Source organism: Demequina capsici (assembly GCF_032102965.1).
Taxonomy (GTDB): domain Bacteria; phylum Actinomycetota; class Actinomycetes; order Actinomycetales; family Demequinaceae; genus Demequina; species Demequina capsici.
The window spans coordinates 2,844,156-2,901,826 of record NZ_CP134880.1 but is presented as its reverse complement, the minus strand read 5'-3'; the positions used below and the strand labels follow the sequence as shown (position 1 = coordinate 2,901,826).

General features: G+C 67.6%; 48 protein-coding genes (2 of these 48 cut by a window edge). 30 read left to right on the top strand and 18 right to left on the bottom strand.

The window, feature by feature from the left end:
• The 4 genes from RN607_RS13755 to RN607_RS13740 all read left to right on the top strand — a co-directional run.
• Positions 1 to 706, top strand: partial view of a branched-chain amino acid ABC transporter permease gene (locus tag RN607_RS13755; protein WP_313498123.1) — the 3' portion only. The gene continues 167 nt to the left of window position 1, outside the view; the window shows 706 of its 873 coding nt (coding positions 168-873); the start codon falls outside the window, past its left edge; its stop codon occupies positions 704 to 706.
• Positions 706 to 1,767, top strand: a complete 1,062-nt coding sequence (locus RN607_RS13750) for a branched-chain amino acid ABC transporter permease (RefSeq protein ID WP_313498120.1) — start codon at positions 706 to 708, stop codon at positions 1,765 to 1,767. The genes RN607_RS13755 and RN607_RS13750 overlap by 1 nt, the downstream gene beginning before the upstream one ends.
• Positions 1,768 to 1,831: 64 nt before the next feature.
• On the top strand, positions 1,832 to 3,286 hold the full coding sequence (locus RN607_RS13745; RefSeq protein ID WP_313498118.1) for an aldehyde dehydrogenase family protein: 1,455 nt from the start codon (positions 1,832 to 1,834) through the stop codon (positions 3,284 to 3,286).
• Positions 3,287 to 3,385: 99 nt separating this feature from the next.
• A complete protein-coding gene (locus RN607_RS13740; protein ID WP_313498115.1) occupies positions 3,386 to 4,333 on the top strand; it encodes a helix-turn-helix transcriptional regulator in 948 nt (315 codons plus the stop codon).
• Positions 4,334 to 4,357: 24 nt separating this feature from the next.
• On the opposite strand, the gene RN607_RS13735 is transcribed toward RN607_RS13740, so the two are convergent.
• Together RN607_RS13735 and RN607_RS13730 are read right to left on the bottom strand one after the other, a co-directional pair.
• The gene (locus RN607_RS13735) at positions 4,358 to 5,131 is read right to left on the bottom strand and encodes a hypothetical protein (protein WP_313498113.1); all 774 of its coding nucleotides are present in this window, start codon (positions 5,129 to 5,131) and stop codon (positions 4,358 to 4,360) included.
• A gap of 112 nt (positions 5,132 to 5,243) precedes the next feature.
• Positions 5,244 to 5,936, bottom strand: coding sequence for a pentapeptide repeat-containing protein (locus tag RN607_RS13730; RefSeq protein WP_313543197.1), 693 nt, complete (start codon positions 5,934 to 5,936; stop codon positions 5,244 to 5,246).
• Between the two features lie 166 nt (positions 5,937 to 6,102).
• On the opposite strand from RN607_RS13730, the gene RN607_RS13725 reads away from it, so the two are divergent.
• Both RN607_RS13725 and RN607_RS13720 read left to right on the top strand, forming a co-directional pair.
• The gene (locus RN607_RS13725) at positions 6,103 to 8,013 is read left to right on the top strand and encodes an FAD-dependent monooxygenase (RefSeq protein ID WP_313498108.1); all 1,911 of its coding nucleotides are present in this window, start codon (positions 6,103 to 6,105) and stop codon (positions 8,011 to 8,013) included.
• A 7-nt stretch (positions 8,014 to 8,020) separates the two neighbouring features.
• Positions 8,021 to 8,446, top strand: a complete 426-nt coding sequence (locus RN607_RS13720; protein WP_313498105.1) for a MarR family winged helix-turn-helix transcriptional regulator — start codon at positions 8,021 to 8,023, stop codon at positions 8,444 to 8,446.
• 159 nt (positions 8,447 to 8,605) lie between these two features.
• Here RN607_RS13720 and RN607_RS13715 read toward each other — a convergent pair whose 3' ends face one another.
• A complete protein-coding gene (locus RN607_RS13715; protein WP_438821354.1) occupies positions 8,606 to 10,282 on the bottom strand; it encodes a cation:proton antiporter in 1,677 nt (558 codons plus the stop codon).
• 138 nt (positions 10,283 to 10,420) lie between these two features.
• Between RN607_RS13715 and RN607_RS13710 the strand changes: the two genes are divergently transcribed.
• Both RN607_RS13710 and RN607_RS13705 read left to right on the top strand, forming a co-directional pair.
• Entirely contained in the window at positions 10,421 to 11,803 is a 1,383-nt protein-coding gene (locus RN607_RS13710) for a glycoside hydrolase family 30 protein (protein ID WP_313543195.1), read from the top strand.
• 58 nt (positions 11,804 to 11,861) lie between these two features.
• A complete protein-coding gene (locus RN607_RS13705; protein WP_313543194.1) occupies positions 11,862 to 12,845 on the top strand; it encodes a phosphotransferase family protein in 984 nt (327 codons plus the stop codon).
• 75 nt (positions 12,846 to 12,920) lie between these two features.
• Here RN607_RS13705 and RN607_RS13700 read toward each other — a convergent pair whose 3' ends face one another.
• From RN607_RS13700 to RN607_RS13675, 6 genes are all read right to left on the bottom strand, one after another.
• Positions 12,921 to 14,378, bottom strand: a complete 1,458-nt coding sequence (locus RN607_RS13700; protein ID WP_313543192.1) for a glycoside hydrolase family 1 protein — start codon at positions 14,376 to 14,378, stop codon at positions 12,921 to 12,923.
• Positions 14,375 to 16,249: a beta-glucoside-specific PTS transporter subunit IIABC gene (locus tag RN607_RS13695; RefSeq protein ID WP_313543190.1), complete on the bottom strand. Its 1,875-nt coding sequence runs from the start codon at positions 16,247 to 16,249 to the stop codon at positions 14,375 to 14,377. Before RN607_RS13695 ends, RN607_RS13700 begins: the two co-directional genes overlap by 4 nt.
• A 71-nt stretch (positions 16,250 to 16,320) precedes the next feature.
• Positions 16,321 to 17,145: a PRD domain-containing protein gene (locus tag RN607_RS13690; protein ID WP_313498089.1), complete on the bottom strand. Its 825-nt coding sequence runs from the start codon at positions 17,143 to 17,145 to the stop codon at positions 16,321 to 16,323.
• Between the two features lie 147 nt (positions 17,146 to 17,292).
• A complete protein-coding gene (locus RN607_RS13685; protein WP_313498086.1) occupies positions 17,293 to 17,913 on the bottom strand; it encodes a TetR/AcrR family transcriptional regulator in 621 nt (206 codons plus the stop codon).
• A complete protein-coding gene (locus RN607_RS13680) occupies positions 17,910 to 19,262 on the bottom strand; it encodes an MATE family efflux transporter (protein ID WP_313543188.1) in 1,353 nt (450 codons plus the stop codon). The genes RN607_RS13685 and RN607_RS13680 overlap by 4 nt, the downstream gene beginning before the upstream one ends.
• Positions 19,263 to 19,269: 7 nt before the next feature.
• Positions 19,270 to 20,259: a phosphotransferase family protein gene (locus tag RN607_RS13675; RefSeq protein WP_313543186.1), complete on the bottom strand. Its 990-nt coding sequence runs from the start codon at positions 20,257 to 20,259 to the stop codon at positions 19,270 to 19,272.
• Between the two features lie 166 nt (positions 20,260 to 20,425).
• On the opposite strand from RN607_RS13675, the gene RN607_RS13670 reads away from it, so the two are divergent.
• The gene (locus tag RN607_RS13670; protein WP_313498079.1) at positions 20,426 to 21,643 is read left to right on the top strand and encodes an MFS transporter; all 1,218 of its coding nucleotides are present in this window, start codon (positions 20,426 to 20,428) and stop codon (positions 21,641 to 21,643) included.
• 99 nt (positions 21,644 to 21,742) lie between these two features.
• Positions 21,743 to 23,020, top strand: coding sequence for an ATP-binding protein (locus RN607_RS13665; RefSeq protein WP_313543184.1), 1,278 nt, complete (start codon positions 21,743 to 21,745; stop codon positions 23,018 to 23,020).
• A 13-nt stretch (positions 23,021 to 23,033) separates the two neighbouring features.
• On the opposite strand, the gene RN607_RS13660 is transcribed toward RN607_RS13665, so the two are convergent.
• Positions 23,034 to 23,891 carry a LysR family transcriptional regulator gene (locus RN607_RS13660; protein WP_313543182.1) on the bottom strand — a complete coding sequence of 286 codons (858 nt, stop codon included), beginning with the start codon at positions 23,889 to 23,891 and terminating at the stop codon, positions 23,034 to 23,036.
• 83 nt (positions 23,892 to 23,974) lie between these two features.
• Here RN607_RS13660 and RN607_RS13655 point away from each other — a divergent pair, with 83 nt between their 5' ends.
• On the top strand, positions 23,975 to 25,198 hold the full coding sequence (locus tag RN607_RS13655; RefSeq protein WP_313543180.1) for an MFS transporter: 1,224 nt from the start codon (positions 23,975 to 23,977) through the stop codon (positions 25,196 to 25,198).
• On the top strand, positions 25,117 to 26,598 hold the full coding sequence (locus RN607_RS13650; RefSeq protein WP_313543179.1) for a lactonase family protein: 1,482 nt from the start codon (positions 25,117 to 25,119) through the stop codon (positions 26,596 to 26,598). The genes RN607_RS13655 and RN607_RS13650 overlap by 82 nt, the downstream gene beginning before the upstream one ends.
• Before the next feature lie 68 nt (positions 26,599 to 26,666).
• On the opposite strand, the gene RN607_RS13645 is transcribed toward RN607_RS13650, so the two are convergent.
• Both RN607_RS13645 and RN607_RS13640 read right to left on the bottom strand, forming a co-directional pair.
• A complete protein-coding gene (locus RN607_RS13645) occupies positions 26,667 to 27,884 on the bottom strand; it encodes an ROK family transcriptional regulator (protein ID WP_313543178.1) in 1,218 nt (405 codons plus the stop codon).
• A gap of 1 nt (position 27,885) precedes the next feature.
• Positions 27,886 to 29,076: an ROK family protein gene (locus tag RN607_RS13640; protein WP_313543177.1), complete on the bottom strand. Its 1,191-nt coding sequence runs from the start codon at positions 29,074 to 29,076 to the stop codon at positions 27,886 to 27,888.
• Between the two features lie 371 nt (positions 29,077 to 29,447).
• On the opposite strand from RN607_RS13640, the gene RN607_RS13635 reads away from it, so the two are divergent.
• The 11 genes from RN607_RS13635 to RN607_RS13585 all read left to right on the top strand — a co-directional run bounded on the left by RN607_RS13635 (position 29,448) and on the right by RN607_RS13585 (position 41,645).
• Complete coding sequence (locus RN607_RS13635) at positions 29,448 to 30,554, top strand: substrate-binding domain-containing protein (protein ID WP_313543176.1); 1,107 nt, start codon at positions 29,448 to 29,450, stop codon at positions 30,552 to 30,554.
• A 58-nt stretch (positions 30,555 to 30,612) separates the two neighbouring features.
• On the top strand, positions 30,613 to 32,112 hold the full coding sequence (locus tag RN607_RS13630) for a sugar ABC transporter ATP-binding protein (protein WP_313543174.1): 1,500 nt from the start codon (positions 30,613 to 30,615) through the stop codon (positions 32,110 to 32,112).
• Positions 32,109 to 33,143, top strand: a complete 1,035-nt coding sequence (locus RN607_RS13625; protein WP_313543172.1) for an ABC transporter permease — start codon at positions 32,109 to 32,111, stop codon at positions 33,141 to 33,143. Before RN607_RS13630 ends, RN607_RS13625 begins: the two co-directional genes overlap by 4 nt.
• Before the next feature lie 49 nt (positions 33,144 to 33,192).
• Positions 33,193 to 33,678: a C-glycoside deglycosidase beta subunit domain-containing protein gene (locus RN607_RS13620; protein ID WP_313543170.1), complete on the top strand. Its 486-nt coding sequence runs from the start codon at positions 33,193 to 33,195 to the stop codon at positions 33,676 to 33,678.
• The gene (locus tag RN607_RS13615; RefSeq protein ID WP_313543168.1) at positions 33,675 to 34,820 is read left to right on the top strand and encodes a sugar phosphate isomerase/epimerase family protein; all 1,146 of its coding nucleotides are present in this window, start codon (positions 33,675 to 33,677) and stop codon (positions 34,818 to 34,820) included. The genes RN607_RS13620 and RN607_RS13615 overlap by 4 nt, the downstream gene beginning before the upstream one ends.
• A complete protein-coding gene (locus RN607_RS13610) occupies positions 34,820 to 35,506 on the top strand; it encodes a YczE/YyaS/YitT family protein (protein ID WP_313543166.1) in 687 nt (228 codons plus the stop codon). The genes RN607_RS13615 and RN607_RS13610 overlap by 1 nt, the downstream gene beginning before the upstream one ends.
• Positions 35,503 to 36,663 carry a Gfo/Idh/MocA family protein gene (locus tag RN607_RS13605; protein WP_313543164.1) on the top strand — a complete coding sequence of 387 codons (1,161 nt, stop codon included), beginning with the start codon at positions 35,503 to 35,505 and terminating at the stop codon, positions 36,661 to 36,663. The genes RN607_RS13610 and RN607_RS13605 overlap by 4 nt, the downstream gene beginning before the upstream one ends.
• On the top strand, positions 36,660 to 37,679 hold the full coding sequence (locus RN607_RS13600; protein ID WP_313543162.1) for a sugar phosphate isomerase/epimerase family protein: 1,020 nt from the start codon (positions 36,660 to 36,662) through the stop codon (positions 37,677 to 37,679). Before RN607_RS13605 ends, RN607_RS13600 begins: the two co-directional genes overlap by 4 nt.
• Before the next feature lie 8 nt (positions 37,680 to 37,687).
• A complete protein-coding gene (locus tag RN607_RS13595) occupies positions 37,688 to 38,665 on the top strand; it encodes an ROK family glucokinase (protein WP_313543160.1) in 978 nt (325 codons plus the stop codon).
• A gap of 69 nt (positions 38,666 to 38,734) precedes the next feature.
• Positions 38,735 to 39,838, top strand: coding sequence for a Gfo/Idh/MocA family protein (locus tag RN607_RS13590; RefSeq protein ID WP_313543158.1), 1,104 nt, complete (start codon positions 38,735 to 38,737; stop codon positions 39,836 to 39,838).
• 136 nt (positions 39,839 to 39,974) lie between these two features.
• Positions 39,975 to 41,645, top strand: a complete 1,671-nt coding sequence (locus RN607_RS13585) for a GMC oxidoreductase (RefSeq protein WP_313543155.1) — start codon at positions 39,975 to 39,977, stop codon at positions 41,643 to 41,645.
• Between the two features lie 31 nt (positions 41,646 to 41,676).
• Here the strand turns inward: RN607_RS13585 and RN607_RS13580 are convergent, their stop codons facing one another.
• Both RN607_RS13580 and RN607_RS13575 read right to left on the bottom strand, forming a co-directional pair.
• A complete protein-coding gene (locus tag RN607_RS13580; RefSeq protein ID WP_313543154.1) occupies positions 41,677 to 42,390 on the bottom strand; it encodes an HAD-IA family hydrolase in 714 nt (237 codons plus the stop codon).
• 60 nt (positions 42,391 to 42,450) lie between these two features.
• Positions 42,451 to 43,164, bottom strand: a complete 714-nt coding sequence (locus RN607_RS13575; RefSeq protein ID WP_313543152.1) for a hypothetical protein — start codon at positions 43,162 to 43,164, stop codon at positions 42,451 to 42,453.
• A 241-nt stretch (positions 43,165 to 43,405) separates the two neighbouring features.
• On the opposite strand from RN607_RS13575, the gene RN607_RS13570 reads away from it, so the two are divergent.
• Entirely contained in the window at positions 43,406 to 43,741 is a 336-nt protein-coding gene (locus RN607_RS13570) for a PASTA domain-containing protein (protein ID WP_313498062.1), read from the top strand.
• A 45-nt stretch (positions 43,742 to 43,786) separates the two neighbouring features.
• On the opposite strand, the gene RN607_RS13565 is transcribed toward RN607_RS13570, so the two are convergent.
• On the bottom strand, positions 43,787 to 44,035 hold the full coding sequence (locus tag RN607_RS13565; protein ID WP_313543150.1) for a hypothetical protein: 249 nt from the start codon (positions 44,033 to 44,035) through the stop codon (positions 43,787 to 43,789).
• 122 nt (positions 44,036 to 44,157) lie between these two features.
• A complete protein-coding gene (locus RN607_RS13560) occupies positions 44,158 to 44,502 on the bottom strand; it encodes a hypothetical protein (protein WP_313543148.1) in 345 nt (114 codons plus the stop codon).
• A gap of 717 nt (positions 44,503 to 45,219) precedes the next feature.
• On the opposite strand from RN607_RS13560, the gene RN607_RS13555 reads away from it, so the two are divergent.
• Complete coding sequence (locus RN607_RS13555) at positions 45,220 to 45,627, top strand: hypothetical protein (protein WP_313543146.1); 408 nt, start codon at positions 45,220 to 45,222, stop codon at positions 45,625 to 45,627.
• Positions 45,628 to 45,823: 196 nt separating this feature from the next.
• Here the strand turns inward: RN607_RS13555 and RN607_RS13550 are convergent, their stop codons facing one another.
• Positions 45,824 to 46,372, bottom strand: coding sequence for a VapC50 family PIN domain-containing toxin (locus RN607_RS13550; RefSeq protein ID WP_313543144.1), 549 nt, complete (start codon positions 46,370 to 46,372; stop codon positions 45,824 to 45,826).
• 3 nt (positions 46,373 to 46,375) lie between these two features.
• Positions 46,376 to 46,825, bottom strand: coding sequence for a helix-turn-helix domain-containing protein (locus RN607_RS13545; protein WP_313498048.1), 450 nt, complete (start codon positions 46,823 to 46,825; stop codon positions 46,376 to 46,378).
• A gap of 170 nt (positions 46,826 to 46,995) precedes the next feature.
• Between RN607_RS13545 and RN607_RS13540 the strand changes: the two genes are divergently transcribed.
• From RN607_RS13540 to RN607_RS13520, 5 genes are all read left to right on the top strand, one after another.
• Positions 46,996 to 47,283 (top strand): hypothetical protein, encoded by a 288-nt coding sequence (locus RN607_RS13540; protein WP_313543141.1) that lies wholly within the window; start codon positions 46,996 to 46,998, stop codon positions 47,281 to 47,283.
• A 371-nt stretch (positions 47,284 to 47,654) separates the two neighbouring features.
• The gene (locus RN607_RS13535; RefSeq protein ID WP_313543139.1) at positions 47,655 to 54,359 is read left to right on the top strand and encodes a DNRLRE domain-containing protein; all 6,705 of its coding nucleotides are present in this window, start codon (positions 47,655 to 47,657) and stop codon (positions 54,357 to 54,359) included.
• A gap of 789 nt (positions 54,360 to 55,148) precedes the next feature.
• Positions 55,149 to 55,700, top strand: coding sequence for a hypothetical protein (locus tag RN607_RS13530; RefSeq protein ID WP_313543138.1), 552 nt, complete (start codon positions 55,149 to 55,151; stop codon positions 55,698 to 55,700).
• Positions 55,701 to 56,201: 501 nt separating this feature from the next.
• Positions 56,202 to 56,669 (top strand): hypothetical protein, encoded by a 468-nt coding sequence (locus RN607_RS13525; protein WP_313543136.1) that lies wholly within the window; start codon positions 56,202 to 56,204, stop codon positions 56,667 to 56,669.
• A gap of 274 nt (positions 56,670 to 56,943) precedes the next feature.
• A protein-coding gene (locus tag RN607_RS13520; protein ID WP_313543134.1) for an RHS repeat-associated core domain-containing protein crosses the window boundary here: on the top strand, positions 56,944 to 57,671 show its 5' portion. It continues 88 nt past the right edge of the window; 728 of the gene's 816 nt are visible here — the first part of the coding sequence; it begins with the start codon at positions 56,944 to 56,946; its stop codon lies off the right edge, out of view.

The following is a 57,671-nucleotide window of genomic DNA, read 5'->3' as shown; positions in this document are numbered from 1 at the left end:
GGGCATCAGCGTGTGGATCAGCCTGATCCTGGTGGTGCCGGTCCTCGGGTTCGCGGGCTACTGGGTGCAGCGGCTCCTGCTGCAGCGGGCGCTGAGGATCGGCGAGCTGGCGCCGCTGCTGGTGACGTTCGGGCTGGCGATCATCATCCCCAACGCGCTCATCGAGCTCTTCACCACGAACAAGCAGACGATCCCCACGGGCGATCTGGCCGTGCGCAGCATCACGATCGTCGAGGGCGTGAGCATCGGCGTGCTTCCGCTGCTCACCATGATCGTGGCGGTGCTGCTCATCGCGGGCACCCAGCTCTACCTCACGCGCACGCGCACCGGACGCTACATGCGCGCGGCGGCCGACGACTCGGAGACGCTGCGCCTCATGGGCGTGGACCATCGGCGGGTGTACGCGCTCGCGATGGGCCTGGCGTTCGGGATCGCCGCGCTTGCGGGCGTGTTCTTCGGGATGCGTCAGGGCGGCGTGACGCCGTTCGACGGCCACCTGGCGGTGCTGTTCGCGTTCGAGGCCGTGATCATCGGCGGGCTCGGCTCCCTGTGGGGGACGCTCGCGGGAGGGGTGGTGCTGGGCGTGGCCCAGACCCTCGCCGGGGTGATCAGCCCGGAGCTGCCGCTGCTCGTCGGGAACCTCGTGTTCCTGGCCGTCCTCATGTTCCGCCCCACGGGAATCGTCCGAAGCAAGGTGGCCGTCTGATGCAGCTTCTCTCCGCGGACACGGTGCGCGTCGACAGGCTTCGCACGCGCATGATCACGATGCAGGTGGCTGGCGCGGTCGCGGTCCTCCTGCTCGCGTTCGCGCCGTACGTGTTCGAGCCGGCGGTGACGAGCCAGTGGATCAAGCTCTTCTACCTGATCACCCTCGCCACCACCTGGAACCTGCTGGCGGGCTATGCCGGCATGGTGTCGGTGGGGCAGCAGGCGTACATCGGGCTGGGGGCGTACGGGATCTTCGTCTTCAACGACCTGGGGATGGATCCGTACTCGAGCGCGCTGATCGCGTCGATCGCGATCGGGGTCATCGCCTTCGGGCTCTCGTTCGTCGCCTTCCGCCTGCGCGGCGGCTACTTCGCGATCGGCACGTGGGTCATCGCCGAGGTGGTGAGGCAGGTCGTCATCCGCTTCGACTCGCTTGGCGCGGGCCGCGGACGCAGCATCGTGGACTACACCGCTGATCCGATCCTCAGGAACCTGTTCACCTATTGGCTCGCGCTCGGCATCCTCGCCGCGACGCTGATCTCCACCCTGTTCCTGCTGCGCAGCCGCATGGGCGTGGCCCTGCAGAGCATCAGGGACGACGAGGTCGCGGCCCGGGCGCTCGGCATCCACGTGGGGCGCACCAAGCGGATCGTGTTCGTCGTCGCCGGCATGGGCGCGGGCCTGGCCGGCTCGATCATCTGCCTGCAGGCGATCGGGGTGCAGTCGCCGTCGCAGATCTTCTCCGTCAGCTTCTCCGCCTTCATGGTCTTCATGGTGCTGATCGGCGGGATCGGCACCATCGAAGGGCCGATCGTCGGCGCGGTCATCTACTGGGTGATGGACATCTACTTCAGCCAGCTCGGGCTGTGGTACCTCGTGGTGCTCGGCGTGCTGGCGATCGCGGTGACGCTGTTCCTCCCGAACGGCCTCTGGTGCGCGCTCACGTCGCGCTTCGACATCAGCGTCTTCCCGGTGGGCCACCGCGTGATCCCGCTCCCGGGAGCGGACTCGAGCGCTCGTCCACGACCCGCCGAGGCCCCTGTGCCTGTGAAGGACTGAGACGCGCATGGACTCGACACACACCGAATAGTCGCCGGACTCGGCAGGAAAGGGAGGAGCCGCCATGGCCTTCTTCGATCAGGGCATGTGGGAAGGAAGCACCTACCTGGGTGGATGGACCCACCTGGGCCGGACTGCGGACGCCGTCTCGCCGTCGACGGGCGAGAGCGTGGGCACCTTCGCGCTCGCCGAGGCGGGCGACGTGCAGACCGCCGTCGACCTCGCGGCGAGCGCGCAGAGGACGTGGGCGGCGGCCTCGCCCGAGGAGAGATCGGCGGTGATGCGTCGCGCCGCGCTGCTGATCGAGCAGCATGTCGACGTCCTGGCGAGGTGGCTGGGCGACGAGGCCGGGTCGGCTCCCGGGAAGGCGGCGTTCGAGGCCGGGCTGGTCGCGTCGGAGTACCACCTGGCGTCCGCGACGGCGATGATGCCGTACGGCCAGCTGCTGAGGACAGGGCGTCCGCGTATGAGCCTCGCCAGGAGGCTTCCGGTCGGCGTGGTCGGCGTGATCGCCCCGTTCAACTTCCCGGCGATCCTCGCAGCGCGCTCGATCGCACCGGCGCTCGCGCTGGGCAACGCCGTGGTGCTGAAGCCGGATCCGCGCACGACGATCGCGGGGGGCCTGTTCCTGGCGGCGGTCCTCGAGGAGGCAGGGCTGCCGCCGGGCCTGTTCAACGTGGTGCCCGGCGGGGCCGACGTGGGCATCGCCCTGGTCGATGAGCCGCGGGTGCCGGTGATCTCCTTCACGGGCTCCACTCCGGCGGGTCGCGCCATCGCGGCACGCGGGGGTCAGCTGCTCAAGCGCGTTCACCTGGAGCTCGGTGGCAACAACGCGCTCGTGGTCCTCGAGGATGCTGACGTCGAGGCTGCCGCGTCGGCCGGGGCCTGGGGCTCGTTCCTGCACCAGGGACAGATCTGCATGACGACCGGCCGTCATCTTGTCCACGAGAGCCTGTACGACCGGTACGTGGAGCTGCTCGCCGAGAAGGCCGGTCACATCGTGGCGGGTCCTCCGGACACCGGTGCCCCGCTGGGCCCGATCATCGATCGGGGGCAGCGCGACAAGGTGCATTCGATCGTCGGACGGAGCGTCGAGGCCGGGGCGCGGCTCGTGGTGGGCGGCACGTACGAGGGCCTGTTCTACCAGCCGTCGGTGCTCGCCGACGTGTCCCCTGGCGTCGCGGCGTTCGAGGAGGAGATCTTCGGCCCTGTTGCCTCGGTGACGCCGTTCTCGACGATCGACCAGCTGGTGCAGCTCGTGAACTCCTCGCCCTTCGGGCTGTCGCTGGGCATCCTCACCGGTGACGCGTACAAGGCGTTCGAGCTCTCCGATCGCATGCGCACCGGCATCGTCCACATCAACGACCAGACGGTGGACGACGAGGCGCAGGCGCCCTTCGGCGGGGTGGGCGACTCGGGCACCGGCGTGAGGTTCGGCGGCCATGAGGCGAACATCGAGGCGTTCACCGAGACCCAGTGGGTGACGATGCAGGGCGAGATCGCCGCATACCCGTTCTGACCTGGGCATACGGCCTGGGGCATCCTCGATGGTCGGCAATCTTGTTGACAATCCCGTGGCGGCGGCCTATTTTTCGGGAATCAGCGCAAGGAGGCGGTGATGGTTGTTCACGCGGCACGCAGCGCGGACGAATGGCAGGAGGTCGTCAGCCGCTGCTTCATCCCGATCAACTTCGGGTCTTTCGAGCCCGGCTTCACGGGCCGGATGGATCACCTCGAGCTGGATGACAGCATCTCGATCTCCTGCGTCGCCACCGACGGGCACACCGTGGACAGGTCCGAGCGCCTCGCCGCCCATGCCGAGGTGGACGACCTGCACCTCTCGCTGCAGGTCGCCTCGCGAGGCACCGTGCGCCAGGGCCGGCGGATGGTGGCCGTCCGACCAGGCTCCACGTCGATGTACGCGACGGACTCGCCCTACTACCTCGACTACTCCGAGCCAGGGCAGCAGCAGCTGATCGTCCAGGTCTCCCGCGCAGCGCTCGACGCGCCCTCGGAGGCGGTCCGCGGCGGTCTGAACCGCCTCACGGTCCCCGCGTCCGACGCGACGAGGGTCTTCTTCACCTACGCTCTCGATCTGCACCGGCAGGGCTCGTTCACGCGCACCAGCGGCGCGCAGGCGGCCGCAGAGGTGGCGAAGGACCTCGCCGCGACCATGATCCGCGCGTCCGCGGAGGGCACGAGGGTACTGCCCAGGACTCGTGGAGGACTCCTGCGCGCGATCCAGGACTTCGTGTCGGTCAACCTCCCACGCGTGAGGGTCGACGACATCGCCTCGGAGTTCTTCCTCTCCCGACGCACGGTCTACCACGTGTTCGAGGAGGTGGGCATGACTCCCAGCGACTATCTGCGCACCCGGCGGCTGACCGTGGCCACGGCGCGGTTGGCCGACCCTGCGCTCGCGGACGTGTCGATCGGCGAGATCGCGGTGAGCGCCGGGTTCGACGATGCGACGACCTTCACGCGGGCCTTCCGTCGGGAGCACGGGATGACTCCGCGCGAATGGCGCGCGGGCGCCTTGGCGCCGGAGCTGCCGATCGCCTCCTGACCGTGTGAGGTCGGCGGTGCTGCACTAGCCCGCGAGCCGCTCGTGGAGCGCCGCGAGGAAACGTTTCGGGTCGCGGTACAGCGCGAAGGACACGAGCACCGTCGTCCCTGAGATCTGCAGCCAGTCGCCGGCCACCGGCAGCACGGCGATGTGCCGCAACACCGTGGGGGAAGCCGTCAGCATCGTCTCGCGTGCCAGCCACGCGGGATCGTGACGCGGCCCTTGCGTGGCGGTGGCGACGAACTCCTGATGACGCGCCGCGGTCCACGCGCGGAGCGACGCACCGTCGTCAGCGTCGACACCCTCGCCCAGCGCGGCCCACAGCTGCGGGCCGTCATCCGGCCCGACGGGAAGGTCGACGTGCTCGGTGGCCACCGCGTCGTCCCATATCGACGTGAGCATCGCGCCGTACTGCTCGCGCCGCGCGACCGCGTCCGCTGCCTGCGACACCGGGGGAGCGCACGGAGGAACGTCGGGCGCGTAGTCGAGCCCCCACCGGTCGCGCCGGTAGAGGAGCCGCGCCACGCGCCTAGGCATGTCAGCGGTCACGCTCAGCGGCGACTGGAACGCCTGCTCCGCGCCGACGTTCGCCGTGAACGCCTTCAGGGCGAAGCCCGCCGCCAGCAGCAGGAGGATCCCCGCGGAGATCCTCGGCACGGGGGAGACCGTGCACTCGCCGGGCGCATCCACCCAGTCCGTGCAGGTGCCGGTCTGGACCTGCCACAGGAACACCGCCGCGAGCGCGAACACGACGGCGAGCAGCATCCAGCCGACGTGGATCCCCCTGCGTCGATCCATGCGCGCCCTCCTGATGACAGCCCCTTGGCAACGTATCGCGCTCGCGGCGAGGATTCCAGGCAATCTGCTCCGCGCGTGCCGGACGAGGCGGTGGCGGACCGGCGTCGAACGTTCAGTCGCTGACGATGATGCCCAGGTGCGCCGCCATCACCGGCGCCAGGTCCAGCAGCTGCTCGGAGCTGACGACGATGCCGCGCGCCGAGTCGAGCCCTCCGATGGTGTGCAGATCGGCGCCGGTGAGGTCGACGTGCTGCAGGCGTGCACCGTGCAGCAGCAGGGTGTCGATGCGGCAGTCGCGGAAGGCGATCCGCTCGGCGGTGGCCTGGCTGAGATCCAGCTCGTCGATCACGCAGTCGGTGAGGGTGACGTCCTTGAGGGTCGCGCCGCGTAGGTTGACGAACGAGAGCTTCGATCGGGTGATCGCGAACGTGTCGAGCTCGGCCTCGTAGAGCTCGACGGCACCGAGCCGCGACGACTCGATGCGGGCCTCGTGCCACGTGGAGCGGGCGGCCTTCAGGACGGGCGCGTTCGCTCGGACGATGCGGGTCTCGAGGATGCGGGACAGGTCGAGCCGGGTCTCGTGGAGGTCGCAGCCGGTCAGCTCGCATTCGGCGATGGTCGTGCCCGTGAGGTCACGTCCCGCGAGGTCCACGTCCGCGAAGCGGAGCCCGTCGCAGCGGTCGTGCGGGGTGAGGTCTCCAGGGAAGCCCTCCGCCAGGTCGTCGAGCGCCAGTGCCGGCTGACGCGGCGGCTGCAGGCCCTTCTCGGGTTGCGCCGCGCGGCGGTGCGTGGGGCTCGATGCCATGACGATGCTCGCCTTCCTGGGGACGGTGCCACTGTAGTCGGGCGATCTGACAGGGAGCGCTCTGCCAGGGAGAACGCGGAGAGCGTGACGTATCGATTGAAATCGTTGGGGTACTGACCTATCGTGACTGCACCCCGGAAGCATCACTGATCAAAGGAGATCAGCCATGCAGTTCTACCGCGACGGCTACCGCCCCGGCGACCCCGACCTGAAGCCCGCCTCGCCACAGGCCAAGGCCCGCACCGCCGACATCCCCGACGAGGTCGACGTGCTCATCGTTGGCACCGGCCCTGCCGGAGCGGTGCTCGCCGCACAGCTCGCGGCCTTCCCCGGCATCGGGACCCGCGTCATCGAACGGCGCGCCGCCCCGCTCGAGCTCGGGCACGCCGACGGCGTCGCCTGCAGGACCGTCGAGACGCTCCAGACGTTCGGCCTCGCCGACGCGCTCCTGCGTGAGGCGTACTGGGTCAACGAGGTCCGCTTCTGGGGCCCGTCGCCCGAGGACCGCGACAGGATCACCCGCACAGGATGGGTGCAGGACACCCCCGACGGCCTGAGCGAGTTCCCTCACGTGATCGTCAACCAGGCGCGCATGCAGCAGTACCTGCTGGACCATGCCGCCAAGTCCGCCAGCCGCCTCGAGGTCGACTACGGCGTCGAGCTGTCGGACCTCACCGTGGGGGAGGGCGATCACCCCGTCCTGGTGACGCTGCACCACACCGCGGGCGAGCACCAAGGCGAGGAGCGCGTCGTCCGGGCCCGGTACGTGGTCGGCTGCGACGGCGCACGCAGCAACGTCCGCCGAGCCATCGGCCGCGAGCTCGTCGGCGACGCCGCCAACCACGCGTGGGGCGTCATGGACGTCCTGGCCACCACCGACTTCCCCGACTGGCGCACCAAGAACGTCATCCAGTCCGCCGGCAAGGGCAGCCTGCTGATGATCCCCCGCGAGGGCGGCAGCATGGTCCGCTGCTACGTGGACCTGGGTGAGGTGCCCGCCGGCGACAGCGCGATCCGCCAGACCACCGCCGAGCAGCTGACCGAGATCGCCAACTCGATCCTGCACCCGTACAAGATCGACGTGCGGTCCGTGGCCTGGTCCTCCGTCTACGAGGTGGGACAGCGGCTCACCGACCGCTTCGACGACGTGCCCGACGACCTCGTCGGCCTCCGCCGCCCCCACGTCTTCATCGCGGGCGACGCCTGCCACACCCACTCCGCGAAGGCCGGCCAGGGCATGAACGTCTCCATCCAGGACGCGTTCAACCTGGGCTGGAAGCTCGCCGCCGTGCTCGAGGGCCGCTCGCCCGAGAGCCTGCTGGACACCTACTCCGAGGAGCGCCAGAGCGTCGCGCGGGACCTGATCGAGTTCGACAAGTTCTGGTCCGCGTTCATCGCGCAGCCCACTACCGACCCCGAGCACCCCGAGCTCGGCGGCGTCACCCCCGACGAGATGCAGACCGAGTACGCGCGGCAGGGCCGCTACACCGCGGGGCTCGCCACCCGCTACCGGCCGTCGAGCCTCACCGGCGACGGCGCCCACCAGGCGCTCGCGACAGGCTTCGAGATCGGCACCCGCTTCCACTCGGCGCGCGCTGTCCGCGTCGCCGACGCCCGGGGGATGCACCTGGGTCACGCGCACACCGCCGACGGACGTTGGCGTCTCTACGCGTTCGGCGACCGGACCGGGGAGCAGCTGCTGGCGCTCGCGGCCTGGCTCACCGACTCGCCGGACTCACCCGTGCATCGGTTCCAGCGGGACGACGCGGATCTGGACTCGGTGTTCGACGTCCACGCGATCCTCCGCTCGGGCCACCACGACGTCGACATCACCTCGTTGCCCCAGATGCTGCTGCCGCGCTCCGGCCCGTTCGGCCTGCAGGACTGGGAGAAGGTCTGGGCCGTGGACCCGGCCGACGACGTCTTCGCCGCGCGCGGCATCGGGGACGACGGCGCGCTCGTCATCGTCCGACCTGACCAGTACGTGGCGCACGTGCTGCCTCTCACGGCCCGTGCCGAGCTGAGCGCGGTCTTCGAGCCGGTGCTCCTGGAGCAGGCGCCGATCGCTCTGTCATGATCGACCGGTGAGCGACACCGAGCAGGAGCCGCAACGGCACACCGGGTACCTGATCCGCCGCGCCCAGCAGGCGCACCTGGCCGCGTGGTCGCGCATCGTCTCCACGGAGATCACGAGCGTCCAGTACTCGATCCTGGTCGTCCTCGATCGCCGCGGCAGCGCGAGCCAGCGGGAGCTGTGCGATGAGGTGGACCTGGACCGCTCGACCGTGGCCGACCTGGTGACGCGGATGGAGCGGCGTGGGCTCGTCGCACGTGAGCGTGACTCGGCTGACGCTCGCCGCAACGTCGTGACCCTCACCGAGCGCGGGCTCGCGGAACGGATCCGCCTGCAACCCCTCGTCGCCGAGGCGAACGCGCAGCTGACAGCGGCACTCACAGACGAGCAGCGCAATGCCCTGCGCAGCGCACTCAACGCGATGCTGGGCAACTAGAAGGCTGGTGCGCGGAGGAGCCTGCAGGGCGCCACGACTCGACAGTGCCTCGCATCGGTGGCGCGTCCCGGCGGGCGAAGGGCCTGCTCTCAGCACCGATGGCTCGCGATCACGTGCCCTGATCCGTACCTCGGCGCGTGTCCGTTCGCCAGGCACGCCCTACAGACGGCCGCGGCCGCGAAGCTCGATCGCGATCTCCGTCGCGTCCAGGTTCGCCAGCTCGGACTCGAGCACGTCCGCGTCGAACCTGCCGTCGGCGCGGGCGTCGAGCAGGGCCGCCCGTTGGGCGGCGAGAACCTCGAGGCGGTGCGTGCGCGCAGCCTCGAGCTTCGTCTCCCGAGCCGCGTCCTCGGATACCTCTGGCGGGGCGATGGCGCGTGCGCGCTCACGCAGCAGGTCCAGCACCTCGGCGCGCTCCGCCCTGTCGAGCGCAGCGACGTCGACGGGTTCCGGCGGCGCGATGATCCGGAGGAAGAGGCCCATGGTGCCGCCCTGGAGCAGCAGTGAGAAGAGCGCCACGAGGAACGCGATCAGCACCAGGAGCGACCGGTGCGGGGTCTGTGCAGGAAGCGTCTGCACGGCGGCGACGGTGACGGCTCCGCGCATACCCGCCCACACGACGACGGCGCCCTCGCGCCAGCCGAGAGGGGCGCGCACGAAGTAGTCGATGTCGGCGAGTGAGCGCGCGATCCGCTGGCGGACCTGCAGCGTCTGCCGTTCGGAGAACTCGCGGCCCTTGAACACGTACGGCTCGGAGCGCTGCTCGTCGTGCACCGCGGTGTCGATCTTGTCTCGAAGCCTGACAAGGCGCTCCTGCGCCTGCACCTTCCGCGCGGCCTTCCGCTTGAGGCCCACCAGCAGGGGGCCGACGAACGCGGTGCGCACGGCCAGGGTGAGTCCTAGCGCCGCGAGAGCGATCAGCGCGGCGGTGCCCGTCCCGCCCACGTTGTCCTGCACGTGCGTCACGACCGAGCGCAGCTGCAAGCCCATGAGCAGGAACACGATGCTCTCGAGCACCAGGTCCATGGTCCGCCAGTTGAGGGTGTCGGAGAGTCGATTCTGCGGGGAGATCTCTCGGGGCGCGCGGATGCCGGCGACGAGGCCTGCGACCACGGCTGCCACCAGCCCGGACGCCCCGAGGAGCTCCGCGGGCAGCGAAGCCGCGAAGGGCACCATGAAGGAGATGACGGTGCTGACCGTCGGCTCCTTCACTCGGGCGCGCACCTTGAGGTTGAGCATGCCGATCGCTCCGCCGATCAGGACGGCGACGATCACCGAGTAGGCGAACGTGCCTGCGGCGCCCCACAGGGAGAACGTCGCCGCGGTCCCGACGATCGCGGTGCGCAGCAGCACCAGCGCGGAGGCGTCGTTGATGAGGCTCTCGCCGTCGAGCATGGAGATCACGCGCTTGGAGACCGGGTGGCGCTTCACGATGGACGTGGCAACCGCGTCCGTCGGGCTCACGATCGCTCCGAGCGCCACGCCCCAGGCGAACCCCAGTCCAGGTACGGCCCACATGAAGAACAGGCCGAGCGCGAGCGACGTGGCGATGACGAGCGTGACGGACAACGCGCTGATGGACGTGAACTCGCGTCGGAAGTTCATCGCGGGCATCGATACCGCGGACGAGTACAGCAGCGGCGGCAGCAGTCCTTCGAGGATCCATTCGGGTTCGACCTCGATGGATCCCAGCGACGGGAGGAGGCTCGCGGCCACGCCGACCGCGACGAGCATCAGCGGCGAGGCGACGCCCAGCCGGGGGCCGCCGACGGCCGCGGCGGCGGTGACAGCGAGGACGGCGAGCAGCGCTACAAGGATCTCGGTCACGCCAGCCATTGTGGGCGGCGCGCGTCAGTGCTGGCAATCATGGTGAGGCAGGGACCGCGTGAGGGCTTCCATGTAAAACCAAGCGAATGCTAGGGTTTGAAAGCGAGGGACTGCAGCTGCCGCGACGCCAAAGGAGGCGACGACGCCATGAATCCGATCCGCTGGATCACGACCACCGAGCACCTGGCCTGGCAGGAGCGCGAGGCACCGTCCCTGAGCGCGGTGAGCGCCATGCCGTCGGTCCTGCTGCAGCTGGACAACCCTCAGCAGACCATCGAGGGATTCGGCGCGTCCTTCAACGAGATGGGCTGGGACGCGCTCGCCCTCCTCGACGCCGACGCCCGCGAGGACATCCTGCGCGACCTGTTCGCGCCTGGCGCGGGCCTCAACCTGAGCCTGTGCCGCATGCCGGTCGGCGCCAACGACTTCTCCCGCGACTGGTACTCCTATGACGAGCAGCCCGGGGACCTCGCTCTCGACCACTTCAGCATCGAGCATGACGAGCAGACCCTGCTGCCGTTCATCCACGCCGCGCAGCAGCAACGGCCCGGCCTGCGGCTCTGGGCGTCCCCCTGGAGCCCGCCCACATGGATGAAGTCCAACGGACACTACGCCGGCGCCATGCCGCACCCCGCCTTCGGCAACGTCCAGAACGGACTGCGCGAGGACCAGGTGGGCCACGAGGGCACGGACATGTTCCTGGTCGACGACGCCCACCTGACGGCCTATGCGCGCTACTTCGGTCGCTTCATCGACGCGTACGCCCAGCGCGGCATCCGCATCGACACCGTGATGCCTCAGAACGAGTTCAACTCCGCGCAGCCGTTCCCCAGCTGCACGTGGACGCCCGAGTCGCTCGCGCGCTTCATCCGGGTCCTGGGCCCCGAGATGGACGCGCGCGACGTGCAGGTGTTCCTCGGCACGCTCGAGCGCGCGGACGACGGCATGGTCACCCGGGTGCTCGACGACCCGGAGGCCTCGCCGTGGGTTCGTGGCCTGGGAGCCCAATGGGCCGGGAGGGGTGCGGTGCCCTTCGTTCACCACGACAACCCCGACCTGCCCATCTGGCAGACAGAGCAGGAGTGCGGCGACGGGCGCAACGACTGGCGCCACGCACGTCATGCCTGGCAGATCATGCGCGCCTTCTTCAACAACGGCGCCACGGCCTACATGTACTGGAACATGGCGCTGCTCGAGGGCGGAGTCAGCCGGTGGGGCTGGTCCCAGAACTCCTTCGTGGTCGTCGACCCCCACACCCGTGAGCACAGGCTCACCCACGAGTACCAGCTGCTCAAGCACGTGTCGCACCTGGTGCAGGTGGGCGCGCGCGTCGTCCCCACCCTCAGCTACTCGGGCTTCGAGAACCAGCTCGCGTTCACCAATCCCGACGGCTCGCTCGTGATCGTCGCCCACAACGACGGCGGCGCGCCGGCGGACGTCTCCTACCTGGTGGGTCACCAGGTGCTGGCGGTCACGCTCGATCCTGACTCGTTCCACACGTTCGTGATCCCGCCCACCTCTGGCGACTGAACGTCGCGCGGGCGGGGGAGTAGGTTCTTCCCAGCCCCCGCAGCGCAGAGGAAGGCCCATGGAGAGCATCACCAAGAACCGCCAGCCGCCGCGGGTGCTCCGGCAGATCATCGAGCGGGCCTACGGACCCGACCAGGTGCCCGACGGCGACGACTTCGCCGTGGAGCTGGGCGACGGCTACTTCAACATCGCCTATGTGCTGACGCTGCGCAGCGGGCGACGCGTGGTGCTCAAGATCGCGCCGCCGGCTCACGTCACGGTCCTGACCTGCGAGCGGGGGATCATGCGGAACGAGGTGGCGGCGCTCGCGCTGATCGCCGACCTCACGGACGTTCCGGTTCCCGCGGTGGAGCATGTGGATGTCACGCACGAGCTGGTGGACGCCGACTGGTTCGTCATGCCGCTCATCGAGGGAGCGACCCTCGCGGCGCTGACCGACTCGGCCGCGCTGACCGAGGCCGGTGCGGCCGGCCTGCGACGCGATCTCGGTGCGCTGAACAGGGAGCTCAACGGGATCGTCGGCGACCGGTTCGGGCCGTTGCACATGCCCGGCTTCGGCACGTGGCGCGAGGCGTTCGCCAGCATGATGGAGGACATCCTTCGCGACGGCGAGCGCGCCGGCGTCGACCTCGGCGTCCCCTACGAGGCGATTCGAGGCGACCTTGCGGCGCACCTCGACGTGCTGGACGAGGTCACCGAGCCTCGGTTCGTCGAATGGGACCTGTGGCCGGGCAACGTCATGGTGCACGACGGCAGGATCGTCGCGCTCATCGACCACGAGCGTGCCCTGTACGGCGATCCGCTGATCGAGGCGGGCTTCACCGGCGTCGACCTGCCCGACTTCGGCGACCCGAGCGACTTCATGCGAGGCTACGGCCTCGAGGAGCTCACGCCGGCGGAGCAGACGCGTCGTCGGCTCTACAGCGCGTACGTGCTGGTCCTGATGATCGTCGAGACCGCCTACCGGAGGTACCCGGACGACGGTCAGTACCACTGGGCGCGCGGCCTGCTGTCAGGCCTGATGGAGTTGGGAGGCCGCTGAGCGACCGACGCGCATGGGTCCCCACGGGGGAGAGGACCCACGCGCGCCGATCGTTGCCCGAGGCGACGCAGGGTGTCAGCCCAGCGACGCCCCGTTCGAGGCGATCAGCTCCTGGTACCACCCGAAGCTCTTCTTGCGCGTCCGGTCGTACGTGCCGTGGCCAGCATCGTCCGCGTCCACGTAGATGAGCCCGTACCGCTTGGTCACCTGCGACGTGGAGGCGCTGACGATGTCGATGCCTCCCCAGCAGGTGTAGCCGAGGAGGTCCACGCCGTCGGCGATGGCCTCCCGGACCGCCTCCAGGTGCCGCTGCATGTAGTCGATGCGGTGGTCGTCCTGGATGGAGCCGTCGGGCAGCACCTGGTCGGTGGCGCCCAGCCCGTTCTCGACGATGAACAGCGGGACCTGGTAGCGGTTCCACAGGTCGTTCAACGTCACGCGCAGGCCGACCGGGTCCAGGTGCCAGCCCCATTCCGTCACCGGCAGGTTCGGGTTCTTGATGGTGCTGAACAGGTTCCCGCCGGTCTGTCCGTACGTCGACGGGTCGGCTGCGGCCACGAGTGTCATGTAGTAGCTGAACGACAGGAAGTCGACGGCGTGCTCCGCCAGCAGCTCCTCGTCGCCAGGCTCCATGGCGATCTCGATGCCGTGCTCCCGCCAGTAGCGACGCACGATCCCGGGGTACGCGCCCCGCACCTGGACGTCGGTGTGCTGGAGGTTCATCTCGTTGAGGCGCTGGGCCTCCAGCACGTCGTCCGGGTCCGACGTGGCCGGGTAGTGGGTCATGCGGGCCAGCATGCAGCCGACCCGGTTGGCAGGGTCCACCTCATGCGCGATCCGCGTGGCGTGCGAGCTCGCCAGGTACTGGTGGTGGAGCGCCTGGTAGGAGCGGGGCTCCATGGGGCGCTCCGGGTCCTCCAGCAGGCCCGCGCTCGTGTAGGGCTCGATCAGCGTCGTGTTGATCTCGTTGAACGTGAGCCAGTGCCGCACGAGCCCCCGGTAGCGGCGCAGGATCGTCTCTGCGTACCGCACGTAGTGCCCGATGACCTCGCGGTTCTCCCAGCCGCCCAGCTCCGTCACGAGATGCAGAGGCATCTCGTAGTGGGAGATGGTGACGACCGGCTCGATGCCGGACTCGCGCAGCCGGGTGAACATCCTCTCGTAGTGCGCCAGGCCGGCCTCGTTCGGCTCCGCCTCCACGCCGTTCGGGAAGATGCGGGTCCACGCGATGGACATGCGCAGCGCCTTGATGCCGAGCTCCGCGAAGAGCGCGGCATCCTCCTCCCACCGGGCGTAGGCGTCGGTGCCGCGACGCTTCGGGTAGCCCTCGGTGCCGTGGTACGCGACCGCCGTGGCGATCTGCTCCCGCGACACCTTCATGAGGTCGCCGATGTTGACGTAGTCCATCGCCTGCGGTGACGGGATCACGTCCGCCTGGGACAGGCCCTTGCCGTCGGCGTCGTAGGAGCCCTCGCACTGGTTGGCGGCGTGGGCCACCCCCCACAGGAAGCCGTCGGGGAAGCCGGCCGTCATGCGACCACCGCCACCGCGGCGGCCGCTTGGGCCGTCATCAGGGGAGCGCCCGCCTTCACGTCGCCGCGGGTGTCGGCCACCACGCCATCGTCGGCGGCACCGTCCGTCACCACCATGATGACCGTCGTGTCGTGCGTGGCTCCCACGGCGTCCAGGTCCACGGACACCAGGCTGTCGCCGGCTTTGACCGTGTCGCCCTGTGCGACGTGGGCGGTGAAGCCCTTGCCGCCCAACGCCACCGTGTCGATGCCGATGTGGATCAGCAGGTCGATGCCATCGGCGGTACGAAGCCCGAGGGCGTGGCCGGTGGGGAACACGGTGACGACGGTGCCCGCCACGGGGGACACCACCTCGCCGTTCGCGGGGACCACGGCGATGCCGGGGCCCATGACGCCCTGCGAGAACGTGCGGTCGTCCACCGACGCCAGCTCGACGGCCACACCGTCCACCGGGGAGCCGATGATGGTGCCGGCCTGCGAGGATGCCTCGTCGCCCGTGGAGATGCCTGCCGCCCTGTCCAGCGCCGACTCATCGAATCCGAGCATGACGCTCGCCACGAACGCGACGACCGCTGCGACCACGACCGCGATGATCGCCCACACGAACGTGTCGCCGATCAGTGCAGGGATGCCGGGGATGCCGCCGTTGCCGGCCAGCACGAACGCCTTGGCGCCGAAGCCGAGCGAGATGGCGCCACCGGCGGCGCCGCCGATCATGGTTGCGATGAGCGGACGACGCAGAGGGATCGCGATGCCGTACAGGGCCGGCTCGGTCACGCCCATGAAGCCGGTGAAGCTCGTGGAGGCGGCGAGCGCCTTGAGGCCCTTGCTCTTGGCGCGCACCGCGACGCCTGCCACCGCACCCGCGGTGGCGAACGTCTGCACGTACGTGAGCGGCAGGAACTTGTCGTAGCCCAGGTTGGCCAGGTTGGTGAGGATGAACGGCACCAGCGCGTAGTGCATGCCGGTCATGATGATCAGCGGCAGCAGGCCGCCGATGATCGCGCCGCCCAGGAATCCGCCGTTCTCCATCAGCCAGTTGATGCCGCCGGACACGCCGTTGCCAACGAAGGTGCCCAGCGGGCCCAGCAGCAGGATCGTGATGGGGAAGACCACCAGCATGGTCAGCAGCGGCACGAACATGAGCTTCAGCGTGTCCGGGATGACGCGCTTCCAGCCCCTCTCCACCACGGCCATCAGCGGGATCGCCAGCAGCACGGGGATCACGGAGTAGGAGTAGGTCACCGCGGTGACCGGCATCCCGAGGAAGCGCACGGCGTCCTCGCCGCCCAGCAGCGCGGTGAAGCCCGGGTAGATCAGCGCGCCTGCGATGCCCATGGCGACGTAGGGGTTGGCCTCGAGCTTGCGCGCCGCGGTGACGGCGAGCACCACGGGAAGCAGATAGAACACGGAGTCTGCCAGGGAGGACAGCAGCGTGTAGGTCTGCGTGGTCGCGTCGATCCAGTTCAGGAACACGAGCAGCGCCAGCAGTCCCTTGAGCAGACCGGCGCCGGCGATGGCCGGGAGGATCGGCGCGAAGACGCCGGAGATGAAGTCGAAGAACGACTCGTGCCACTTCTTCCTGGGAGCGTCCGCGGCCTTCGCCGTGGACTGGCTGCCGGCGAGCTGCGGGGCCTCGGCCACGAGGGCCTCGAACACCTGGGGCACGTCGTTGCCGATGATGACCTGGTACTGCCCGGAGGCCTTGTTGACGCCCATGACGGCCGGGACCGCACGCACCGCGGCGGTGTCGGCCCTCGACTCGTCCTTCAGGGTGAACCTCAGGCGCGTGATGCAATGGAACACGTCGGCGACATTGTCTGCGCCGCCGACGCCTTCCAGGATCGCGACTGCGTCGTCGCTGTACTTCATGGTGACTCTCCTCTGTAGGGAAGCGGCTGACGCGGAGAGACCTGACGCGCCGCGGATGGGTTCGGACGGGGTCAGGCGACCCTGTCCAGGTGCATCGTCAGATAGACCATCTCCGACGATGACATCTCCTGGCCGTGGCGCTCCTTCACGAACGCGGCGATGCGCACCGCGCAGGCGACGAGCTCCGGCTTCTTCTCGACGAGCACGCTCAGCAGGCCGTCGTCGTCGTCCTTGTCCACGGTCTTCCCGCGCAGCACGCGCTGGGCGAAGTACCGCACATGCTGGGAGAAGCGCTGATACTCGAGGCTGCTCTCGTCGTACGTGAGCCCCAGGTGGAGGCGCGCGACGTCGAGGATCTGGTGGGTGAGCTCGATCTCGCGGTGGGCCGATCCGCCGCCGGCGGTCTGCGCGTTGATCAGGTGCAGCGCGATGTTCGTCGCCTCGTCCCGTGGAAGCGCGGTGCCGATGACGCGTGCGACGATCGCCAGGGCGTCCAGCCCTAGCCGATGCTCCGCGGGGTAGAAGCGGCTGACCTCGGATTCGAGGGCGTTCGCCAGCGAGACGCCCTGCGCCTGGCGCTCGACCGCGTAGGCCAGGTGGTCGGCCAGCGCCGCGAAGACGGTGTCGGACAGCGGTGCCTCGAGGCGCTCGCGGGCTGCGGCGACGATCTCCTCGGTCGCCTGCAGCACCTCGGCGGGCACGGACTGCGCGACGAGCGCGAAGCGGTCCTGCGCGGCGCGTCCATCCAGGCGGAAGACCTTGTCCACGGTGGCGGGGTCCACGTGCTGACCAGGGGACGACTTGAACCCGATGCCACGGCCCAGCAGGATGACCTCATCGAGGTTGTCGTCGATGGCGGCGACGATGCTGTTGTTGAGAACTCGGCGGACGATCACGGCAATACCTCGTTGCATGGACGACGTAGGGAGGCCATCGTCGGTGATGGCACCCGGGTATTGCCCGCGTCAAGGCGCGGTTGCAAGCCTCCGCCGACTATAACGTCGAACCGGTACGGGTGCCAAACAGCCTGGTCTGGTGAGGCGTCAGTCGGGCAGACGCACGGACAGGAGCTGCTGCAGCCGTCGCCGCAGGAGCCGAGGCATGTCGATGCTCGGGTCCAGCAGCCACTGGATCTGGAGTCCGTCGGTCAGCGCGATCAGCTCCGCCTCGAGCCCTTCCGGCTCCACGCCCTTGGCGAGAAGGCCCTGGCGCACGAGCTCGGCGACGGTGCGCGCATAGTCGTCGCGTGTGGTGGCGTAGCGCTGCACGAAGTAGTCGTGCGCGGGATGTGCAGGGGACGACGCCTCGGCGGAGAGCACCGCGAACAGCCTCACGAGCTCGGGTTGTGTGGTGTTGAAGGCGGCGAGGTCGACCAGGCCTGCGAGCCACTCGAGCGGCCGGCCGGGATCCAGGTGGTCGAAGTGGCGGGCGTCGTCGATCCTGTCGCGCTCCTCGAGCACCGCCGCCAGCAGCTCCTCCTTGGTGGGGAAGTGATGCAGCAGTCCCGCGCGGGAGATGCCGCAGGCGGCCGCCACCTGCACCATGCTGGTGCGCTCGTAGCCTTGGGCGGCGAACAGCTCGAGAGCCACGGAGACGATGTCGGCCTTGCGGCGCTCGCCTTTGGGGTAGCTGCCGGAGGAGGGCTTGGATGCGGGGTGGCTCATGGGCGCTCCGACCGTACCGTGAACGCGGTGGTGCGGCGTAGCACCAGCCAGGCGGCGCCTGCGGCTGCGGCCTCGCCCAGCGGCAGCGCGATCCAGATGCCGGCAGGCCCGAGCGTGCCGAGGGCGAGCACCAGCGGGAGCTTGATCCCGATCAGGGTTCCCACGGAGATCCAGTACGACGGCGACGGCCGGCCGAGCGCCTGGAAGCATGCGGAGATCACTGGGGGCACTCCCGCGAGCACCACGCCGGCGGCGACGGCCCGGATCGCTGTCGTGGCGACGTCGATGGTGGCGGGGTCGGTGACGAAGGCGCCCGCGATCCAGGGCGCGGCGATGAGGAGGAACGTGGCGGCGAGCGCGCCGTAGACCACGGTGGCGCGAAGAGCGAGCGTGCGGGTGCGGTCGACTCGTGCCTCGTCCAGTCGCCCGGCGTTGTAGCTGATGATCGGCTGCGTGCCCTGGGTGATGCCGGTGTGCGGCATGGACGCGAAGGTCTGGACGCGCCCCGCGACCGCGTAGCCGACGAGCGCGGCGGTGGAGGCGGCTGCGAGGGTCACGTTGACGACGAGCGCGAGCAGGGTCGCGCCGAGGCCCGTGAGGAACGACGGCGCTCCGATGGACACGATCTCCTTCACCGTGCGCGCGTGCGGTCGGAGGTGCGAGGCGCGGATCCGGTACGGGCGGGCGCGCTGTCCGAAGAAGAACCACAGCGCCATGAATGCGGACACGGCCTGCCCTCCGACCGTCCCGAGCGCGGCACCGACGACGCCCAGGTGGAGGCCGTAGATGAGCACGGGGTCCAACGTGATCTGCACGATCACGGGGATCACCCACAGCATCGTCGAGAACAGCAGCCTGCCCTCGGCCCGCACGATCGCCGAGAAGCCGGTGGAGAAGATGGCGCCGGCGATGAGCACCGCGGCGTAGGGGCGCGCGTAGGGCAGGGTCGCGTCGTTCGCCCCGACCAGGCGCAGCAGGGGATCGAGCAGGGCGAGCCCCACGACGGAGACGGTGATGGCGGTCGCCCAGAACAGGCCGAACGACTGCGCTGCGGCGTGCGCCGCGTCGTCCGGGCGGCGGGCGCCGAGACTGCGCGACACGAGCGATGCGCCGCCGACTCCCACCGTCGTCGACGCCGCTCCCAGGAGCAGCAGGAGCGGTGCGACCAGGTTGACGGCGGCGAGCGCGTCCGCGCCGACGCCGCGGGCGACGAACCATGCGTTGGTGAGCGCGTAGACGCCGTAGATCCCGACGGACAGGGTGGTCTGCGAGCACGTCCACCAGAGCAGTCGGCCGATGGGGCGGCTGCCGAGGCTCTCCGCGTGGTCGCGGGTGGCTCGGGTGGTCACGGCGGGGTCAGCGCGTGCGGCCCAAGGCTGCCATGAGCGCGTCGAGCTCGCGTCGGCCGAGGTCGTAGATCTCGGTGGTGGTGTGGCCGCGGTACCTCGTCTCCACGGTCATGATCACCGCCAGGTACAGCGAGTACAGGCGTCGCCGGGTGCGCTGGGCGTCGGTGAGCTCGGTGAGGCCGAAGCCCGTCATGAAGTCCGTCGGGTCCCCGAAGAACGGCATGTCGAGCCCGGTGAGGCCGGCCTCCATGAGGGGGTCGCCGTAGATCGCGCGCTCGTGATCGAGGATGGCGACGATGCGCCCGTCGCGGATCATCGAGTTCTTGGCCCAGAGATCGACCTCCACGAGCTGCGGGGTGGTGACCTCGTCCAGGGCGTCCGCGTGCTCGGCGAGCACGGCGCGGATCGCGTCCGGGTGCCAACCGAGGTCGATCCCGACCTTCTCGCCGTCCGCCAGGGTCTCCTCGATCATGAGCGTGAACGCCTCGCGCCAGGTGGGCGATCCCGCACCGAGCAGCGGCCCGAAGTGTGGACCGATGATCGAGTTGATCTCACGGTTGAGGGCGCCGAGCTCACGGTTGCCCGCGGCGACGGTCTGCGCGTCCAGCCTGCCGTCGCCGGCGGCGAATCCGAAGTTGTCGGCGTCGATGAGCTCCATGAAGAACAGGTCGGCGTCCACCACCTCATGCGAGAGGTCGGCATGGTCGATGCGTGGGACCGGCACGGTGGTGTGCTCAGCGACCAGGCGCATCGCCTCGAGCTCGGCGCGCATCATGCCCACCTCGCGGGTGAGCACGGGGACGTCGCTCGGGGGTGCGATCTTGAGCACCGTCTGACGTCCGTCGCGCAGGCGGATGCGGTAGGCGACGTTGAACCAGCCCTCGGTGATCTCGTGCGCGAACTCGGGCTCCGTGGGCACCTGGTCGTCGCCGTAGGCGGCCGCGATCAGGGTGCGGAGGGTGGCGTCGGACTGACGGTTCTTGGTGGTGCTCTCCATTGAGACTCCCTGTGCGAGGCCGTGGGCGTGCGACGGCGGTCGAAACGTTTCGGTGCTATGGTACCGAATACCGACAAGGTTGTCTGTTTGTGACGGGAGATCGCCGCCGATGTCCAGCCCCACGGCTCTGCTCGCGCGGATCCTCGCAACCCAGGAGAGTTGACCCATGACATCGCACCCCGCGGACCTGACCCGCAGCCCGGCGGCCGTCGCCGCAGCCAGGAACGCGACGCTCCTGGTCTTCACGGTGAACGGCTTCGCGTTCGCCTCGTGGATGTCGCGCGTGCCCGACGTCAAGGACATGCTCGGCCTGACGCCCGGGCAGCTGTCCCTGCTGCTCCTCGCGCTCTCCGTCGGCTCGCTCTGCGGCCTGCCGGTCGCGGGACGAGTCGCGCATCGCATCGGTGCGGCGAACACCGTGCGGCTCGGCGGCGCCGTATCGCTGCCTGGCATCCTGCTCGCGGGCGTGGCCGTCGAGGCGCATGCCGCGATCCCGCTCGTGATGCTCCCGCTGTTCCTCGTGGGGCTCGGGTTCGGCACCTGGGACGTGGCCCAGAACCTCGAGGGCTCGATCGTCGAGCAGGCGCTCGGGCGCGCCATCATGCCGTGGTTTCACGCGGGGTTCTCGGGCGGCACGGTCATCGGCGCGCTGCTCGGCGCCCTGATCACGTGGCTCGAGGTGCCCGTAGGCCTCCACATCGGTGCCGCCGCCGTGCTGAGTGCGGCAGGCATGTGGTGGGTGACCAGGAGCTTCCTTCCGGCGTACGACGAGGGCGGCACCGAGGCGGTCGACGTCACCCGCAGGGCCCGCTCGCCGTGGCTCGAGCCGCGCACGCTGCTGATCGGGGTCATGGTCCTCGCCGCCGCCTTCACCGAGGGCACCGCCAACGACTGGATGGCAGTCGCGTTCGTCGACGGCCATGGCACGTCGAACGCGATGGGCGTGGTCGCGCTGTCGGTGTTCCTGGTGTTCATGACCGCGGGGCGGATCCTCGGAACCGGGCTGCTCGACCGGTTCGGCCGGGTCGCCGTGCTGCGGGTGCTGTTCGCGACCGCGATCGTCGGATGCGCACTCGTCGTCTTCGGGCCGCCATGGCTGGCCTTCGTGGGCGTCGCCGTCTGGGGCGTCGGCGCGAGCCTCGGCTTCCCAGTCGGCATGTCCGCCGCATCGGACGATCCCGCGCGCGCCGCCGTGCGCCTCTCCGTCGTGTCGACCATCGGCTATGGGGCTTTCCTCATGGGCCCCCCGCTGATCGGCTTCCTGGGTGACCACGTGGGCGTGCTCGACGCGATGCTCGCCGTCGGCGTCGTCTCGTTGCTCGCGATCGCCGTGGTGCCGGCGGCGAAGCCGCTCAAGGAGACGACGGCCGCGACCGCCGAATGAGCACCGAGCCAACAATCGTCCGCCTAGACCTTCACTATTAATCCGGATAGACACCCAACAATTGTCGGCATAGTGCTCGATTGTGGGTAGCCTGAAGGAATGGATACCGAGGCTGTGCAGGGGCGCGAGTATCGGCCGCGCGTGATCGACGGTGCGCTTCAGCGTGCCTTGCGCACCGCCGGTGCAGTGGTGATCGAGGGCGCTAGGGCGAGCGGAAAGACGATGACGGCGCTGCACGCCGCTGGTTCGCACGTGTTCCTCGACGACGATGAGATGGGGCTCCTCGCATCGGTCGCTCCGAAGTCGCTGCTCGACGGCCCGTCGCCACGACTGCTCGACGAGTGGACCAACGCGCCGGTCCTGTGGAATCTCGTGCGGCGTTCCGTCGACGCGTCACCGGCGACGGGCCGCTTCATCCTCACCGGCTCGGCTGTGCCTGCCGATGAGGTCACACGGCACACCGGTGCAGGCCGATTCCTGCGGTTGCGTCAGCGCACGATGTCGTGGTGGGAGAAGCTCGACGAGCCGTCAGGTGCCGTCAGCCTTGCCTCCCTCTTCGCGGGTGAGAAACCAGCAGCCGACCTTGGCGCCGGGATCGAGCTGGAAGCGATCGTCGGCAACCTGCTGCGACCGGGATTCCCTGCGATGACCGAGCTAGCGCCGGACGACGCGGCCGACCTCCTTCGCGGATACATCGATGACGTGACGAGGGCCGACATCCGGCGCATCGCCGACATACGCCATGAACCTGCGGTGCTCCAGCAGCTCATCGCCTCGCTAGCACGGGCGGTCGCGTCTCCGGTGAGCCACAGGACCTTGGCCTCGGACATGCGGTCGATCGCGCCGACGATCGACGCTGAGACCGTGGGGCGCTATGTGGGACTGCTCGAGCGGCTCTTCGTCATCGAGTCGCAGCAAGCGTGGGCCCCGAAGCTCCGCTCGCGCGCCACCGTCCGCGTCTCGTCGAAGATGCACCTCGTCGACCCCGCGCTTGCCGCCGTGGCGCTGCGCGCGGGGCCTGAGAGGCTCATGGGCGACCTGCAAACCCTCGGATTCCTCTTCGAAAGCGCGGTGGTCCATGACCTTACCGTGCTGGCGAGCGGGCTCCGGGGCGAGGTCAAGCACTATCAGGACTCCTACGGCAATGAGATCGACGCCGTCGTCACCCTCCCTGACGGACGGTGGGGAGCGGTCGAAGTCACGCTCGGAGGCGCACAGCTGCCGAAGGGAATCGAGTCGCTCGCACGGGCAGTCGCACAGATCGAGACGGAGTCCGAGCAGGAGCCGTCGTTCCGACTGGTCGTCACCGGAACCGGTCCCATCCTGGTGGCAGACGATGGCACCGTCACGGCGCCGCTCAGTGCGCTCGCGCCTTGATGCGGGCTGAACCTCAGAGCGCATCCACCAGCGACTCCGCGATCTCCGCTGCCGGTGTCCCTGAGCGCCAGGCGATGCCCAGCTCACGCACCAGAGGGGGATCGAGGGGTACGTACGTGATGCCGTCGTCGTCCCTTCCGGGGGTGCGGGGGAGGACCGACGCGGCGAGCCCGCCGGCGACGAGGGTGCGCATCGTGTCGATCTCGCTGGACTCGAAGGTGACGTTGACCTCCACGCCCTGGTCGGCGAGCAGCCCGGCGATGACGCGGTGCAGCTCCGTGATGCGGGAGAAGCCGATGAAGTCCTGGCCCGCGAGGTCCTTGACCGTCGGACGGTCGATCGCGGAGAGCGGATGCGTGTCCGAGAACGCGAGGCACAGCTGCTCCTCGTGGAGCTTGCTCCACTCCACGCCGTCGATCGCCGAGGGCGGCTCGTTGGCGAGCACCACGTCGATCGCGTCCGCCTCGATCCAGCGGTAGAGGTCGCGGCTGAACCCCTGACGGAGGGTGATGCGCAGGTCCGGGTGCAGCGTGCGCAGGCGTTGGATCACGTCGGGCACCATCCAGCGGGCGAGCGAGTGGAGGAAGCCGACGCGCAGCACGCGGGCGTCCCGGGCGAGCGCCTCCGCATGGCGTCGTGCCTGGTCGATCGCGTCCAGGACAGCGGCGGCGTCGGCACGGAAGGCGGCGCCGGTGGCGTTGAGCTCGAGGCGTCGACCGTGCCGGGTGAACAGCGACGTCCCCACCTCCGCCTCCAGCCGTGCAAGCGTGCGCGACACGTTCGACTGGTTCACCCGGAGGAACGCCGCCGTGTCGCGGGTGTTCTCCGTCTCCGCCAGCGACAGGAAGGTCCTGAGCGTGTACTCGTCCACGCGGCAAGGCTAATGCGGGTAGCGCATCAAAGCGAGCGATTGCGTCATTTCCCTTGACAGCGTCGCGGGCGCATCCTCGATGCGTGACCGTCACCGAGACCACCGCGACCTCCGCCCCAGCCAGCACCCGCGTCGTCCCCGCCCCCGCGATCAACGCCAGCCGGGTCCTCGCGGTGCTCGCGCTCGGAGGCCTCGCCAACTTCGCCCTCGTCTACTTCGTGCAGCCGCTGCTGCCGCGGCTCGTCACGCAGTTCGGGATCAGCGAGGGATCCTCCGGCCTCGCGCTGTCCGTGACCACCGCCGCCATGATGCTCGGGCTCCTCGTCGCCGGCCCCTTCGCGGACCGCGTCGGCCGCGCCCGCGCGATCGCACTCTCACTGCTCAGCTCCGGCATCCTGTCGATCGCCGGCGCCTTCGCGCCCACGTGGGAGCTGTTCCTCGTCACCCGCGCGCTCGCAGGCCTGACGCTTGCGATCCTCCCCGCCATCGCGCTCGCGGTCGTGCGGGACATCGCGCCGAACGGCGACCACCTGCGCGCCAACTCGATCTACATCGCCGGCACCGCCGTGGGGGGAGCGCTCGGCCGGCTCGCCCCGCTGCCGCTCGCGAACGCCTTCGGATGGCAGTCCGCGGCCGTGGTCCTCGGTGTGCTGAGCCTGGCCTCGGGCATCGGGTCGCTGCTGTGGCTGCCGCGCAGGCCCGCCCGAGCGGGCGAGCGCCCGTCGCTGGGAGTCGCCGCAGGGCTGGTGCGCGCCGTCCGCTGCCGGCCGATCGTCCTCACCTGCGGCGTCGGCCTCACCGGGATGGTGGTCTTCGTGACCTCGTACAACGCCGTGTCGTTCCGGCTGCAGTCGCCGCCGTTCGACCTCGGCGCGGCCGAGGCGCTCATCTACCTTGCCTACCTGCCCGGCATCGTCGGTCCGAGCGCATTCCGCCGGCTCGCCGCATCGAAGGGCCGCGGCTTCGCGGCGCTGACCGCCCTCACCGCCATCGCCGCCTCGATCGCGGTCCTCACCCTGCCCACCATCCCCGCCATCGCGATCGGCCTCGGGCTGCTCACCTTCGCGTTCCTGGGCCTCCACTCGATCCTGTCGGGCTGGGTGGTGAAGTCGGCGCACGAGAACGGAATCGACACCTCGCGAGCCTCCAGCGTCTACCTGCTCGCCTGGTACCTGGGCAGCACCGCCGCCGGCACCGCGTCCACCCACGTGTGGGCGCTGGACGGATGGACCGGCGTCACCGCGGTGTGCGGCGTCGCCGTGCTGGCGTCGGGCGCGTTCGCCGTGGTCAGGACGCGCGGCCGCTGAGAGGCGGCGCGGGCGGCAGGAGGATCGACGGCGACCGAGCGCGCGATCGTGGCCTCTGTGTCCAGTCCGAGGACATTATGGCGAGAAACGATGTAAGGTATGATGCGTTTCGCCGTATTACAGGTGAATCTGAGCCAAAGGAGCCGAAGATGAACCCGCCTCGCTCCGGGGACGAACAGCGTCTCGAAGCCAAGTGGCCCGATCGACGCGATGATCGCGTCACCCGGTTGTTCGTCGGCACCTACGCGTCTCGCGAGGGCGCTGTGAGCCGTACCGAAGGCTCCGTCCAGTCTTGGATGGTCGATCCCGAGACGGGTGTCCTCGTGCAGCACTCGGAGACTGAGATCGGCATCGAGGCCGGCTACCTCGCTCTGACCCCTGACCGGAGGGCCTTGGTCGTGGTCGACGAGCGCAAGACCGATGGAAGGGGACCCGTGGGGCGCCCCGCGGCGGTCCTCAGCCTCGGGCTGGCCGACGACGGTCTGACGCTGAGCAGGACCGCGCGGCAGCCGGCGCTCGGGCCATTCCCCACGTACGTGTCGCTCCATCCGCGGGGCGTGGCGGCCGTTGTTGCGAGCCATGGCTCGTTCGAGCACGTGGAGCGTGTGGTGCGAGGTGAAAACGGCTATGACGTCGAGTACACCTACGACGACTCCACTGTGGCGGTCTACCCGCTGGCGCCCGACGGAACGCTTCAGCAGGCATCCGATGTGGTCGTCCTCGAGGGTCACGGCGTCGATCCTCACCGGTCGGCGCAGGCGGGTGGCCATCCGCAGGCGACCGCCCACGCCCACTCTGCACAGTTCGATCCGTCGGGTGAGTTCGTGATCGTCTGCGACAAAGGCACGGACCGGATCCTCGTGTATCGCCTCTGCGAGGATCTCACGCTGGCGCTCACATCGACGTTCGTCGCGCCGGCCGGATCGGCGCCGCGGCACCCGGCTTTCCACCCCTCGCGGCCGCTCGTATTCGTGTCTGACGAGCTGGCATCGACCGTATCGTCGTACCGCTTCCACACCGACAGCGGAACGCTCGTCCATATGGCCACCGTCTCGTCGCTCGCGCCGTACGCGAGCCGGAGCAGCGAGCCTGCAGACATCCAGGTGGATCCGAGCGGTCGGTACGTCGTTGTCAACAACCGAGGTCAGGACTCCCTGGTCTCATTCGCAATCGCCGATGATGGCACGGTCGAGTATGCCCACTCGGTGCAACTGGCCGAGTCGGTCCATCCTGGCCTGGCGGCGCGTAGCTTCCGATTCGACGTGACGGGCAGGTGGTTGTTCGTCGCGGACCGTCCCGCAAACGCCATCATCACATTGGAGTTCGACCCTGGGTCGGGTTCCATGCGCGAGGTGAGCCGCGCGGCCATCGCCGATCCGGCCTTCGTTCTTCCGTGCTGAGCGAACAACGCATTCCGTAGATGCGAGCCCGCCGGGCCTCGCGAGCTGGCTCGCGTGAATGCGGCGGCTCAGAATGTGGACGGCGTGCGGACCAGGTATGCGGGAGCGGGCGCGAGGCCCAGAACGAGCTCCTGTGCAAGCCGCGCCGCGCCGATCACGCCTGCGAGCTCGCGCACGCGACTCGGAACGATCTGCAGCGACGTCGACGCGACCCCGGTCGAACGCGCGTGCACGGTCTCACGGATTCCTGCCAGCAGGCTGTCGCTCGCCCGCGCCAGCTCGCCGCCGATCACCACCACCTCGGGGTTCAACACGGAGACGGCCACAGCGATGACCTCGCCAAGCGCGCGCCCGGCGTCTCGGAGTCTGCGGGCGGTCTCCGCGTCGCCGCGCGCCGCTGACTCGGCGATCGCGACGTGTGGCAGGGGGTGGAGGTGTGTCACGCCCAGGTCACGGGCGATCGCGGGCGCGCCCGCGATCGCCTCGACGCACCCGGTCTGTCCGCAGCGGCACGCGGTGCCCTCGGCCCGCGGCACCTGCATGTGGCCTATGTCCCCTGCGGATCCGTGGTCACCACGGACGAGGATGCCATCGGCGATGACCCCGGCGCCGATGCCTGTCGCTGCCTTCACCAGGAGCAGATTGTCGACATCGCGCCAGGCGGTCGTGTGCTCTCCCACCGCCATGATGTTCACGTCGTTGTCCACGAGTACCGGCGCCCCAAGTTCGTGGCCCACGTGGCCGGCCACGTCGTAGCCGTTCCACCCGGGCATGATCGGTGGTGAGACAGGGCGGCCTGTCTCGTGCTCGACCGGGCCCGGCAATCCGATGCAGGCGGCGGCGATCTCGCGGCGTGTGCGGCCGTTCTCCGCCAGGAGTGCGTCGATCTCGGCGATGACGATGCCGACGCCCCGTTCAGGCCCTTCTGTGAGGTCCGCTGCGAGGGCGCGCGCGTCAATAATCGCGCCTGTGAGGTCCGCGATCGCGACGCGGCCGTGTCGCGCACCGAGATCGACTGCGACCAGAAGCGCATCGTCCAGCCTCAATGAGTACCGCGTGGAGGGACGCCCAGGCGATGACGAGGGCGCCTCCCGCGCCACGAGCACGCCCTGTTCGGTCAGATCGCGCACGCGCGCTCCCACTGTCGTGCGCGACAGGTCGAGCGCGCGGGCGAGGTCTGTGATGGTCAGCTGGCTGCCGTCGCGCATTGCCGCGACGAGGCGTCGGGTGATGGCATCGACGCCTTCGCTGAAGGAGGGCGACTTGGCGCCGGTCCGCTGAGACACGTCAGGCGCCGATGCGGGTAGGAATGGGCTCGCCGCGGTAGTACACGACGGGCCGCTGGGGCAGGCCGAACAGGTGGTTCTGCACGAGCCGGGACGCGCCGACGATCGATGCGAGCTCAAGATTGTGCGCCAGGACAATCTTCAGGCTGTTGGTGGTCAACGGTTGGGATCGCCCGTAGACCGCTTCACGGATGCCGGCCAGGAGGGGCTCGCCCACCTGCGCGACCTCGCCACCGAGGACGATCGCTGCGGGGTTCAAGATCGCCACCACGCCTGCGAGGACGCTGCCGAGCGCCCGTCCAGCCTCTCGGACCGCGCGGCCCGCCTCTGGGTCGCCAGAACGGGCAAGGTCCACAAGGTCGTTGGTCGTGAGGACATCGCTGCGCGCCTCCGAGAGTGTCTGCACGAGGCCGGTACCGCTCGCCACAGTCTCGAGACACCCCATCTGTCCGCACCGGCAAAGCCGCTGCTCGACGTCCGGCACCCGCACGTGCCCGATGTCACCGGCCGCGCCTTGCGCGCCACGCACGAGGCGGCCGCTGGCGATGATTCCCGCAGAGATGTGAGCCGACACCGTGACCATCACGAGATTCTGCTCCGCAGCCCACGACTCCACCCACTCGCCCACCGCTGCGACATTCGCCTCGTTGTCGACGATGATCGGCACGGAGAAGTCCTGCTGCAGCAATGTGATCGCAGGGTGCCTGTCCGTCGCCGCGCGAGGCTGGGCGTCCTCCACGGCCGCCTCGATCGGTTCGACAGGGCCGGGAACGCCGACCCCGATCCCCACGAGATCCTCTACAGAGCGCTGCAGGTCCGCAAGCATCTCGTGGAGAGCCGACGCGACGAGGCGGAGGAGCTCGGTGAGAGAGGCGCCCTCGGAGACGGTCAGGTCTCGGCGCGCCACGATCGAGCCGATAAGGTCCGTCAGCGCGACGATCGCCGTGCTGCCTGTGAGCTCGGCGGCACCGATGAGGCGCGACTCTGTGGCGAGCGCGAAGACGGCGGACGGACGGCCCTTCGTGGTGGCGGACTCCTGGAGTTGCGTGACGAGGCCCGCGTCGATCAGCTCCGCCAGGCGGAGCGAGACCGTCGACCTGACCTTGCCGGTCTCGTCCGCGAGCTCGGACTTGGTGCGCGGACGACCGTCTCGCAGCACGCCAAGAACGTCATCGGCCTCGGTCTCGAACATCGGCGTCCTCGGTTCTGTCGATCAGGGTTGGAGCTCAGGGCCGAGGTGCGGCCCACGCCGCCATACTACGGCGGAAGCAGTTCATCGTGTCAGAAGTACGCCCGCTAGGTTGGCGCATCGGGGTTGACTTACGCCGATTGGCGACATAAATTATGTCGAGCATCGCCGAATCAATGAATGGCGTTGCGGGAGGCGAAGACGCCTCGTCATGGCGTTCAAAGGAGAAAGCGATGAAGCGATTCACCCCAGCGCTCGCGGCCCTGGCCGCGACGGCACTACTTCTTGCAGGATGCGCATCAGTCGGTCAGAGCGGTAGCACCGCATCGGACGATGGAAGCGTTGCGGCAGGACCCTGTCCCGATGGCCCGGCAGTGATCAGCCTCGGCGACGCGACTGACACGTACCTCAGCTACGTCGGCGACACCGTCAAGCAGGCGCTCGAGGCGGAAGGGTGCACGGTCCAGATCCTCAGTGCACAGAACGACATCCCGACCCAGCTCACCCAGATCCAGAACACCGCGGCGTCCGGAACGGGCTTCCTCTATGTGTTCCCCGCGGGTGACGCGCAGGCATACAAGGATGCCCTCACCGAGGTCACCGCGGCTGGAGTGAAGACTCTCGTGAGCAACAACTTCCCCGGCGACGGCGCTGCAACCGCCTTCGTCGGCGCGGACGAGTTCGTCATGGGCGTGATGATGGCCCCGATGGTCAAGGCGTGGCTGGACGAGGCCTACCCCGACGCGGCACCCGGATCGGTCAAGGCCCTCGTGCTCGAGGCGAGCGTGATCCCGAACATGGTCAAGCGCTCGGCCGGCATCAAGATCATCGCGGAGAAGTTCCTCCGGCAGGTGGACCTGTCGACGGGAACCTACATCAAGACCGACGGCGACCCGGTGAACTACGTCGACGCGGACGGCAACACCCAGCCCGTTGACGAGCCCACGGGCGGCCTCGTTCTCGACGCGGACGGCAACGCCATCCTCAACCCCTACTACGACGCGCGGATCGACCTGCACCAGATCTCGAACCGCAACATCTTCGCCCCGGTCGACGCGCAGAACGCGATCGACACCTTCGTGACCGAGGACAACCGCGCGAACTCCGACCTCAAGGTCGTTCTCAGCTATGGCGACACCGCGGCTGCGACGTCTGAGAAGCTCCTCGAACTGTCGCAGTCCGGCGTCATCTCCACCGCACCCGAGGGGCTGGCAACATTCGGTTCCGACCTCACCTCGGCGAACGCAGACCTGATCCCCACCAGCGTGGACAACTCGACCGTGTTCCGTGGCGTCATCACCTCCGGTGACCTCCTTCAGACGGTGGTCGACACCGCCGTGAAGATGGTCAACGGTGAAACAGTCGACGCGATCTCGTGGGAGAAGCTCGGCTACACGACTGTCGGCGCCGACGGCGCCCTCGTGAACTCCACGTACGCCGACGACCTGCCGGCCACCGACGAGTTCTTCCCGACCAACTAGTCGGCGTCCAAGACCGCACCAACCAACACAGCACTCAGCGAAGAGAAGGGAGACCGTCGTGGGCGAGAAAGTCCTTTCGTTGAGGAACATCACGAAGACCTACCCGGGTGTCACCGCGCTGGACGACATGTCGATCGACTTCCATGCGGGAGAGGTGCACGCACTCCTCGGGGAGAACGGCGCAGGCAAGTCGACGATGATCAAGGTCATCGCAGGCGCGATCCAACCCGACGCGGGCACCGTGGAGTTCCAGGACGGAGGACCGCTCACGGCGGTCTCCCCTCAACTGGCGAAGGACCACGGGGTCGAGGTGATCTACCAGGAGTTCAACCTCATCGGATGCCTCACCGTCGCGGAGAACATCTGCTTCGGCGATCACTACGGCCGCTTCGTCAACTACAAGCACATGAGAGAGGTCGCCCAGAAGACCTTCGACGCTTTCGACGTCGACATCGACCCCAAGGATCCCGTCTACAGCCTGCCGTCGTCGAAGCAGCAGATCGTCGAGATCGCCAAGGCCATCTCGCGCAAGGCCCGCATCCTCATCATGGATGAACCGTCAGCGCCGCTGTCAGTGGTCGAGGTCGAGAAGATGTTCGAGATCGTCCGCCATCTACGTGATCAGGGCGTCGCAATCATCTACATCAGCCACCGCATGGAGGAGCTGTTCGAGATCGCGGACAAGGTCACGGTGATGCGCGACGGCAAGTACATCACGACGCTCAACACGGCCGACACCAACCGCCGCGAGCTCGTCAACTACATGGTCGGACGCGAGCTCAAGGAGACTTTCCCCAAGCGCGAGCCTCACGCGGGCAAGGTCGCGCTCAAGGTCGAGAACCTCTACGGCGACGACAACAGCGACGTGTCGTTCGAGGTGAGGGAGGGCGAGATCCTCGGCCTCGCCGGACTGATCGGCGCAGGACGGACGGAGGTCGCCCGACTGATCTACGGCGCGGACAAGCTCCACAGCGGCACCATCACCTTGGACGGCAAGCGGCTCTCAGTGAGTTCGCCGCGCGCCGCGATCGCCTCCGGAATCGGCATGATCCCGGAGGACCGCAAGCGTCACGGTGCGCTGTTGGGACGCAGCGTAAGAGTCAACACCACTTTGGCGGCGCTGCCACAGCTGTCGCGCTTTGGAATCGTCAACCGCAAACTCGACCGCGAGACCACCGAGCACTACGTCGACGCGCTCCACATCAAGACCCCTGGACTCGAACAGGCGGTCGGCAACCTCAGCGGCGGCAATCAACAGAAGGTCGTCATCGCCCGCACCTTGGCTGCGAAGTCCAAGGTTCTGATCTTCGACGAACCGACACGAGGGATCGACGTCGGCGCGAAGCAGGAGATCTACAAGCTCATCTCCGACCTCGCCGAGTCCGGCAAGGCGGTGATCCTGATCAGCTCCGAGATGGAGGAGCTGATCGGCCTGAGCGACCGCATCCTCGTCCTCCACGAAGGCAGCGTCACCGGCGAGCTGCAGCGAGACGAGTTCACACAGAGCGCCATCCTCGAGTTGGCGTCCGGCATCAGCGAGCCAGAGAGGGCAGCATGAGCGACACCGGCAACGCAATGACCAAGATCGGATCGGCGTCGATCCGCATCTTCAAGAAGTACACGATGCTGTTCGTGCTCGCAGGCCTCGTCCTGATGTTCAGCATCATCACCCCGTCGTTCTTCTCGGTGCTGAACCTGAACAACCTCATCGTTCAGAACAGTTACATCGTGGTCGTCGCGGTGGGCGTCTCGTTCATCATGATGAGCGGTTCGCTTGACCTGTCCGTCGGATGGCAGATGTCCGCGATCGGGGTTCTCACCGCGAAGCTGATGACCGTCAACGACATGAACCCGTACCTCGCCATGGCGTGTGGAATCGCGCTCGGGCTGACGTTCGGATTCATCAACGGAGCCGTGGCGGTCGTCCTCAAGATCGAGCCGCTCGTCGTGACGATCGCCACCGCATTGGCTTTCTCCGGAGTGTCATATCTGATCTCCGGAGGCGCAGCGTTCAACACGTTCCCCGACTCGTTCCGCCAGATCACCAAGGGAGTGATCCTCGGAATGCCCGTAGACGTGGTCCTCGCGATCATCGCGGTCGCAGCGGCGAGCTTCGTCTACAACTACACCTACTTCGGCCGCTACGTGAAGGCCATGGGAGGCAACCCCGAAGCCACCCGTCTCGCGGGCGTGCAGACCGGACGCCTGCGCATCCTCACCTTCGTCATCAGCGGCCTCTTCGTGGCCGTCGCGGCCTTCATCCTCATCTCCAAGACCGGCACCACGAACTCGTCCGTGGGCCCGGGCACCGAGATCACGGCGCTCACCGCAGCAGTCCTCGGCGGCATCTCGTTCAACAGCGGCGAAGGAAAGATGTGGGGCCTCGTCACCGGTGTGTTCGTCCTGGCGGTGATCTCCAACGGCATGCAGCTCGCCGGCTGGAACCAGTACATCCAGCTCATCGTCAAGGGCGTGATCCTCGTGGCCGCCATTGGGTACGACAACTACAACCGCAACGCCGCAGGTCGGCGCAAACGGCTCCAGGTGCCCCCGAACGTCCCCGCCACACCCGAACCGGTCAAGGCGTGACCCGAGCCCCCGTACTCACCCCTCACGTCGACAAGACAAGGAGACTCCTGTGTTCGACAACTTCCTGATCAAGGCCGACAGCCTCAAGAACGAGGTACGAGACGGCGAGGTCGTCGGCTTCACGATGGCCGTCAAGCACGCCAACTACCGAGGCTGCTTCCTGTCCCTCCACAACGGCTACTTCGTCGAGGTCGATGGCGTGAGCTACCCGGTGTCGGTTCAAACCTTCGAGGTCAATGGCAAGGCTCCGAGGACCTTCGACGAGGTCAAGGCCGCGGTGTGGGAGCACTGGGACTATCCCGAGGCGGCCATCCTTCACGTCGCCGCGCCAGGAGGCCTTGCCGAGGGCGACCACACGATTCGGTTCCAGCAGTCGGTGCTGGCCGCCTACGGATACCTCCCGACCGACGAGGAATGGGTGGTCACGCCACCCACGCCAGGTACGGGCGCGGGCTCCGACAAGACGCCCTACATCGTGACCTACACGCTCCCGCTGTCGGGGAGCACGACCACCGAGGAGGTGACCCAGCGATGACCATCAAGCGCGGTGTGTCGCTGTACAGCTACCAGCAGGCTCAGTTCCTTGAGGAGATGACCCTGGAGGACGAGATCCGCGAGGTGGGGACAAACCTCGATGGGGCCGACGGCATCGAGATCGTCGACGAGATGTCGTTGCGCTACCCGGATCCCGGCGACGCGTTCGTCGACGAGTGGTTCTCCTGGATGGACACCTACGGGACCACGCCGGTGGCGATGGACGTCTGCATGGACGTCCTTCAGTTCCGTGACCACGTGATGACCTACGAGGAGTCCGCCGACCGGCTTCGACGCGACCTGCGCCTTGCCAAGCGCCTCGGATTCTCCAATGTCCGTGTCCTGTCGGTGGTGCCGGTGGAGATCCTGGAGATGGTGCTTCCTCTCGCGGAGGAGCTCGACATCCGGCTCGGCAAGGAGATCCACCAGCCCATGCCGCTCGAGGGGGCAGCGGTCACCGAGATCAGGGAGCTGGTCGCGAGGACCGGCACCCGACACCTCGGGATCGTGCCGGACTTCGGCATCTTCCAGTTCGCGCCTTCCGAGGTCCAGCTCGCGCTCTTCGAGCGTCGAGGTGCGGCACCGGCGGCCACGTCTGCGGCGACCGAGCTGTCCGAGCAACTGCGTGCCGGCACCGCCGAGTTCGGCTACGTCGACCTGTCCCACTCCACCGCGGGCAACCTTCGGTCCGACTTTGGACGCTTCCTGTCGAGCGGCGACGTCACACCTCAGTTCGCCGACGCGTTCAACGGCATCAAGAAGTTCGCAGACGACCGGGTCAGCGATCCGCAACACGTGGACTACACGACGGTGGCGGAGGCGCTGATGTTCTCCAACACTTCGGCCGACCTCCTCGGTGAGCTGTCCGACCTTGTCGTCCACATCCACGGCAAGTTCAACCACATGTCCGAGATCCCGGGCCGGCCCGGCGAGTTCCACGACGCCACCATCGACTACGACAAGCCGATCGCCGCGCTCAAGGCCGCAGGCTGGGACGGGTACATCAACACCGAGTATGAGGGTCAGCGCTACCACCAGGACCGTCCCCGCGAGTTCCTCATGTCCGAGGTCGACCAGGTTCGCATGCACCACACGATGCTCAAGCGCCTCATCGAAGCCGACGAGCCGGCGACGAGCAACTGATGTCTGTCGAGACGTCCGAGACCAGACTCCGGGTGAGGGCCATGCGCGTGTTCAGCCCCTCCAGGCTTGCCGCGTATGCCATCGGCGTGCCCGTCCTCTCCGCGGGCATCGTCGTCACCATCCGGGCTGATCTCGGCGTCTCGCCGGTCAACTCCGTCCCCTTCGTCCTCTCACAGACCTCGGCGTGGTCGCTCGGCGTGGCGTCCTTCGCAATCTACGGGCTGCAGGTCGCCTTGCAGGCGCTCGTGCTGTGGCGGCGGACCACGTGGAAGGTGCCACTCCAGCTCGTGGGCGCGTTCGCGTTCGCGTGGGCGATCGGCACTTTCGACACCGTGATCCCCGAGCGCACGGGGAGCGGCTGGCTCACGAGCGCGGTCCTGCTTGCTGTGGGCATCGCCCTGACGGCACTTGGCACGACACTCGTGATCCGCTCGAACCTGCTCGTCGCCCCGCCCGACGGCGTAGTGCAAGCCGTGAGCATCCGCACCAGCTGGGAGTTCGGCATCGTCAAGATCGTCCACGACTGCGCGATGGTCGCCATCGCCCTCGTGATCGGTCTGATCGCCGGTCAGGCCGGAGTCGGAATCGGCGTGGGAACTCTCATCTCCGCGCTTCTCGTCGGATACGCCATTCGGCACTTCGCACGTGGGTTCGACGCACTCACGGGAAGGAACGATCCCCGATGATCACGGACGTTGAAGCGGCGTCTGCCGTGGCTGTCGCGGCGCTTCGTGAGAGCACTCCTCGGCCCCTGCGTTGGGCCGTGATCGGGTACGGATTCATCGGACGCCGTCACGTCGCCTCACTTGACCAACTCCCCGGTGCGCGCGTGGTCGCCGTGTGCGACGTCTCGGACGCGCGCCTCGCGGAAGCGCGAGAGGCCAAGCCGGGCATCGCGACGTACGACTCAGTCGCTCGGTTGCTGGGCGAGGCGTCAGTCGACGCGGTCGTCGTCGCTACACCGAACCGCACCCACGCGGAGATCGTGATCGCAGCGGCGCACGCGGGCAAGCACATCCTGTGCGAGAAGCCCGCTGCACTCGACGTCGCCGAGCTCGATGCCATGCTCTCGGCAGTGGCCGAGTCCGGCGTGCGCTTCACGGTGCATCAGCAGCGGAGGCTCGACAAGGACTACTGCACGGTCAAGGCCGCCGTCGAGAGCGGAGCCCTCGGTGAGGTCTACACGATCCAGAGCTCGCTTTACGGCTACAACGGGCGCATGCACGACTGGCACGTCTACACCAACGAAGGCGGCGGCATGCTGTACGACTGGGGCGTCCACATGATCGACCAGGCTCTCGACCTCGTCGATTCGGAGCTCGTGTCCGTGTGGGCCGAAGTGCGCAACGTCATCAACGACGAGGTCGACGACTACTTCAAGATCCTCATGTGCTTCGCCAACGATGTCGTCGTCGAGCTCGAGCTTGGCACATACTTCCTCGCCGATCGGGATGGCTGGTTCGACCGCCACTGGTACGTAGGCGGCAGCACAGGCGCCCTTCAGGCCGATGGGTTCGACCCGGCTGGGGCGATCGTTCGCACCACGGCCCTGCTCGAGAACGTCGCCCACGACCAGGACAAGTCCGCTGCGTCGTACGGGCCCACCAGGTCGTTTGGTGTCCCTAGGCCGGGCCTGATCGCCACCGAGCCGTTGCCCACGGTGGAGGTCGACCACGCCGAGTTCTACACGGACATGCTCGACGCGTGGCGTGACGGACGCGACTCGCGTGTCAGGGCCGCAGAGGTGCGGCGGGTCCTCGCGGTCATGGAGGCCGCGCGAGAGTCCAGCCGCACCCGCATGTCCATCGACTGTTCCCACATCAACAAGGAGGTATTGCGATGAGCCGCCCCATCACGCTGTTCACTGGACAGTGGGCCGACCTGCCGTTCGAGGAGGTCTGCCGACTGGCGTCCAGCTGGGGTTACGACGGACTGGAGATCGCCTGCTGGGGCGACCACCTGGATGTCTACCGCGCCGCGGAGGACCCCGCGTACGTCGCCGAGCGCAAGGACCTCCTCGACCGCTACGGCCTCGGCGTCTGGGCCATCTCGAACCACCTCAAGGGCCAGGCGGTCTGCGACGACCCGATCGACTTCCGGCACCGCGACATGGTCTCGGACCGAGTCTGGGGCGATGGCGACGCCGAAGGGGTACGCCAGCGCGCGGCCGAGGAGATGAAGCTCACCGCGATCGCCGCGCGCAACCTCGGTGTCGACACCGTCGTAGGATTCACCGGCTCGAAGATCTGGCAGTACGTGGCGATGTTCCCCCCGGTGCCGGACTCGGTGATCGCCGAAGGCTACGAGGACTTCGCGCGGCGCTGGAACCCGATTCTCGACGTGTTCGATGACCAGGGCGTCCGCTTCGCGCACGAGGTGCATCCGTCCGAGATCGCGTACGACTACTGGACCACCCAGCTCACCCTCGAGGCGATCGACAACCGTCCCGCCTTCGGTCTCAACTGGGATCCCAGTCACATGATGTGGCAGGAGATCGACCCCGTGGGCTTCCTCGTCGACTTCGCCGACAAGATCCTTCACGTCGACTGCAAGGACACCAAGATGGCGACCGGCAACGGCCGCAACGGGCGCATGAGCTCGCACCTTCCGTGGAACGACCCTCGTCGCGGATGGACCTTCGTCTCGACAGGTGAGGGCGATGTGCCCTGGGATCGCGCATTCAGGACCCTCAACGCGATCGGCTACCAGGGGCCCGTCTCCATCGAGTGGGAGGACGCTGGCATGGACCGGCTCGAGGGAGGTAAGCGAGCGGTCGACTTCGTCCGCGCGCACCTCGTCGATCCCCCCACCGCCTCCTTCGATGCGGCGTTCAGCACCGCCAGGCAGCCCGGGGAGTAGGTGGCCTCATGACATCGGAAGGCCTGGCCGTCGGAGTCGACATCGGCGGCACGAACATCCTCGCCGGTCTCGTCGACAATGACGGGGAGGTCGTGGTCCGCACGAGGCGCACGACCGATCCTGCCGACCCGGAGGGCATCGAGGAGGACGTCGCTGCGGCCGTGGCCGAGCTCAGCGAAGGGCGCGGTGTCGTCGCCGTCGGAGTAGCCGCTGCCGGATTCGTCGCCCCCGACAACTCGACGGTGCTCTTCGCTCCCAACATCGCATGGCGAGACCACCCCCTCGGGGCACGGTTGAGCTCGCTCATCGGGCTGCCCGTCACGGTGGAGAACGATGCGAACGCAGCCGCCTGGGCTGAGTTCCGCTTCGGAAACGGTCGTGGCCGCCACGACATCGTGATGCTCACCCTGGGCACCGGGCTCGGGGGAGGGATCATCTCTGGCGGCAAGCTGCTGCGAGGAGGATTCGGCGGCGCGGCGGAGCTTGGCCACCTGACGATCGTGCCCGACGGGCACTACTGCGGTTGCGGCCGAGAAGGGTGCTGGGAGGCGTACGCGTCAGGCACCGCGCTGGGTCGGCTGGCGAACTCCATCGCCACCGCGGACCCGGACGCTGCGGCAGCCATGTCCAGGCTCGCCGGAGACGCGCCGATCGGAGGGGCACACGTCACTGCGGCGGCGCGTGAAGGCGACGCCGTCGCACTTCGACTCCTGCGCCGATTCGGGTACTACCTCGGACGGGGGATCGCGACTCTTGCCGCGGTCGTCGACCCGGAGGCGGTGATCATCGGCGGCGGGATCTCGGCGGCCGCTGGCGACCTCATCATCCCGAGCGCCGAGGACGGGTTCCGCGCGAACCTCTCCGGCCAGGGCGTGGGCGGGAGGCTGCAGATCCTGACCGCGCTGCTCGGCAATGACGCCGGCTTGATCGGCGCTGCTGACAGCGCCCGCGTCGCCTCTACCTCGGCGGTGCTCAGCCTCTCCTGAACCCGGGCTGAGCGGACGCGCCGTCCCTCGGCCACACCACTTGAAGCAGTGTGAAGAAAGGAAAGAACAATGAAGAAGCTCCGCATCGGAATTGTGGGTCTCGGCTACATCGGCACGGCCAAGCACCTGGCCGGTCTGTCCGCCCACCGGGACCGCGCCGAGGTTGTCGCCTTCTGTGACCTCGAGATCGGGAAGGCTGAAGCCGCCAAGGAGACCTACGGCAACCCGGGTGCCTACGTGTCGACCGACTACCGTCAGCTCCTCGCCGACGATTCCATCGACGTGATCCACGTGTGCACGTGGAACGTCACCCACCGCGAGATCACCGTGGCCGCCCTCGAGGCGGGCAAGCACGTCATGTGCGAGAAGCCGATGGCTGTCACCGGAGAGGACGCCCGCGCAATGCGCGATGCGGCCGTCAAGGCCGGCAAGAAGCTCTCCGTCGGCTTCCAGTACCGGTTCCGTGACGACGCCGAGTTCATGCGCAAGTGCGCGGACGAGGGTCGCTTCGGCGAGATCTACGCAGCGCGCGCCCACGCCGTGCGTCGGCGCGGCGTCCCTACGTGGGGTGTCTTCACCGACAAGGAGAAGCAGGGCGGTGGCCCGCTGATCGACCTCGGTGGCCACTCGATCGATCTGGCGCTGTGGCTGATGGGCAACTACGACGTCGAGTCCGTGACCGGCGTCGTGAACTACAAACTCGGCGACAAGCCCGAGGGCAACATGGTCGCGCCGTGGGACCCGGAGACCTATGACGTCGAGGACTCTGCGTTCGGGTTCGTCCGCTTCAAGAATGGTGCATCTCTCTTCGTGGAGGCGGCGTGGGCCCTCAACATCCGTGAGTCTCGTGAGGGTGCGGTGACCCTCTTCGGCACTGAGGGCGGATGCGACTCGACGCAGGACGGTGATCGCTACCTCGTCACGCTCAACAATGTGCAGGGTGGCGAGCTCACCACGACCACTCCTGGAATGCCTGCCAACTACTACGGCCCCGGTCAGAAGGCGACCTCCGTGGTCGAGTACATGGCCGCCAAGGAGGCCAACGTCTGGCTCGACGCGATCCTGAACGATGGCGAGCCGATGGTGACCGCCGACCAGGCCTGCGTCGTCACCGAGATCCTTGATGCGATCTACACCTCTGCTCAGACGGGCAAGCCGGTGTACTTCGACTGAGACTCCTCCCGAGCTGGCCGCCTCGACCTACACAGGGGTCGGGGCGGCCTTGGAGGATCAGTTCACCACAGCAACACATCGGAGCCCTCCGCGTCCCCCGGCGGCGGATCGCTCCCGCAGCATGGAAGAAGTCGACATGGCCAACCTGGAGAAGACGTTCGACGTTCTAGTCGTCGGTTCCGGACCTGCGGGGAGCACCGCGGCGCACGAGCTCACCCGACGCGGGATGGAGGTGCTGCTGCTCGAAGCGGGGAGGAACATCACCCCCGACGACTTCGTGCCGCCGAAGCCCTCCAAGCCGCGCGACATGAGCATCGATCTCGTGGGCCGTGCAAAGTCGACGCTGAGCGGGCAGTACGTCCAGATGAGGCGTGCGATGTTCAAGGAGCAGACCAGCCCGTTCCTGGTCAATGACTTCAAGCACCCGTACACGACCGGCGGTGACCCTTTCCTCTGGATCCGGGGCCGACAGCTCGGTGGACGGATGCACTCGTACGGAAGGATGCTGCTCCGCGCCTCCGACCACGAATTTAAGGCCGCGAGCCGTGACGGACACGGTGAGGACTGGCCGATCTCCTACGCCGACCTTGAACCGTACTACGACGATGTCGAACGCTTCAACGGCGTCTATGGGACAACCGAAAGCCTTCCGCAGTTGCCCGACGGGCAGTACCGCGGTCCTTCGCCGCTGTCCTCCTCGGAGAAGGAGTTCAAGGCCAGCGTCGAGGCACGATGGCCCGAGCGGCACGTCATCCCCTGGCGCTTCGCCGCGCCAAACCTCGGCCGCGTGCCGCTTGGAGTCGCAGCCGCACTCAAGACCGGACGCCTGACGCTCCGAACCGACGCGATCGTCACACGCATCACCGTCAATCCCACCACCGGGCGCGCCGACGGCGCGGTCTTCATCGACCGCCTGACCAAGAGCGAGACCAGGGTGCATGCGGACGCAGTGATGCTCTGCGCCTCCGGGATCGAGTCGGTGAGGTTGCTGCTCAACTCCGCCACGACCAGGCATCCGGATGGTCTGGGCAACTCCACCGGGCAGCTCGGCCGCTACTTCATGGATCAGACGCCGAGCCTGCTGTTCGGGTCCGACATGGCGCGGACCGGGGTGGACCTTCCCCCTGACCCGGCTCCAGCGGACCCGTACTATGCGCCGGTGGGCGGCATCTACGTCCCCCGTTGGGAGAACCTCGACTCCGTCACTCGCCCCGAGTTCGCCAGGGGCTGGGCGATTCAGGGCACCATCGGACGGTTGCCGGTGCCGGACGACACTCCTTCGGCCGTGGGCCTCATGGGCTTCGGGGAGATGCTCCCCAACGCGAACAACCGCATCACTCTCGCGCGCCACCGCAAAGACGCATGGGGAGTCCCTGTCCCGCGCATCGATCTCAGGATCAGCGAGAACGAACGGGCGATGATGCGTGCGCAGATGGCTGGCCTGCGTGAGATGGCGGAGGTCGCTGGCTACCGCGTGAACTTCGTCGGCTCGACGGTCGGGTTGGACTCCAAGAAGATCTGGCCGGACGCGGACCCTTTCAGCCGGCTCGTGTTCAAGCTCGGGTTCCGACTCAGCCTGGCGATGGGCGCGGCGATCCACGAGTGCGGAGGAGCGCGAATGGGTTCCGATCCGGCGACGTCGGTGCTCAACGAGCACAACCAGGTGTGGGATGTCCCGAACATCTTCGTCACCGACGGCGCGAGCTACACATCGAACGCTGTTGTCGGCCCTGCGCTGACGATCATGGCGCTGACGGCGAGAGCCTGTGACTACTTGGGGGCTGAAGCGGCAACCGGCGCACTGTGACCGGGGCGATCGACGATCGCGCCGGAGCCCGTCACAACTGCAGCAGGATCTCGCCCGTCTCAGCATCGACTGAAGCGGTGACGCCACGCAGGTCCTGCACCCGGGCCAGGCCTGCGGTCACGTCGGCCTGCAGGCCGCCTACCACCACCGTCGTCGCCCCCGAGGCGACCGCCGCGCGGAGGCCGGCATCGGCGTCCTCGAAGACGACGCACCTGGCCGGGTCGACGCCCAGAAGCTCGGCAGCCAAGAGGTAGCCGGCTGGGTCGGGCTTGCCGACGGGCATCTCCTCGGCCGCGACCATCACCTCCGGGACGCGAAGGCCCGCGGCCTCGATCCGGACGCGCGCGAGCTCGCGCGGCGCAGAGGTCACCACGGCATGCCGAGCGCCGACCAGGGAGTCCATCAGGGCCCGCGCCCCAGGGATCTCCACCGTGCCATCCGTGACGGCCAGCTCCGCGAGCTCATGAGCGGCGACCGCCGCATCGATGTCCGCGCCCGCGGGCAGGAAGCGCGTGAAGGTGTCGCGGCTCTGCCGCCCGTGCGAGTACTCCAGGATCCCGTCGAGATCGAGGCCATGCCGCTCCGCGACCGCGGACCACATGCGTTCCACGACCTCCGTCGAGTCGACGATCGTGCCGTCCATGTCGAAGATCACGGCGTCTGCGCGGAGCGTCGCGGGGGCGTGGTGGACGGTCATGAGCGGCTCGCGAACGTCGAAGGCGCGGGCTGCGCAGAGTGTGCACATGGGGCGGAGGGCGCGGTCTTCACCCGCTCAAGTTATCAAGGCGGACGGGCCGCATTTGACCTACTTGTCGGACTTGCCCACCTTGGCGGCCTTGGCCGGCTTCGCCTTGGCGTGCTCCGACGACTTGCCCTTGCCGTCGGACTTGCCAGGCGCCGTCGCGCTCGGCTCCGCGGCCTCGTCCGAGAGGGAGGCCTCAGGGTCCCCACTCGGGTCGACTGTCGCCAGCTCGTCGGCACTCGGGTCCACGCTCGGGTCGACCGACTCGTCCGAGGTCGCCGCGTCGTCCACCCAGGTGCCGCGCGCGTGCTGCGACACGGCCTGGCCGAACTCCTTGCCGGTCAGCTCGGTCGTCGCCATGAAGGTCAGCATCTCCGCCACCTGGGTGCGGCGCTCCAGCGACTGGTCCGAACCCTCGCTCAGCACGGACTGCGCCGCGTTCAGCAGGCCGGTCAGGTCCGTCGCGTCGGTCTCGTCGAGGTCGCCCATGTCGTCGACCGCCTCGTCGGCTGTCTCGACAGCGAGGTCCAGCTCGCCCTCGTCGACGAGCTCCTGCGTCTCCGCCAGGCGCTCCTCGGAGCCGCCATCGTTGATGCCGACGGTCTCAAGCGCGCGGTCCACGCTGTACAGCGGGTCGCCGGGCTTCGCCTCGTCGGCAGCCGCGGCCCCGCCGACGGCCAGCGCCGCCAGCCCTGCCACGCTCGCCGCTGCGATCGCGTTGCGGCGCAGGCGGGACATGCCTGCGGTGGGCTTGGTGTGGTTCCGCGAGGTCTCCATACCGTGGTCACCGCTGCGTCCCCCGAATCCGTGACGTCGGCGCGACGGTGTGTGGTGCATTCCACAGGGAGGTTGACCGCGGAGGATCCGCGCGTACGGGTGGTGCGGCCGCTGCCCTGCGGGGGCGCATCGTCGCACTGGTGTGGTCCGACTGGCGGGGAGTAGGTTCGGCACGAGTGGGGTGGGTGCGGACCGCGACGATGCCGTCCGCACATCAGGCTGAATCGACGTGGGGGTCGGCATGGCAGCAGGGAGCAGGATAGCGCAGCCTCGGGTCACCGCCGCGGGGGTCGGCGTCGCGCTGGCGGCGGTGGTGTTCGTCGTCGTCGTGACGCTGGGTTGGTATTTCGCGCCCAAGATCGTGCCATCGGTGACCGGTCTGTCCGTCGACGACGCCGTCGCCACCCTCGCGGACCATGGCATCAGCGTACGGGTGGACCCGAGCGCGTCGGCCGGAGTCGTCATCGACGAGCGCCCGATCGCGGGTGAGCGCTGGAGCAGGGGAGAGCCGTTCGTCCTCACGTACACGCTCGACGGACGGACCTACACGAACATGGACGACGGTTCGAGCGAGTAGGTGCACCACCTGGGAAAGGGACTACCTTCGCCGTGCGCGGCGCGCTCAGGCCCTCCGCACGGCGCGGGCAAGTGCATAGCCGGCCGCTGCGAGCGTGGCGACGACCACCGCGCCTTGGAGCAGATGGTTCGCCACCGTCGGGCCGCAGCGGTTCCCTTCGACCTCCGAGAAGTAGCCGTCCGGGCAGTGCACGACGGTGGCGGCGGAGAACGCGAAGAAGCCGACCACGATCACTGCGACCGCTGCCCAGACCCACCCGTAGCGAATCTCCACGTGCACCTCCCGCGCTTGCATGCCCCTGGTGATCGTACGGGCCGACAGGCGAGCTGAGGTCAGGGGTGTAGCGCGGGCGGGCTTGGTGGCGGGGTTCCGCCGTGCGCGCACTGTCGGGCAGTGCGGTTGCGAGCCTCGGCGACTCAAGCCAACGCGCTGGACGCTGCAAGTCGAGCTCGACCTGCTCGCACCGCCCTCATCACAACCAACGTGAGCGCGAGGGCCAGGAGCAGCGCCGACAGGGGGTAGACGATCGCAGGAGCGATAGTCACGAGCACGGCACCCACGACCAGCCCGATCGTGCGGCGCGAAATCCACGCAACCGCCACGCCGACGAGCCCGCCGAGGGTGAGCGCTATGAGCCACGGGTTAGCGCCTAGCCAGCCCGAGGTTGCCAGGAATGTGAGCGCGTCGATGGCCTCGACGCTGGCCACGACGCGGATCGCGCCGACGACTACGCGATCGCCCCGATGCGTGACTGCCTCCATCGCACACCCCTTTGATGACACATCAACGTCGGTGCAGCCAGCATGGCATCTTCTGTTCACGATTGCCAGAGATGAGAATGCAACGCGGTCGTCACGGCCGTCGAGCCTGCGTACACAAGGAGGCTCGACCGGGTGGATTGAGCACTAGCGGGCTTGGCGGAAGGCCTGGCCCCGTTAGCCCGGATGCGCTTGCCTCAGGACCCGCACGAGAAGCACACGCTAGATTCACATCACTGCCAAAGGACGGTGTCGACATGCGTTTCGAGTACAGCGACATTGACGACTCAGCGCTCGACCCAGAGACCGCTGAGCTTGAAGGATCTGTGCTCCGCATCCGTGGCCATGTGCGATGGGACGGGATCGCTGGGAAACGGAGTCGCACGGTGCGACCCGATACCTCGATCGACCTTGAACTACGCGTCTTCCCAGTCAAAGGGTTCCGGTTCTGCGGCCTGGCGCGTGGCACGTGAGAGTTCATCGCGACCGACGCCAAGGGCATCATTCACGGAGTGCTTCCAGGCGATCTTGAGGTCACAGCCTCGTCCACGCCGGAAGCCTGGTTCGTATGCGCAAGCGTCGTTGACGACAACGGCGTGCTGACGGTGAAGTGACGGGGTGGATTTGCGCGTAGCGGGCTTCAAGGTCTGATCCACACCTCCTAATAGCGGCTCCACCATCCGCGGGGGTCCGAGTCGAGTTCCCATTACGATTCGAGCCATGGATCGGCGCGACGCAGAGGTGATTTCGGAGCTTCGCCTGCGACTCGAAACACAGGCGCGAGCCCTGGGCGTCGAGGTTGAGTTCGAGGTCCGAGAAGAGCGCGCTGCGGGCGCTGCGTCCATGCCGTCGTTGCACTGTCGAACACCCGGCGTAGCCGCGACCGTCGAGCTCTACGTTGAGGATGCGGTTCTGGCGTGGATCGAAGTGCGCGGTGTCGAGTGGATGCACTCGGACCTTGCAGATTATCGACTCGACTGGCTTGGCTCGGAGGAGGGCGTGAGGTGGCTGGGTGACCTGGTGAGCGGGCGCTGGACCGTCGAGCGTCGCCCCCGATTCCTCGGCTTCCGCAGGCTCCGTACTTCGGGCGGAGGTCCGAGCCTTCGAGTGACGCGCACGAGCGGGTAGACGCGCGAGCCCGTGGGCCTCAACGGGGTGGATTGGCGCGTAGTGGGCTTGCCCACCTTGGCGTCACATCTAGGTGGCGCAGGCGTCGCCACCCGCGACGACACGTTGTGCGTAGAGGTGCTCCGTGCTTGCTCACGAGTTGTGCGGTCGCGGCCAGTTGCGGACGAGTGTCGCGAGGCGCAAGGCCGGCACGTCACTACGCCTCGGCGCGGAGCTCTCTGGCGAATCCTGGCATGTCGTCTTCGATCCAGGATGCGAGTTCGGTGAGTGACTGTGGCGGTTTCGCGTAGTCGTCGCACATCTGGCGCATCGCACTGATGGTGCGGCGGCGGTCGAGGTCGAGCAGGTCGAGGAAGAACGTGTCAGGGGTGATCGCGACGACGTCGTACGGGTCGCACGCTGCGGCGGGGAAGTCTTTGATGTTGGCGGTGACGATCACGCCGGCGTCGGCGCGTACCGCGGCTGCGAGGAAGTGGCGGTCCTTGGGGTGGTTCGTCATTGCGTCGATGATCGGTTCGTAGCCGGTGACGTTCGCGTCCGGGAACAGGTCCTGCATCCAGGCGATCCGCCCGGCGGCCTTGTCGGGGGTGCGACCGAGGTGATCGACCAGGGTGCGTTCAGTCTCGGCCAGGATCGTCGCCGACCAGGCTGGCCGGTACAGATCCTCATGCGCCAGGCGCAGCAGCATGGCGTAGTGGGGATGCGGGGCAAGCACGCACGCATCCAGGACCGCGGTGAAGGCCATCGGCTACCGCGTCGCGACCATACGATCCGGGCCGCGGCCTGCAGACGTCTCCTCATGGGTCATCTGTCGCAGTGCCTCGCGGCGGGCCGCATGGGAGGTCTCTTGGAACTCGAGGAGGTCGCGAAGCAGTACACGACGATGCCGGCTGGGACGGGAGAACGGGATCCTGCCCTCGTCGAGCATTCTGACGAGCGTGGGGCGGGAGACGCCGAGGAACTCGGCGGCCTGCTGTGTCGTCATCACGCTGTCACGCGGGGTCAGCGTGATCGACCTGCCAGCGTTCATCGCATCGACCACCTCACGCAAAGCCTCGAAAGCACCCTCGGGCAAAGGCACCTGCTGGCCGTCGGGGCCCACGAGGGCGGGCATCTGCCCGCCGTGGAGGATCGCGACGACGCTCGCGAGGTCCTCGCCCTGGCGCGGAGAGATGGTGTGGGCAGGTGCTGTATTCATGCATCCAGCATAATTCGAACGAAACGAAAGTAAAAGTGTGCGGCCTCTCGAGACAGGGGAGAGGCCGCGGCCTGGGGCGCGTGAGGCTCATGGGCGGCCATGTGCTTGCCGATAGTGGCCGTGAGCGGGCTACGGACCGAGCACGCCAGGGGAGAGGAGCGGTCGCGACGGTGCGAGCCTTCCCCGAGGGCGAGCTGCTCGCGCACGTGGGAGGCAAGATCGTCGTCGAGTTCACGCTCGCCGACGGCGCGCTCGCCTCCTATGCCGGCACGGTCCTCAACCTGGTCGACAAGCGCGCGGCCGCCGCACAAGGCCCCGACGAAGGCACGAAGGCCGTCACGACGCGCATCGCCCTGTCAGGCCTCGAGGTGCTCACGATCGACTGGCCGACCTCGGCGTACGTCTGTGGCGACGACTCGGCGACGTTCTCGAAGGTGAAGTTCGCACGCGTGCTGTGAAAGTGTGGCGCGACCGATGCGGATGGCTTGCCGTGACTTCGGTCGGCGCCGCAACAGCCCGGAGTTGCCCGGCGCCCGTACGCCTCGCGGTGCCGTGAGGATCGGGATCGTGTCTGGGCATGCCAGACGGCGGTTGTGGCGGTTCGCGCATTGCTCTAGCGGCGGGCGTGGGGGTGGTGCTATATATCTTTCAGCCCACGAGCAGGGGTGTTGCCTGGGGAGGCAGCTACGGGGCGGCGGTTGGCGGGGTGCCAGGTCCGCTGTTCCGGACGCGTGTGCGTCCGCTGGGGGCCGTTGGGGGCGGGGTCGCTGTGGCGATTTCTGTGGGTTCTGCCTGTGTGGCTGGTCGTTGGTCCCGTGGGGTGCGTGGGGTGTCGATCGCGGTGATCGCGGCGTTCACGATCCTGATCGTTGGTGAGGGTGGTGCGGTCGCTGCCGAGCCGACGCCTGCCGCGGCGGTGGATTGGACGCAGCAGGGTGCCTGGGAGGGGTTGACAGCTCCGGATGCGGTGTCGGCGGAGATGCTTGCGGTCCTCAAGGACGAGGCGGTCGAGGATCTGTCGCAGCGCACGGAGACGTCGCAGACATTCGCGCTTCCTGACGGTCAGTGGCGCTCCGACATGTATACGGGCCCGGAGTGGGTGGCGACGGGTGAGGATCGGACGACGGAGGCCGGCTGGGAGGCGTTGGACACGGACCTGGTGTCCTGGTCGGATGGGTCGTATCGGCCTGGCGCGCATCCGGCGAACCTCGTGTTCTCCGGAGCGGCCACGGGCCATGTGGCGCTCGTGACGGGCACGGATGCTGATGGCGGGGACTTCACGTTGTGGTGGGACGGTACTGTGCCGGCACCGATCGTGGACGGTGATGCGATCCGGTATGTCGACATTGAACCGGGCATTGACGTCGTGTTCTCGGTCACCGCGACCGGGTATGAGCAGTTCTTCGTCGCCAAGGACGCCCATGCGCTTGCGCGGGCTGAGGAGCTGTCGCTCACGTTCGACACCTCGAGCGCTGAGCTACGTACCAATGGCTCCTCGATTGTGGGTGTGTCCGACGAGGGTGATCGAGTGGTGCACGTCTCGGACGTTCAGGCGTGGGACGCGGACAATGACGCGCTGCGTGGCGAGCCTGTCGCGGACATGGCGCCCGCGCCGGGGGCAGGGGCCGGTGTCTCTGCATCGCCCTCGCCGACGATCCCATTGGATGCGGCACTGAACCAGGTGCCTTCGCAGGTTGATGTGCCTGCGCAGATGGGTGTGTCGGGCGATACGGGATCGATCAGGATCGATACCGCTGATGTTCCGTTCGATGCCTCCGATGCGTTCCCGGTGGTGATCGACCCGTCGGTGAACTTGACGTTGTCGTTCGACACTTACGTGTCGACGGCGTGGAACTCGGATCGCTCGAGCGAGACGGATCTGTTGATCGGCACGTGGGACGGGGGAACGTCGAAGTATCGGTCCTACATCAACGTGAATGTGTCGCCGATCCTAGGCAAGGCGGTGACGAGCGCGACCTTGTCGCTGTGGGAGTACCACTCGTGGTCGTGCACTCCCGAAACGTGGGAGGTGTGGGCGTCCGCCTCGCCTGCATCGACGTCGACCCGGTGGTCGAACATGCCTGCCCTGTATGGGAAGTACGCGACCGTGTCGACCACGAAGGGCTATTCGTCGTCGTGCGCGGACGGGTGGGTCAGTGCGGACATCACCCAGATGGCGAAGAACTGGTCAGGCGGTTCCGAGACGACGAAGGGCGTGATCGTCAAGGCTACGTCCGAGACGGACAACTTCTATTGGAAGCGCTTCAACTCGGGCAACGCAGCATCGAACAAGCCCGTGCTGTCGGTGACATACAACTCGTATCCGAACATGCCCTCCCGTGGTGATCTGGTCGCGGGACAGTTCAACTGGTACCCGTCGTCATCGGATCCGAACCGACAGCTGTTCGTCAATGTCGTGAGGCCCACGATCTCCGCAGTCGTGTCCGACCCGGATGGCGGCAACGTGCAGGCGGTCTTCACCGTGCATACGGGCACCTCCACCGCGGGCACCGCCTACTGGAACAAGGCGTACGGCACCGCGGTAGCGTCGGGCGGCACCTCCACGTGGTCGCCTAGCACGGGTATGCCAGCGCTGGTGAACGGATCGAGCTACACGGCAGAGGTGTGGACCTCGGATGGATCATTGCTGTCCACGTCGTCGCGCACGTTGTGGACGTTCACCGTCGATACTCAGCCACCGGGCGTCACGACGGTCACCTCCCCCCAGTTCAGCGATGGCCAGTGGGTCAAGACCGCACCCACGGTCGGCAGCGCAGTTCTGACCGCGACCGACGCAGTCACGTTCGAGTACAAGCTCGACTCCGGGGCCACGAAGACCGTCACCACGACCTCCGGCACGGCGACGATCACGGGCCTGGCGTTGACCAACGGCGGGCACAAGGTAGAAGCGCGTGCCCTGGATCGGGCGGGCAACGCCAGCGCATGGACGACGTTCGAGTACGGCGTCGGGTCGGTCGGAATCTCGGCGCCGACGGTGGGCTACAAGACCACCGACAAGGTGCCCGTGAACGCGTCCGCACCTCCGAGCGCGAATGGCACCATCGCGCGGGCGGTGTACTACCGTGCCGCAGGAACCGCGAACGCATCGGACTACACCACCGATTCTGGTTCCGCGACAGGATGGACGAAGATCACCGACCTGAGCACGGTCGCTGCGGGAGTGGATCCCAAAGTGAGCTACACGTGGTCTGCCGCGGCGTCCGTGCCGGCGGGCAAGGAACGGGTGCCTTACAGGATGGAGGTGCAGGTGTGCTTCACCTACTCCTACACCGGTGACGTGCTGTGCACGTGGCGCGATGATGCGGCAACGCATGCCACAGTGCTGCGCGTCCCGCACGCCTTCGGCGACAGCTTCCCCGTCACGACTGCAGGGCCCGGGCAGGTCGCCTTGTGGACCGGAGAGTTCAACACCTCCGCGACCGATCTCGAGGTGCCGGCCTATACCGGCACCATGTCGATCTCACGCAGTTACAGCTCGTTCGCCGGCGGTACGGAGACCTCCGTGTTCGGGCCTGGGTGGACTGCCTCGTTCGAAGGATCCGACATCGGCCAAGCTGGTCTTACGGTGTACGACTCCACTGGCGACGACGGGGTGATCGCCTTCGAGCAGACCGACGGCACCTACCTGCTGTATGTCGAGCCCGGCGGTGGGACCACCGCCCTCAAGGCCGGTACCTACACCGCCTACGACGACGACACGGCCGCGCTTGGCTACACCGTCGCCGTGACCGGCACCGGCACGGCCGCGAAGCTGACCATGGTGGACGACCTGGGTGTGTCGACCACGTGGGGTCGCACCGCCGCTGGCGGCTGGGTCGCCGAATCGATCCTGGAGCCCGCCTCGTCCGGCACGACCACGTTCACCCACGACGCGTCGGGGCGCATCACCCAGATCCTCGCACCCGTACCCGCAGGAGTGACCTGCACCGCCACCCTGACGGCTGGCTGCCGGGCGCTCGAGGTCCAGTACTACGCGACCACCGACACTGCCACCGGCGCCTATACCGGACGCGTCAGCTCCGTCATCTTTCACGCATGGGATCCTGCTACAGGTGCGATGGGGGCACAGAGCGTCGCGCATTACACGTACGACTCGGCAGGGCGTCTCGCGTCGGTCACCGACCCTCGCTCGGGCAGCGCCGTCACCTATGGCTACGGTGCTAACACCGCCTCCGGCGCGCCGAAGCTGACATCAGTGACTCCCTCGGGGCTGGCCGCGTGGCGCTTCACGTATGGCACGTCGTCGCAGGGCTCGGACTCGCTGCTGTCCGTCTCCCGTGACGGCGCCACCAGCGGTGCGTCAGCGGTGACCGTGTCCCGTTTCGTCTACGGGTTGAACACTGCGTCGATGCCGTCAGGGGCGCCCAACGTGGCGGCGGCCGTCACGGCATGGGGGCCTTCAACCGAGCACCTGCCGACCGCCGGGTTCGCCGTGTTCTCCCAAGGCGACGACCCCGGCACATCAAGCCCCGCGTCCGTACCGTCAGCTTCGTGGAAGAACGCGGACCTGCAGTTCACGGACGACCTGGGCTACACCGTCAACACCGCGAGCTATGGGGCCGGCGCGTGGCAGTACACGGCAGACGAGTTCGATACTGGTGGGCGCGTCGTACGCCACCTCGATGCCGCCGCCACCGCCTACCTCATCGCGCAATCCGCCGCGACCGGCGGGCAGACGCTCCCGGCCGACGACGTCAACGCCGTCGCGACCCTCACCCGCTACAACGCCGATGTGAAGGCCACCGCGACCACCGTGTGGACCAATGCTGCCGGAGTGCAAACCACCATCAAGGCAGGCGACCTCCTGGTGCCGGCAGGAAGCTACGTGACCGACACGTGGGAGCCAGCAGAACCCACCCCCGACGGCTCCATGGCACGCCTGCACACCCACTACGACTACGACCAGGGCGCACCCAACAACGCCGTCAACCCCCGCACAGGCCAGAAGTTCACCCTGGTCACCACCACCACCGTCACTCAGGCGGCAGCCGACACCGGCACGTGGGACACCACCGTGCCGGTCGCCACAGGCGAGACAGTCCTGTCCCAAACACTCACCGGCTACAACCCGATCGACACCGCGTCCGCGACATCAGACACGTCCGGATGGATCCTGTCAGCGGCGACCGTCGCCACCACCGTGATGGCCACGAGCACCGACAACATCGTCACCAAGACTCGTTACGACAGTCTCGGGCGTGTCGTCGAGACCCGCGCACCTGGCTCGACCGGCACCGACGCCGGCACCGACCTCACCACCTACTACACCGCCGACACCAACAGCGCCGACGCACAGTGCGGAAACAAGCCCCAATGGGCGGGCCTGACGTGTGTGACCAAGACGGGTGAGGCGACGCCCACAGTGCCGGCGGTGCGCACCACCGGGTACTCGATGCTGCTCGCGCCCACGACCACCGTCGAGTCCCTCGGCACGGTCACGCGCACCACCACGACCGCATATCTGGCGGATGGTCGGACCGCGTCGTCGTCGACCGCGACGGCCGGGCTGGCATCATCCCAGGCGCTGCCGACCACCGACTACGTGTACGACCCGGTGACGGGTCTGCAGACCGCCACAAAGTCCGTCGATGCGGCTGGAGTGACCATCTCGAGCGTGTCTATCGGGTATGACCGGTGGGGTCGCACCGTCACCTACACCGACACCGACGGCGTGGTCACGACCACCAGCTACGACACTCACGGCCGCACCGCCGCCATCGATGACGGGCACGAGGTCACCGCCTACACGTATGACGGTACGGACGCGACGGGCTTGCAGGAGCGTCGCGGCCTGCCCACCGCCGTCACCATCACCGCGAAGAGTCTCGACACCGTGTCGGGCACATATCCGGCCTACACGTTCACCGCGGCCTACGACGCGGCAGGGAACATGACCGTGCAGACGATGCCCGGTGGCCTCACACAGACCACCAGCTACACGCTCGCCGGCACCACCACCGGCCTGACGTATTCGACCGTCGACGCGGCCGGCGACACCGTCGCCCTGGTCGGTTGGAGTGAGGTGTCTGACCTGTTCGGTCGTGTGGTCGCGGAGTCGACGCCTGCCGGCGAGGTTGATCCTGACAGTGTTTCCCCGTATGACCGGTCGTATGCGTATGACATGGCGGGACGCCTGACGGTCGTCACGGACCGCACCGCCGTCACAGGTGAGACGGTCAACACGGATCCGGCTGCCGGAGATGTCACGGCATGTGTGACACGCTCGTACACGTTCGACGTCCGTGGGAACCGTCTGTCTCGCACGGCCGGACTCTCGGGCACGGACGGGGGGTGTGTGGCGGCCGGGACCGGTACGGCACAGTCGTGGACGTATGACACCGCTGATCGGGTCCAGACCGCAGCGAACGGTGGAGCCGCATACGTGTATGACGGCCTGGGGAGGCAGACCCTGATCCCCGCAGCAGACACCCCAGCAGGAGTGTCCGCGGGGGATGTGACGGTCGGCTACTACGACAACGACCTCGCCGCGTCGGTGACCCAAAACGGTGTCACCACGACCTACAGCCTGGATGCCCTGCAACGGCGTGCGAGCGCGTCGACGACGTCGAGCTCGGGCACGACCACCCTCGTGCGTCACTACGCGGATCAGTCGGACAGTCCTTCGTGGGCGGTCGCGACCGACACCACCGGCACCGTGTCGACGTCTTGGTATGGGTCGTCCCTGGGTGGCGACCTGGGACTCACCCTCACCGACGGGGTCGCGCAGGTCCAGTTGTCCGATATCCATGGTGATGTCGCCCTGCCGATCACCGTCAGCGCCGACAGCACGGTCACGGGCGTCGGTGGGTATGCCGACTTCGACGAATACGGCAACCCCAGTGCGTTGACGACCGACACCGACACCGGGGTCCTGACCTACGGATGGCTCGGAGCGAAGGAACGCGCCACCGACACCACCGGACTCATGCTCATGGGAGTCCGCCTCTACAACCCCGTCACCGGCTCCTTCACATCAGTGGATCCCGTCCCCGGAGGCAACACCACCGCCTACACCTACCCCCAAGACCCCATCAACAAGTACGACACCACAGGCAAGAACTGGTGGTCAAAGCTTGCGAAGAAGGCTCTCGCTAGCCGGGCACTGCGAATGATCGCCGCTGGGGCGATTGCGGCAGCTGTGTGCGCGGGTACGGCGGGACTCGGGTGCGTTATTGTGGCTGGCGCGATAGTGGGCGCTGGACTGTCCGTCGCCAATTACCGAGTCTCCACGGACACCAGGAGCACGAGCGGCTACGCGAAGGCGCTAGGAGTTGGAGCTCTGGAGGGCGCGGTCGCCGGACTCACCGCTGGTCTTGGAAAGTACCTAGCGGCAACCAAGTATGTGCGCGCTTCGAAAGGGGCCTCGGGAAACTTCCGGGTGTCGATCGGGCAGACACGCCAGTACTACGAGGCGAGCGGACGTGGCCCGCAGTGGAACATTCATATAGAACGCAGGTATGCAGCTTTCAACAACTACGGTCGTGGCAAGTATGTCAAGTTCTGGGAAAAGTGAGCTGAGATTCCGTGAGCATCAGTGAGGATCTTGACCGGCTCATCGTCGCCGCGCTTGCGCGGTACACGCAGGTGCGAAGGGTCGCCTTGCCTAGACGAGTGACGTACGAAGTGGCCTCAGACGTTGGTCGCACTGCGGAGATCGGGCATGCGAATGACGTTCACCTGTGGCTCCAACTTGGGGAGAAATGGAGATATGACACCCACGCAGACGACCTTGAGGGGCTTAGCTTCGAGATGCGGGAGATTCTGGCTACATGCACCCGTTACCTTGACGGAGCGCTGGCAGAGCCCGACAACGAAGACACGCGGGCACGGTGGCACCTTGGCAGTGACGGATTCGTGATGAGGTCAGTCAAGAAGTAGATCCCCGTCGAGTTCGATACCACAGTGAGAGCGTCGTGAGCCTTGCAGTCTTAACTCGACTATCTGAATTGGCTGTGGGTCTGGGAGCGGCTGGCCTAGGGCCGGCTGGCGGGGTGGGTGTTGCCGATCCAGGCGTGGGTGCTGATCGCGATCTACGTGGCGATCGTCGTGTAATGGTTGGGTCTGCCCCAGCATCGGTTGACTTCTTGACCTGCCCCAGGGTTTGGTTACCGGTGGCAGTGTGTCGTTCAGGCTCGATTGCGAGGAGTCCGAACCAAGCCCAAGCCCTACCCGCCCGAGTTCCGTCATCGTGCCGTCGCCCTGGTGCGCGCCGTCAATGCTCACACGGGAGCGCCTCGCCTTATCTGTTCGACGTCGAGGAGATGCTAGGAAGATGATGAGTCGGTCAAGAGTTGGCGCCGGGATGGTGTGGCGCAGCTCGGTGCAAGCGAGGATCCTCGTAAACCTCCTCTCGTATCCGGCCTCGTTCCTGATGATCCTGCTGGTGGCGTCGGCCGATTCCAGCGGGAGCCGCGACACGTCGGGTGTGGTCGTCTTCGGCATCGCCGCCGTGTTGATGACGGCGTGGGCGTCTGCGTCGGCGTTTCGTGCGCGGGTGGTGGTCGACGGGGAGTCGTTCACGGTGGTGAATACGTGGGTGACGTTTCGGTATCCGCGGACGGCGGTTTCGGGGGTGGCGTCGGACGGGTTGTCGTTCTTGCGGGTCGATTTCACGGATGGGTCGAGTCGGCGGTGTTGGGCGATCCAGGCGACGAATCTGATGTTGATGTTGCGTCGTCGCACGAGGGTGGACAAGGTTGCTGACGAGATCCTCGAAGCGTTGGGTGGTGAGGGTCGGGTGGTGTCGAGTGAGCCGTTCGAGGTGGCGAGGTCGTGGTCGGGGTTGCCGATTCACGCGTGGGTGCTGATCGCGATCTACGTGGCGATGGTCGTGCAATGGTTCGCCACCACGTGACAGCAAAGAGGGCCACGCGTGGTGCAGTCGGCGCAGTCTGCAATGGCGTCCACGCGGCCGCGTACGTGCGACTAGGTGTACCGGGCCATCAGGTTGGTAGCACCGCTCGAGTTGTGACGACGAGAACCTCCGGAGCCTGTCAAGTTTTCTGTGTAAGTGACTTGGTCAGTGGGTCAGGCAGGGGTTGATGCGCTCGGGGTAGGCGAGCGCGTGGTGGGCCAGGGCTAGCTTCCAGTTCGTGGTGTGATGCGCCCCGGGTTTCAGCCGCAATTGCCGTGGCCGCAGCCGTCGTCGGTGGTGCCGCTGGCAGGCTCACGGAGGTTGCGGTGGCACGCGCGGGTTCTGCTGCGAGGGCTTCGTTCTCGCGGGCTATCGTGAGGATCGGACTTGGAAGCAGGAGATAGATGACGAGGTACGACTTGACTGTGCGTAGGGTCGGCTTCGTCGCGGAGCATGTGGTCGGATATGGCGTCAGCAAGTGAGTCAGGTGGTAGGTCGTCTGTGCGCCAGTTGATGGAATCACGGCACGTCGTTCGCTCGGGCCTGGTTGCGTGGGGATTCGCGGCGATGCTCGTGGTGCTTGGCCTCGCGACGTTCATGGGTGCGGTGGATACCGGTCAAGGTGGTCTGTTCGGAGCATTCGGGCTGGGAATGTCGGTACTCGTGGTCGCCAGGGTCTTCGTGGGCGGCGTCTGGGTGGACCGGCATGGTGACCTTGTGGTGCGGGACTGGCTTCGTACGAGGACATATCGTGTCGACCACGACCTTGTCATCGGCTATGTGCCGTATGACGGATTCGTGAACTCCTATCAGGACTCTCGAGTGTGGGCGACGCTCACGTTCAAGGACGGCCGTGGGAGTGCGCGGGCGTGTCGGCTGACGGTGGCAGGGTTTGGCACGACGAAGCGTCGGGTGAAGGACTTGCGAGAGCAGTTCGGCTTGCCTGCTGGCCCTGGTCGGTTGGAGTGAAGTGTCGGACCTGTTCGGTCGTGTGGTCGCGGAGTCGACGCCTGCGGGGCTGGTCGACTCTGACAGTGTTTCCCCTTATGACCGGTCGTATGCGTATGACATGGCGGGACGGTTGACGGTCGTCACGGATCGCACCGCCGTCACAGGTGAGGCGGTCAACACGGATCCGGCTGCCGGAGATGTCACGACCTGTGTGACACGCACTTACAGGTTCGACGTCCGTGGGAACCGTCTGTCCCGCACAGCCGGGATCTCAGGCACGGATGGGGGGTGTGTGGCGGCAGGGACGGGCACGGCACAGTCGTGGACGTATGACTCGGCTGATCGGGTGCAGACCGCCGCGAACGGTGGAGCCGCATACGTGTATGACGCGTTGGGGCGGCAGACCCTGATCCCCGGAGCGGACACCCCTGCAGGAGGATCGGCTGGGGATCTGGCGGTCGGTTATTACGACAACGACCTCGCCGCGTCGCTGACCCAAAACGGTGTCACCACAACCTACAGCCTGGATGCCCTGCAACGCCGCACGAGCGCGACGACCACGTCAAGCTCGGGCACGACCACCCTCGTGCGCCACTACGCGGACCAGTCGGACAGTCCTTCGTGGGCTATCTCGACAGACACCACCGGCAACCAGACCACGTCTTGGTATGGGTCGTCCCTCGGCGGCGACCTAGGACTCACCCTCACCGACGGGGTCGCGCAGCTGCAACTGTCCGATATCCATGGTGATGTCGCCCTGCCGGTCACCGTCAGCGCCGACAGCACCGTCACCAATGTCGGTGGGTATAGCGACTTCGACGAATACGGCAACCCCGTCACCAGCACCACCGACACCGACACCGGAGTCCTCACCTACGGATGGCTCGGAGCGAAGGAACGCGCCACCGACACCACCGGACTCATGCTCATGGGAGTCCGCCTCTACAACCCCGTCACCGGATCCTTCACGAGCGTGGATCCCGTCCCCGGCGGCAACACCACCGCCTACACCTACCCCCA

What these genes read in the sequence shown, in the direction of transcription:
- RN607_RS13740 (WP_313498115.1), top strand. Translation starts at nt 3,386, where the DNA reads ATGGTTGTTCACGCGGCACGCAGCGCGGACGAATGGCAGGAGGTCGTC.
- RN607_RS13625 (WP_313543172.1), top strand. Translation starts at nt 32,109, where the DNA reads ATGAGCGACACCGGCAACGCAATGACCAAGATCGGATCGGCGTCGATC.
- RN607_RS13570 (WP_313498062.1), top strand. Translation starts at nt 43,406, where the DNA reads ATGGCAGCAGGGAGCAGGATAGCGCAGCCTCGGGTCACCGCCGCGGGG.
- RN607_RS13615 (WP_313543168.1), top strand. Translation starts at nt 33,675, where the DNA reads ATGACCATCAAGCGCGGTGTGTCGCTGTACAGCTACCAGCAGGCTCAG.
- RN607_RS13725 (WP_313498108.1), top strand. Translation starts at nt 6,103, where the DNA reads ATGCAGTTCTACCGCGACGGCTACCGCCCCGGCGACCCCGACCTGAAG.
- RN607_RS13670 (WP_313498079.1), top strand. Translation starts at nt 20,426, where the DNA reads ATGACATCGCACCCCGCGGACCTGACCCGCAGCCCGGCGGCCGTCGCC.
- RN607_RS13665 (WP_313543184.1), top strand. Translation starts at nt 21,743, where the DNA reads ATGGATACCGAGGCTGTGCAGGGGCGCGAGTATCGGCCGCGCGTGATC.
- RN607_RS13735 (WP_313498113.1), bottom strand. Translation starts at nt 5,131, where the DNA reads ATGGATCGACGCAGGGGGATCCACGTCGGCTGGATGCTGCTCGCCGTC.
- RN607_RS13600 (WP_313543162.1), top strand. Translation starts at nt 36,660, where the DNA reads ATGAGCCGCCCCATCACGCTGTTCACTGGACAGTGGGCCGACCTGCCG.
- RN607_RS13640 (WP_313543177.1), bottom strand. Translation starts at nt 29,076, where the DNA reads ATGTTCGAGACCGAGGCCGATGACGTTCTTGGCGTGCTGCGAGACGGT.
- RN607_RS13545 (WP_313498048.1), bottom strand. Translation starts at nt 46,825, where the DNA reads ATGAATACAGCACCTGCCCACACCATCTCTCCGCGCCAGGGCGAGGAC.
- RN607_RS13590 (WP_313543158.1), top strand. Translation starts at nt 38,735, where the DNA reads ATGAAGAAGCTCCGCATCGGAATTGTGGGTCTCGGCTACATCGGCACG.
- RN607_RS13650 (WP_313543179.1), top strand. Translation starts at nt 25,117, where the DNA reads ATGGACCGGCGTCACCGCGGTGTGCGGCGTCGCCGTGCTGGCGTCGGG.
- RN607_RS13550 (WP_313543144.1), bottom strand. Translation starts at nt 46,372, where the DNA reads ATGGCCTTCACCGCGGTCCTGGATGCGTGCGTGCTTGCCCCGCATCCC.
- RN607_RS13530 (WP_313543138.1), top strand. Translation starts at nt 55,149, where the DNA reads ATGGTGTGGCGCAGCTCGGTGCAAGCGAGGATCCTCGTAAACCTCCTC.
- RN607_RS13605 (WP_313543164.1), top strand. Translation starts at nt 35,503, where the DNA reads ATGATCACGGACGTTGAAGCGGCGTCTGCCGTGGCTGTCGCGGCGCTT.
- RN607_RS13695 (WP_313543190.1), bottom strand. Translation starts at nt 16,249, where the DNA reads ATGAAGTACAGCGACGACGCAGTCGCGATCCTGGAAGGCGTCGGCGGC.
- RN607_RS13595 (WP_313543160.1), top strand. Translation starts at nt 37,688, where the DNA reads ATGACATCGGAAGGCCTGGCCGTCGGAGTCGACATCGGCGGCACGAAC.
- RN607_RS13675 (WP_313543186.1), bottom strand. Translation starts at nt 20,259, where the DNA reads ATGGAGAGCACCACCAAGAACCGTCAGTCCGACGCCACCCTCCGCACC.
- RN607_RS13565 (WP_313543150.1), bottom strand. Translation starts at nt 44,035, where the DNA reads ATGCAAGCGCGGGAGGTGCACGTGGAGATTCGCTACGGGTGGGTCTGG.
- RN607_RS13710 (WP_313543195.1), top strand. Translation starts at nt 10,421, where the DNA reads ATGAATCCGATCCGCTGGATCACGACCACCGAGCACCTGGCCTGGCAG.
- RN607_RS13575 (WP_313543152.1), bottom strand. Translation starts at nt 43,164, where the DNA reads ATGGAGACCTCGCGGAACCACACCAAGCCCACCGCAGGCATGTCCCGC.
- RN607_RS13715 (WP_438821354.1), bottom strand. Translation starts at nt 10,282, where the DNA reads ATGGCTGGCGTGACCGAGATCCTTGTAGCGCTGCTCGCCGTCCTCGCT.
- RN607_RS13685 (WP_313498086.1), bottom strand. Translation starts at nt 17,913, where the DNA reads ATGAGCCACCCCGCATCCAAGCCCTCCTCCGGCAGCTACCCCAAAGGC.
- RN607_RS13700 (WP_313543192.1), bottom strand. Translation starts at nt 14,378, where the DNA reads ATGACGGCCGGCTTCCCCGACGGCTTCCTGTGGGGGGTGGCCCACGCC.
- RN607_RS13610 (WP_313543166.1), top strand. Translation starts at nt 34,820, where the DNA reads ATGTCTGTCGAGACGTCCGAGACCAGACTCCGGGTGAGGGCCATGCGC.
- RN607_RS13580 (WP_313543154.1), bottom strand. Translation starts at nt 42,390, where the DNA reads ATGTGCACACTCTGCGCAGCCCGCGCCTTCGACGTTCGCGAGCCGCTC.
- RN607_RS13705 (WP_313543194.1), top strand. Translation starts at nt 11,862, where the DNA reads ATGGAGAGCATCACCAAGAACCGCCAGCCGCCGCGGGTGCTCCGGCAG.
- RN607_RS13555 (WP_313543146.1), top strand. Translation starts at nt 45,220, where the DNA reads ATGGATCGGCGCGACGCAGAGGTGATTTCGGAGCTTCGCCTGCGACTC.
- RN607_RS13730 (WP_313543197.1), bottom strand. Translation starts at nt 5,936, where the DNA reads ATGGCATCGAGCCCCACGCACCGCCGCGCGGCGCAACCCGAGAAGGGC.
- RN607_RS13745 (WP_313498118.1), top strand. Translation starts at nt 1,832, where the DNA reads ATGGCCTTCTTCGATCAGGGCATGTGGGAAGGAAGCACCTACCTGGGT.
- RN607_RS13560 (WP_313543148.1), bottom strand. Translation starts at nt 44,502, where the DNA reads ATGGAGGCAGTCACGCATCGGGGCGATCGCGTAGTCGTCGGCGCGATC.
- RN607_RS13585 (WP_313543155.1), top strand. Translation starts at nt 39,975, where the DNA reads ATGGCCAACCTGGAGAAGACGTTCGACGTTCTAGTCGTCGGTTCCGGA.
- RN607_RS13750 (WP_313498120.1), top strand. Translation starts at nt 706, where the DNA reads ATGCAGCTTCTCTCCGCGGACACGGTGCGCGTCGACAGGCTTCGCACG.